Annotated in this window: 52 protein-coding genes, 1 pseudogene and 1 riboswitch (2 of these 54 only partly in view); of the genes and pseudogenes, 37 read left to right on the forward strand and 16 right to left on the reverse strand. The window is 40.6% G+C overall.

Features of this window, described 5'->3' with window-relative positions:
• Together QNH43_RS02910 and map are read left to right on the forward strand one after the other, a co-directional pair.
• Positions 1-133: the end of a type 1 glutamine amidotransferase domain-containing protein gene (locus QNH43_RS02910; RefSeq protein ID WP_098370490.1), read on the forward strand. Its footprint begins 383 nt before the window's first position; 133 of the gene's 516 nt are visible here — the last part of the coding sequence; its start codon lies off the left edge, out of view; it ends in the stop codon at positions 131-133.
• A 107-nt stretch (positions 134-240) separates the two neighbouring features.
• Positions 241-987 (forward strand): type I methionyl aminopeptidase, encoded by a 747-nt coding sequence (gene map, locus QNH43_RS02915; RefSeq protein ID WP_098370491.1) that lies wholly within the window; start codon positions 241-243, stop codon positions 985-987.
• A gap of 40 nt (positions 988-1,027) precedes the next feature.
• On the opposite strand, the gene QNH43_RS02920 is transcribed toward map, so the two are convergent.
• The 4 genes from QNH43_RS02920 to QNH43_RS02935 all read right to left on the reverse strand — a co-directional run bounded on the left by QNH43_RS02920 (position 1,028) and on the right by QNH43_RS02935 (position 3,375).
• Positions 1,028-1,270 (reverse strand): DUF2164 domain-containing protein, encoded by a 243-nt coding sequence (locus QNH43_RS02920; RefSeq protein WP_283916736.1) that lies wholly within the window; start codon positions 1,268-1,270, stop codon positions 1,028-1,030.
• A 14-nt stretch (positions 1,271-1,284) separates the two neighbouring features.
• A complete protein-coding gene (mobB, locus tag QNH43_RS02925) occupies positions 1,285-1,800 on the reverse strand; it encodes a molybdopterin-guanine dinucleotide biosynthesis protein B (protein ID WP_283916737.1) in 516 nt (171 codons plus the stop codon).
• A complete protein-coding gene (locus tag QNH43_RS02930; RefSeq protein ID WP_283916738.1) occupies positions 1,788-3,053 on the reverse strand; it encodes a molybdopterin molybdotransferase MoeA in 1,266 nt (421 codons plus the stop codon). Before QNH43_RS02930 ends, mobB begins: the two co-directional genes overlap by 13 nt.
• Positions 3,054-3,150: 97 nt before the next feature.
• Positions 3,151-3,375, reverse strand: coding sequence for a DUF1128 domain-containing protein (locus QNH43_RS02935; protein ID WP_034305672.1), 225 nt, complete (start codon positions 3,373-3,375; stop codon positions 3,151-3,153).
• A 231-nt stretch (positions 3,376-3,606) separates the two neighbouring features.
• Between QNH43_RS02935 and QNH43_RS02940 the strand changes: the two genes are divergently transcribed.
• Positions 3,607-3,999, forward strand: coding sequence for a YtxH domain-containing protein (locus QNH43_RS02940; RefSeq protein WP_283916739.1), 393 nt, complete (start codon positions 3,607-3,609; stop codon positions 3,997-3,999).
• A gap of 16 nt (positions 4,000-4,015) precedes the next feature.
• A complete protein-coding gene (locus QNH43_RS02945) occupies positions 4,016-4,855 on the forward strand; it encodes a YihY/virulence factor BrkB family protein (RefSeq protein WP_076370903.1) in 840 nt (279 codons plus the stop codon).
• Between the two features lie 234 nt (positions 4,856-5,089).
• On the opposite strand, the gene QNH43_RS02950 is transcribed toward QNH43_RS02945, so the two are convergent.
• Positions 5,090-7,009 carry a heavy metal translocating P-type ATPase gene (locus QNH43_RS02950; RefSeq protein ID WP_283916740.1) on the reverse strand — a complete coding sequence of 640 codons (1,920 nt, stop codon included), beginning with the start codon at positions 7,007-7,009 and terminating at the stop codon, positions 5,090-5,092.
• Positions 7,010-7,338: 329 nt separating this feature from the next.
• Entirely contained in the window at positions 7,339-8,505 is a 1,167-nt protein-coding gene (locus QNH43_RS02955) for an MFS transporter (RefSeq protein ID WP_283916741.1), read from the reverse strand.
• A gap of 189 nt (positions 8,506-8,694) precedes the next feature.
• Between QNH43_RS02955 and cax the strand changes: the two genes are divergently transcribed.
• A complete protein-coding gene (cax, locus tag QNH43_RS02960) occupies positions 8,695-9,753 on the forward strand; it encodes a calcium/proton exchanger (protein WP_283918270.1) in 1,059 nt (352 codons plus the stop codon).
• A gap of 470 nt (positions 9,754-10,223) precedes the next feature.
• Positions 10,224-11,036 (forward strand): YfkD famly protein, encoded by an 813-nt coding sequence (locus QNH43_RS02965; RefSeq protein WP_076370908.1) that lies wholly within the window; start codon positions 10,224-10,226, stop codon positions 11,034-11,036.
• Between the two features lie 33 nt (positions 11,037-11,069).
• On the opposite strand, the gene yfkAB is transcribed toward QNH43_RS02965, so the two are convergent.
• Positions 11,070-12,197, reverse strand: coding sequence for a radical SAM/CxCxxxxC motif protein YfkAB (gene yfkAB, locus QNH43_RS02970; RefSeq protein ID WP_076370909.1), 1,128 nt, complete (start codon positions 12,195-12,197; stop codon positions 11,070-11,072).
• A 150-nt stretch (positions 12,198-12,347) separates the two neighbouring features.
• Here yfkAB and QNH43_RS02975 point away from each other — a divergent pair, with 150 nt between their 5' ends.
• Entirely contained in the window at positions 12,348-12,533 is a 186-nt protein-coding gene (locus tag QNH43_RS02975) for an SE1561 family protein (RefSeq protein WP_034305661.1), read from the forward strand.
• A gap of 303 nt (positions 12,534-12,836) precedes the next feature.
• The gene (locus QNH43_RS02980) at positions 12,837-14,405 is read left to right on the forward strand and encodes a fumarate hydratase (RefSeq protein ID WP_076370911.1); all 1,569 of its coding nucleotides are present in this window, start codon (positions 12,837-12,839) and stop codon (positions 14,403-14,405) included.
• A gap of 49 nt (positions 14,406-14,454) precedes the next feature.
• On the opposite strand, the gene QNH43_RS02985 is transcribed toward QNH43_RS02980, so the two are convergent.
• Positions 14,455-14,592, reverse strand: a complete 138-nt coding sequence (locus QNH43_RS02985; RefSeq protein ID WP_179086138.1) for a hypothetical protein — start codon at positions 14,590-14,592, stop codon at positions 14,455-14,457.
• A 111-nt stretch (positions 14,593-14,703) separates the two neighbouring features.
• Between QNH43_RS02985 and QNH43_RS02990 the strand changes: the two genes are divergently transcribed.
• The 5 genes from QNH43_RS02990 (at position 14,704) to QNH43_RS03010 (ending at position 18,923) form a co-directional block, all read left to right on the forward strand.
• The gene (locus tag QNH43_RS02990) at positions 14,704-14,889 is read left to right on the forward strand and encodes a hypothetical protein (protein WP_283916742.1); all 186 of its coding nucleotides are present in this window, start codon (positions 14,704-14,706) and stop codon (positions 14,887-14,889) included.
• 220 nt (positions 14,890-15,109) lie between these two features.
• Positions 15,110-15,895 carry a delta-lactam-biosynthetic de-N-acetylase gene (gene pdaA, locus QNH43_RS02995; protein ID WP_283916743.1) on the forward strand — a complete coding sequence of 262 codons (786 nt, stop codon included), beginning with the start codon at positions 15,110-15,112 and terminating at the stop codon, positions 15,893-15,895.
• A gap of 122 nt (positions 15,896-16,017) precedes the next feature.
• The gene (locus tag QNH43_RS03000; protein WP_283916744.1) at positions 16,018-16,902 is read left to right on the forward strand and encodes a DNA-3-methyladenine glycosylase family protein; all 885 of its coding nucleotides are present in this window, start codon (positions 16,018-16,020) and stop codon (positions 16,900-16,902) included.
• Complete coding sequence (gene rlmD, locus QNH43_RS03005) at positions 16,899-18,278, forward strand: 23S rRNA (uracil(1939)-C(5))-methyltransferase RlmD (protein WP_283916745.1); 1,380 nt, start codon at positions 16,899-16,901, stop codon at positions 18,276-18,278. Before QNH43_RS03000 ends, rlmD begins: the two co-directional genes overlap by 4 nt.
• Positions 18,279-18,401: 123 nt before the next feature.
• Positions 18,402-18,923 carry a YehS family protein gene (locus QNH43_RS03010; RefSeq protein ID WP_283916746.1) on the forward strand — a complete coding sequence of 174 codons (522 nt, stop codon included), beginning with the start codon at positions 18,402-18,404 and terminating at the stop codon, positions 18,921-18,923.
• A gap of 174 nt (positions 18,924-19,097) precedes the next feature.
• Here the strand turns inward: QNH43_RS03010 and QNH43_RS03015 are convergent, their stop codons facing one another.
• Both QNH43_RS03015 and QNH43_RS03020 read right to left on the reverse strand, forming a co-directional pair.
• Positions 19,098-19,997: a 3-hydroxyacyl-CoA dehydrogenase gene (locus QNH43_RS03015; protein ID WP_283916747.1), complete on the reverse strand. Its 900-nt coding sequence runs from the start codon at positions 19,995-19,997 to the stop codon at positions 19,098-19,100.
• Between the two features lie 566 nt (positions 19,998-20,563).
• On the reverse strand, positions 20,564-20,695 hold the full coding sequence (locus QNH43_RS03020; RefSeq protein ID WP_260320935.1) for a hypothetical protein: 132 nt from the start codon (positions 20,693-20,695) through the stop codon (positions 20,564-20,566).
• Positions 20,696-21,068: 373 nt separating this feature from the next.
• Between QNH43_RS03020 and QNH43_RS03025 the strand changes: the two genes are divergently transcribed.
• The 6 genes from QNH43_RS03025 to QNH43_RS03050 all read left to right on the forward strand — a co-directional run bounded on the left by QNH43_RS03025 (position 21,069) and on the right by QNH43_RS03050 (position 28,894).
• A complete protein-coding gene (locus tag QNH43_RS03025; protein ID WP_283916748.1) occupies positions 21,069-22,259 on the forward strand; it encodes a glycine C-acetyltransferase in 1,191 nt (396 codons plus the stop codon).
• 44 nt (positions 22,260-22,303) lie between these two features.
• Positions 22,304-23,263, forward strand: a complete 960-nt coding sequence (locus QNH43_RS03030) for an L-threonine 3-dehydrogenase (protein WP_283916749.1) — start codon at positions 22,304-22,306, stop codon at positions 23,261-23,263.
• Positions 23,264-23,595: 332 nt separating this feature from the next.
• Positions 23,596-24,993 carry an amino acid permease gene (locus QNH43_RS03035; RefSeq protein ID WP_283916750.1) on the forward strand — a complete coding sequence of 466 codons (1,398 nt, stop codon included), beginning with the start codon at positions 23,596-23,598 and terminating at the stop codon, positions 24,991-24,993.
• A gap of 383 nt (positions 24,994-25,376) precedes the next feature.
• Positions 25,377-25,670, forward strand: coding sequence for an RNA polymerase alpha subunit C-terminal domain-containing protein (locus tag QNH43_RS03040; RefSeq protein ID WP_283916751.1), 294 nt, complete (start codon positions 25,377-25,379; stop codon positions 25,668-25,670).
• A 177-nt stretch (positions 25,671-25,847) separates the two neighbouring features.
• Positions 25,848-26,768: a type I pantothenate kinase gene (coaA, locus tag QNH43_RS03045; protein ID WP_283916752.1), complete on the forward strand. Its 921-nt coding sequence runs from the start codon at positions 25,848-25,850 to the stop codon at positions 26,766-26,768.
• A 620-nt stretch (positions 26,769-27,388) separates the two neighbouring features.
• Entirely contained in the window at positions 27,389-28,894 is a 1,506-nt protein-coding gene (locus tag QNH43_RS03050) for a malate:quinone oxidoreductase (RefSeq protein WP_283916753.1), read from the forward strand.
• A gap of 376 nt (positions 28,895-29,270) precedes the next feature.
• On the opposite strand, the gene QNH43_RS03055 is transcribed toward QNH43_RS03050, so the two are convergent.
• The gene (locus tag QNH43_RS03055) at positions 29,271-30,323 is read right to left on the reverse strand and encodes a potassium channel family protein (protein ID WP_283916754.1); all 1,053 of its coding nucleotides are present in this window, start codon (positions 30,321-30,323) and stop codon (positions 29,271-29,273) included.
• Positions 30,324-30,598: 275 nt separating this feature from the next.
• Between QNH43_RS03055 and QNH43_RS27705 the strand changes: the two are divergent.
• The 10 genes and pseudogenes from QNH43_RS27705 to QNH43_RS03100 form a co-directional block, all read left to right on the forward strand.
• Positions 30,599-31,039: pseudogene (locus QNH43_RS27705) on the forward strand (YjiH family protein); the annotation flags it as partial.
• Positions 31,040-31,419: 380 nt separating this feature from the next.
• Positions 31,420-33,045: a nickel ABC transporter substrate-binding protein gene (gene nikA / locus QNH43_RS03060; protein WP_283916755.1), complete on the forward strand. Its 1,626-nt coding sequence runs from the start codon at positions 31,420-31,422 to the stop codon at positions 33,043-33,045.
• Positions 33,046-33,062: 17 nt separating this feature from the next.
• The gene (gene nikB, locus QNH43_RS03065; protein ID WP_283916756.1) at positions 33,063-34,007 is read left to right on the forward strand and encodes a nickel ABC transporter permease subunit NikB; all 945 of its coding nucleotides are present in this window, start codon (positions 33,063-33,065) and stop codon (positions 34,005-34,007) included.
• Positions 34,004-34,834, forward strand: coding sequence for a nickel ABC transporter permease subunit NikC (gene nikC, locus QNH43_RS03070; protein ID WP_283916757.1), 831 nt, complete (start codon positions 34,004-34,006; stop codon positions 34,832-34,834). The genes nikB and nikC overlap by 4 nt, the downstream gene beginning before the upstream one ends.
• 9 nt (positions 34,835-34,843) lie before the next feature.
• Positions 34,844-35,680: a nickel import ATP-binding protein NikD gene (nikD, locus tag QNH43_RS03075; RefSeq protein WP_434060148.1), complete on the forward strand. Its 837-nt coding sequence runs from the start codon at positions 34,844-34,846 to the stop codon at positions 35,678-35,680.
• Positions 35,681-35,713: 33 nt separating this feature from the next.
• Positions 35,714-36,535 carry a nickel import ATP-binding protein NikE gene (nikE, locus tag QNH43_RS03080; protein ID WP_283916759.1) on the forward strand — a complete coding sequence of 274 codons (822 nt, stop codon included), beginning with the start codon at positions 35,714-35,716 and terminating at the stop codon, positions 36,533-36,535.
• 98 nt (positions 36,536-36,633) lie between these two features.
• Positions 36,634-37,950, forward strand: coding sequence for an MATE family efflux transporter (locus QNH43_RS03085; protein ID WP_283916760.1), 1,317 nt, complete (start codon positions 36,634-36,636; stop codon positions 37,948-37,950).
• A 397-nt stretch (positions 37,951-38,347) separates the two neighbouring features.
• Positions 38,348-39,124: a transporter substrate-binding domain-containing protein gene (locus QNH43_RS03090; protein ID WP_076370949.1), complete on the forward strand. Its 777-nt coding sequence runs from the start codon at positions 38,348-38,350 to the stop codon at positions 39,122-39,124.
• Between the two features lie 63 nt (positions 39,125-39,187).
• Positions 39,188-39,832, forward strand: coding sequence for an amino acid ABC transporter permease (locus tag QNH43_RS03095; protein WP_076370951.1), 645 nt, complete (start codon positions 39,188-39,190; stop codon positions 39,830-39,832).
• A complete protein-coding gene (locus QNH43_RS03100; protein ID WP_283916761.1) occupies positions 39,829-40,563 on the forward strand; it encodes an amino acid ABC transporter ATP-binding protein in 735 nt (244 codons plus the stop codon). Before QNH43_RS03095 ends, QNH43_RS03100 begins: the two co-directional genes overlap by 4 nt.
• A gap of 106 nt (positions 40,564-40,669) precedes the next feature.
• Here the strand turns inward: QNH43_RS03100 and QNH43_RS03105 are convergent, their stop codons facing one another.
• Positions 40,670-43,177, reverse strand: coding sequence for an NEW3 domain-containing protein (locus tag QNH43_RS03105; protein ID WP_283916762.1), 2,508 nt, complete (start codon positions 43,175-43,177; stop codon positions 40,670-40,672).
• Between the two features lie 254 nt (positions 43,178-43,431).
• On the opposite strand from QNH43_RS03105, the gene QNH43_RS03110 reads away from it, so the two are divergent.
• From QNH43_RS03110 to argH, 5 genes are read left to right on the forward strand one after another with little or no spacing between them, the layout of a single operon-like run.
• Complete coding sequence (locus QNH43_RS03110; RefSeq protein WP_283916763.1) at positions 43,432-44,658, forward strand: ROK family transcriptional regulator; 1,227 nt, start codon at positions 43,432-43,434, stop codon at positions 44,656-44,658.
• Positions 44,658-45,749 carry an extracellular solute-binding protein gene (locus QNH43_RS03115; protein WP_283916764.1) on the forward strand — a complete coding sequence of 364 codons (1,092 nt, stop codon included), beginning with the start codon at positions 44,658-44,660 and terminating at the stop codon, positions 45,747-45,749. Before QNH43_RS03110 ends, QNH43_RS03115 begins: the two co-directional genes overlap by 1 nt.
• 15 nt (positions 45,750-45,764) lie before the next feature.
• Positions 45,765-46,877, forward strand: a complete 1,113-nt coding sequence (locus QNH43_RS03120) for an ABC transporter ATP-binding protein (RefSeq protein ID WP_283916765.1) — start codon at positions 45,765-45,767, stop codon at positions 46,875-46,877.
• A complete protein-coding gene (locus tag QNH43_RS03125; protein ID WP_283916766.1) occupies positions 46,874-48,562 on the forward strand; it encodes an ABC transporter permease in 1,689 nt (562 codons plus the stop codon). Before QNH43_RS03120 ends, QNH43_RS03125 begins: the two co-directional genes overlap by 4 nt.
• A 16-nt stretch (positions 48,563-48,578) precedes the next feature.
• Complete coding sequence (gene argH / locus QNH43_RS03130; protein ID WP_283916767.1) at positions 48,579-50,063, forward strand: argininosuccinate lyase; 1,485 nt, start codon at positions 48,579-48,581, stop codon at positions 50,061-50,063.
• A 151-nt stretch (positions 50,064-50,214) separates the two neighbouring features.
• Here the strand turns inward: argH and QNH43_RS03135 are convergent, their stop codons facing one another.
• The 3 genes from QNH43_RS03135 to QNH43_RS03145 all read right to left on the reverse strand — a co-directional run bounded on the left by QNH43_RS03135 (position 50,215) and on the right by QNH43_RS03145 (position 53,522).
• A complete protein-coding gene (locus QNH43_RS03135) occupies positions 50,215-51,693 on the reverse strand; it encodes a sodium:solute symporter family protein (RefSeq protein ID WP_283916768.1) in 1,479 nt (492 codons plus the stop codon).
• Positions 51,690-51,890 (reverse strand): DUF3311 domain-containing protein, encoded by a 201-nt coding sequence (locus QNH43_RS03140; RefSeq protein WP_048685209.1) that lies wholly within the window; start codon positions 51,888-51,890, stop codon positions 51,690-51,692. The genes QNH43_RS03135 and QNH43_RS03140 overlap by 4 nt, the downstream gene beginning before the upstream one ends.
• Before the next feature lie 288 nt (positions 51,891-52,178).
• The gene (locus tag QNH43_RS03145) at positions 52,179-53,522 is read right to left on the reverse strand and encodes an amino acid permease (RefSeq protein ID WP_283916769.1); all 1,344 of its coding nucleotides are present in this window, start codon (positions 53,520-53,522) and stop codon (positions 52,179-52,181) included.
• A 207-nt stretch (positions 53,523-53,729) separates the two neighbouring features.
• A riboswitch (glycine riboswitch) is annotated at positions 53,730-53,808 on the reverse strand.
• Between the two features lie 515 nt (positions 53,809-54,323).
• On the opposite strand from QNH43_RS03145, the gene QNH43_RS03150 reads away from it, so the two are divergent.
• The 3 genes from QNH43_RS03150 to QNH43_RS03160 all read left to right on the forward strand — a co-directional run bounded on the left by QNH43_RS03150 (position 54,324) and on the right by QNH43_RS03160 (position 57,459).
• Positions 54,324-55,709 (forward strand): amino acid permease, encoded by a 1,386-nt coding sequence (locus QNH43_RS03150; protein ID WP_283916770.1) that lies wholly within the window; start codon positions 54,324-54,326, stop codon positions 55,707-55,709.
• A 90-nt stretch (positions 55,710-55,799) separates the two neighbouring features.
• Positions 55,800-55,940 (forward strand): hypothetical protein, encoded by a 141-nt coding sequence (locus QNH43_RS03155; protein ID WP_283916771.1) that lies wholly within the window; start codon positions 55,800-55,802, stop codon positions 55,938-55,940.
• 169 nt (positions 55,941-56,109) lie between these two features.
• Positions 56,110-57,459, forward strand: coding sequence for an FAD-binding oxidoreductase (locus QNH43_RS03160; RefSeq protein WP_283916772.1), 1,350 nt, complete (start codon positions 56,110-56,112; stop codon positions 57,457-57,459).
• A gap of 106 nt (positions 57,460-57,565) precedes the next feature.
• Here the strand turns inward: QNH43_RS03160 and QNH43_RS03165 are convergent, their stop codons facing one another.
• Positions 57,566-57,671 carry the 3' end of a hypothetical protein gene (locus QNH43_RS03165; RefSeq protein WP_057278656.1) on the reverse strand. It continues 107 nt past the right edge of the window, so 106 of the gene's 213 nt are visible here — the last part of the coding sequence; its start codon lies beyond the right edge, outside the window — the gene reads right to left on this strand; the stop codon is at positions 57,566-57,568.

Consider the following 57,671-nt stretch of genomic DNA (forward strand, 5'->3'; position numbering starts at 1 on the left):
AGTCGATATGGAGTATGCAGGTGCCACATATTTGGACAAAGAGGTTGTGGTTTGCGGCAACCAGCTAGTAACCAGCAGGACACCTGAAGACCTTCCGGCATTTAACCGGGAATCGCTCAATCTATTGAAATAATGAAAAATCCCGGCAGCTGCCGGGATTTTTCATTTTAAAGGATTCATATACTTCAATCTTTGCAGTAAAATAAAAGGAGAGATGAATTTAAAAAGGAAGTGTCACGATTGATCGTATTAAAATCTGCACGTGAAATTCAAGCTATGCACGAATCGGGTAAAATTTTGGCTGCTTGTCATAGGGAGATTGCAAAGCTGATTGTTCCTGGGGTGACAACATGGGAAATCGAAGAATTTGTTGAAGGATTCTTAAAAAAACATGGTGCGAAGCCGGAACAAAAGGGTTACAAAGGGTATGAGTATGCGACATGTGCCAGCATAAATGAAGAAATTTGTCATGGTTTCCCTCGTAAGACCCCTTTGAAAAACGGGGATATTGTAACGATTGATATGGTCGTCAATTATAATGGGGCCCTTGCTGACTCTGCCTGGACGTATACGGTCGGTAAGGTTTCAAAGGAAACCGAACATTTAGTGAATGTGACGAAGGAATCTTTGTATAAGGCGATTGAAGTATGTGTGGAAGGCAATCGGATTGGAGATATAGGTCATGCCATACAAACATATGTCGAAGCGGAAGGCTTCTCTGTCGTTCGTGATTTCATCGGACATGGGATAGGAAATGTCATTCATGAAGAGCCGCAGGTTCCGCATTATGGACTGCCGAATAAAGGTCCGCGTCTTAAGGAAGGCATGGTATTCACCATCGAGCCAATGGTAAATGTAGGTACATATAAAGCAAGCCGGGACCCGAATGGATGGACGGCATCCACTGCAGATGGGAAATACTCGGCTCAATATGAGCATACGATTGCCATTACGAAAAACGGTCCGCTTATTTTGACCGAACAATGAACATAAAAAACAGCATCGATCATGATGCTGTTTTTTCATTTTAATCAATTGGACGTTCCAATGAATACAAATCTTCTTCAATATTTCCTAATCTGTCCTCAATGACTTTTTTAGCATCTTTGATACCTTCATTATAAATAAAGGGAGCAATATTATCGAAAATGAACTGCAAATGATTTTCAGCAGCGATTTCACCGATTTTCTTGCCATGTTCCTGATACACATATTCTTGGATACTTTCGATCATCTTGCGGCGTTTTTCTATGGGAAATTGTATGAACATTGTGCCCTCCTCCTTCATATTTGTTCTAAAAACCATGTAATGAATTGAGTCGAATCCAAAGGGAAGACGGGTACTGAAGCATGATTCCTTGTTCGTTCCAGACATTCGGGCCAAGCCACAGCTGCTTTGACATTAGTAAGCTTTTCCAATAACAGGAGGTCACTTTCTTCTTTGATTAAAATGACCTTAGGAAAGTCCTCTTGCTTATAACCTTCAATTAAAATCACATCAGGGGAAAATAGACACAGTAAATGAATCAACTCAGTGATAGGGGCTTTCCCCTTGAAATTGCCAAGCAGCTCGATTGTTCCATCTCCTTCAACAAGTGATGCAGCCGCCCCTGCATGAAAGTGTTTATTGGAATCCTTCGTGCCTGTGACATCTGGTTTTCCGCCATGTCCATGATGTTTTAAAACGGCTGTCTCTAATTTTGCTTCGCGAAGCTGTTTGATTATATTCGTTATGAAGGTCGTTTTCCCTCTATTTTGGTAGCCGACCACCTGGAATATCAAGGGCTTCACCAAGGCCATTGGCATCCTTCTTGGTCATCAAGAAGCAGGATGTCCACAAAATCTCCAGTTTGGAAACCACGGGTCCCCCCAGGTAAGACGGTCAGTGAATTGGCACCTGCCAAGCTTGTTGTAATATTGGATTTATCCACACCGCTAGGAATTACCTTCAACTTGCCTGATTCGTAAAATAATCGGGTCCGAAGCAGACGCGAGAATGGATTGGGTTTTAAGAAGTCTTCTGCCAATTGTGCCGTCTCTTTTCGTAAATGAGGATGTTCCGAAAACAGCATGGTGCGGATGATCGGTCTTGCAAATAATTCAAAGCCGACATAACTGGCGGATGGATTGCCGGATAAACCGAATAAAAATTTGTTATTATATACGGCTACGGTCGTCACGCTGCCGGGGCGCATGGCCACCTTGTTGAATAAGACATCAGCGCCAATTTTTTGATAAATATCCGGGAGAAGATCAAAATCGCCGACAGAAACTCCTCCTGTCGTAATGAGCAGATCCACTTCCTCCAAGGCAGCTGAAATGGCCTCGTAGCTTAATTTGAATTCGTCTTTAAGCTTTCCATAGAAACGGACTTCTCCTCCGGCCCTCCGAATTTGGGCGGAGATGGCATGTGAATTGCTGTTGCGAATTTTGCCGGGCTGCAACGGTTCATTAACATCAAGAAGTTCAGATCCCGTAGCGAATAATCCGACGACAGGCTTAGTGGCAACGGGCACTTCGGCATAACCGAAGGTTGCGAGCAAGCCGATGATCCCTGGATTGATCACTGTTCCTTTTTTTACAAGAACATCGCCTTTCTTTGCATCCTCACCTTGAAAAGAAACGTTTTCGCCTTCCTTAAGCGAGCGTTTAAATGATATGTACTTCTTTCCGTCCTTTTCGAATTCCTTCGTAAGCTCGAGCATGATTACGGCATCACACTCAGCTGGCATTTGAGCTCCAGTCATGATTCTTGCCACTTGATTTTTTTGAACAGGAATATTCGATACCATACCCGCAGCCAACTCTTCAACCACTTCGAACTCGAGAGGGTTATTTATGGAACCTTTGGCCGTATCTTTGGACCTAAGGGCGAATCCATCATATGGCGAGCGGTTAAAATGCGGAACATCATTTGTAGCTACAATATTTTGAGCCAGAAAACGGCCATGGCTTTCCTCGAGGGGAATCAGTTCCATATGTCCTGTTAATTTATGCTTCATCACTTTTTCCACTGCTTCTGCAATACTGATGGGCGTTCTTCTTTCTACCATGCTTACAACTCCTGTCGGTTTTCAATTTCTATATCAAATGTAGCAGAATTTTTTTAAAAATGAAAAAAATCCTCACCGGTATGGGAGGATTTGAATGTTACTTATTACGCAGTCTTCCAAGTTCTTCAGCGATAGCTTCCATTTCACGGACACTGAAATTCGTTTTTTTCATCACCATAGTATAAATATCGTGAAGTTCTTCGTACATCTCGATATCAAAATGGGTCGATTTGATTGCACCGAAGTTCATGACTTTTAATTTATCCTTGATTGCTTCAATCATAAACTCGACACTTTCGGCTGTGTTTTGCGTTAAATCCATTTCCCTCATCCTTTCATACGTTCCTAAATTATTTTCATCTTTGCATGATTACCTTGAGAAGTCAATGAATATTCGGGTGGAAAACGAAGCTTGATTCCAGATATACTTGGTCATTTCCACGTTTTAATGTGAGAAAGTTTGGGAAAAGATAGGAAAAAAAATATTCAAACATTGTATAATGGAGATAGCTAACATTATACATCAACTAATATATGACGAGGAGGAGAATATATGAGCAACATTCGTGAAGAATATAAGGGTGCCAAGAAAAGCAAATTTATGCAAGCGGTCTTTATTGGGGCGTTGGCTGGGGCAGCGATAAGCCTTTTTGATAAGGATACGCGTTATTCTGTATTGGAAAACAGTAAAAGCTGCATGGGCAATATGAAAGAATTCATAAAGAATCCCAATGGGGTGCTTAAACAAGTAAGTGAAACATCATCTAAGGTCCGTTCCACTGTTGAAAAAATTTCCGATGATGTATCCTTCATTTCCCAAAAGGTGGAGGAAATGAAAGACATTCCATCGCAAGTTGCCCAAGTGGTGATGGAGACGAAGGAAGTTTTTGCTGCAGAGGAAGAAGAGTCGTCTTCAAGTCAACAGGATCGTATTTCCTTAAATTAGAAAATGGGGTGGAGGTATGGCCAATAAAAAAGAATGGCTGAAAGGCTCATTCTTCAAGACTTTCATAAAACGGTTACATGTGGATGATGTGTCGGGGCTTGCAGCACAGCTGTCTTATTTCTTCTTGCTTTCCCTGTTTCCGTTACTTATTTTTTTATTCACTTTATTGGCCTATCTGCCATTTTCCCAAGAAGATATTTTAAATACCGTCCGTACATATGCGCCTGACGATTCGATGAAAATCATCGAGGCTAACCTATCGGAAGTGATGGAAGCGAATGGGACTTTATTGTCGTTTGGTGTCATCGGAACGATATGGTCGGCATCGAATGGGATGAATGCAATCATTAAGGCATTTAACCATGCATATGGTGTAAAAGAAAGTCGAACTTTCTTTATTTCCCGGGGAATGTCGATTCTACTCACTTTAGCAATGATTTTTGTTTTTATTGTCGTTTTATTGCTGCCGGTATTCGGAAAACAGATCGGAGTGTTCCTATTTGCTGAAATTGGACAATCCGATGAATTTCTTACGATTTGGAACCAACTTCGCTGGGTGATCAGTACGCTTGTATTTTTAATTGTGTTCACAATCCTTTATTGGATTGCGCCCAACATAAAGCTGAAGTGCATAACCGTCATGCCTGGTGCTATCTTTGCAACGGCAGGGTGGAGTCTTGCTTCCTTTTTGTTTTCTTTTTATGTGGAGAACTTCGCAAATTATTCCGCAACATATGGAAGTCTTGGAGGGATAATCGTATTAATGGTCTGGTTTTATTTGTCGGGACTCATCATTATAATGGGCGGGGAAATAAATGCGCTCATAAGTGAAAAGGAAAAACCAGAATGTGTATGAGCTTCCTGGAGTTCCCGTAATGGCAAGCTAACATGCTGCGGATACTATTCAAGAAATGACAACTTTAGAAGAGGAGGAGTTCTTTCATGAGTAAAAAGGATGGCAGCACAAAGCAAAAAGGAAAAAATAAAGGTTCGAACCATAAAACTTCAGGTTCTGCAAACGGTAAGAACGGATATCACTAAATGAAATGATCATAAAAAAAGGGAGCCTTGGAGGGCTCCTTTTTCATGTTTAGTTTCTCAAAAGTCTTAAGCTGTTCAGTATAACGAGAATTGTACTTCCTTCATGGCCAATGACGCCATATGGGAGGTCTAGAAATTGAAGGAAATTGGATGCTATCAAAATCATGATGACCGAAATTGAAAAGATGACGTTTTGTTTGATGATCCGATTCATCTTCTTGGATAATTTGACTGCTTCCGCAATGCGCGGCAGATCATTCTTCATCAGAACGACATCCGCTGTCTCCAAGGCAACATCCGTGCCTTCACCCATTGCAATTCCAACAGATGCTGTTGCTAGTGCAGGCGCATCATTGATGCCATCCCCAACCATCGCTACAGTGCCAAAATGTTCTTTCAGCTTTTTCACTTCAGTCACTTTGGTTTCAGGTAGACATTCGGCAATATATGCATCTATATGGCTCTCCAAAGCAATCGCTTTAGCCGTTTTTTCCCCATCCCCTGTAAGCATGACGGTATGGATGCCCTCATTTTTCAAGGCTTCGATGGCTGTAACGGTTTCTTCACGAACGACATCTTTCAAAGTGAGTATGCCTGCAATTCCTTGATCATCTTTTGCATAAACGATTGTCTTACCTTGTTCAGCCAATGTCAGTGCAATGCCATTTTGGAATCGTTCTGCTTCACTGCGACCGACGAAATCAGCTTTTCCGACTTGCCAAAGCACGCCATTGATATAGGCTTGAACCCCATTACCTGAGATATCTTCCATGTTATTGGGTTTAATGATATCCTTTTGCAATTTTGATTTGGCATAACGTACGATTGATGTTGCCAAAGGGTGATTCGAATAATTTTCAACAGATGCAATATGAAATAAGAAATCATCTTCGTTTAAATCTTCGCGGATAATGACATCCGTAACCTCTGGTTTTCCTTTTGTCAATGTACCGGTTTTATCTAAAGCAATTGCCTGCAGATTACCTAGATTCTCAAGATGGATGCCTCCTTTAAATAAAATGCCATGACGGGCTCCATTTGAAATGGCAGAAAGTGTAGCTGGCATAATAGAGGCAACAAGGGCACAAGGAGAAGCGACAACGAGCAGGATCATCGCTCTGTAGAATGTCTCGGTCCAGCTCCACCCCAATAGGAAATGGGGTACGAACATCATCAGGCCGACAACCGTCAATACTACTTTTACATAAGTCCCTTCAAACCGTTCAATGAACAGCTGGGAAGGGGACTTTTCACTTTGTGCGGATTGAACGAGAGTGATTATTTTTTGAAATAATGTTTCACTTGCCGGTTTGGTGATTTCCACGGTAATCGTTCCACGGAGATTAACCGTTCCCGCAAATACTTCATCATCCAATGATTTACTGACTGGTAGGGATTCGCCAGTGATGGCGGCTTCATCGATATTGGTACGGCCGTCCGTGATTTTTCCATCTGAAGGAACTCTCTCACCTGGTTTCACTAAAATCAAATCCCCGACATGCAGCTGTGAAACGGATACGGTTTCTTCATATCCGTTAGTGATGCGCAGTGCTTCTTCGGGCTGTAAGTCCATTAATGCTGAAATTTCTTTATGGCTTTTATTCATCGTGTATGTCTCAAGGGCACCGCTTAAAGCGAAGATGAAAATCAATATGGCACCTTCCGTCCAGTATCCGATGACCGCAGAACCGATTGCCGCAAAAATCATCAGCATCTCAACATTCAATTCCCGGTCGGCAATCGTATCTTCTATGCCTTCTTTCGCCTTGGCATATCCGCCAATCAAGAAAGAGGCCAAGTATATGACGATGGAAGTGGTTTCCATTCCGTTCTTTGAAAGGGCCCAGCCCAATAATATAAGTAAACCGCTGAATAATGCAGCAATAAGTTCTAGATGAGGTTTCGCTTTTTCCAACCAAGTGGTTTTGCATGCAGCCGGTTGGGTTAAATGTTTAGTATCTGTAGTCATAAGACTCCCTCCCACATTCTTCTCTATTTTGTGTAAATGATATAGATTATCATTTGTGTTATATCTAATTGAGAAAGATAATCAACGTCATTTCTCTGGATAAAATATGAAAGCTGCCACCGTAATTGCGATGACAGCAATGTTTTCAAAGGTTTATAAATGTGATGTCCCTTTTGTTATTATTATAATACCACATATCCTATTCAGAAATAAAGAAGAATGATTCTAATCTAGTAAAAAATATAAAGTATCTCCTGACCAATATAAAGTCTATTGATAAATACCGTTCAAATTGAATAATAAAAGAAGCGTCCAGATAAAAAACTATACTACATAACTGAAGCAGGCATTTTTTCCTTAAACAAGGCCAATGATATGAAGACAAGGAAAAGCATGATACTGATCATATAGAAAAAATTTGCTCCATCAATGTGTTCTATAACCAGGCCGCCAAAGAATGGACCGACGATGCTGCCGAGACTAAAGAATATACTGCATAATAAATTCCCGGCAGGTAATAGGTTTCTAGGTAAAAGATCTGCCATATAACTGATACCCAGCGAGAAAGTCGAACCAACCATCATTCCGCCAAACATAAAGCAGATGAATAGGCCAAGCACTGAATAGGAATAAATCCCTGCAAGCGTGAATATGGCAAACCCTGAAAAAAGAATCGTCAGCAAGGTCTTTCGCCGTCCAAAACGGTCACTGACCATCCCCAAGGGGATCTGGGTAAGCAGAGTCCCTGCAGAAAATGCCGGAATGATGATGGATACTGCGGTTAAATCGATTCCGGAGCGCAGGGCGAATACAGGAAAATTGCTATTCAATGAGGCTTCAAGCACGCCAAATGTAAACGGAAGTAAAAAAGCGACCCAGGCTATGCGGCTAACTTTCGTAAACCTTTTGAGTGTGCCAAGGAATGATGTGCTTTCAGAATCATCCTGATCAGGAAGCTCATTTCTAATTAGGAAAACAGTGGACCACGCCAGAAGGCTAAGTATCGATGTGATGATGAAAGGCAAAGACTGATTGATTTCGAGAAGCTTCGTCATCAGCGGGCCAACCATGAAGCCAAGACTGAAGAAAAGTCCATAAATGGCAAGATTCCTTCCGCGCTTCGCTATTGGTGAAATGGCAGTGATCCAGGTCTGTGTAGCAAAGTGAAGTGTATGATCGCCGATACCAATGAAGAAACGCAGTACGAACCAAAACCAGAATGATTTCCAGACAGGAAATAAGGCAAGTGATACAATGACCGTTATCCCGCCAAATAATATCAATGGCTTATAGCCGTATTTCCGGAGTGGGGCTTCCATAAAAGGAGAAATCAATAGAATTCCAATATAAAGGGAGGCTGCATGAAACCCGTTTAGGGATGAGCTAATTCCTTCATTTTCAAAAATGATGGCAATGATCGGCAGGAGCATCCCTTGAGAAAACCCCGATATGCCGACAATTAAGATTAAAACGCTTAAAAGCAATTTATTATTCATAAAATCATGTCTCCTAAGAAATGTATACCTTCTTGATGTTACATCTTAGGAAGAGGATTAAGCAATAGAAATTTGGGTAAATATTGTCAAGAAGAGAGGTGTTGATAAAATTTTCCTTTGTCATTCACCGAAGATTATGTATGATAGTTTTTGTTACATAAAAAGAACTATAGGATTGTGAGGAGAAGTATCGTGAATAAAATATTTTTGGGGCTTGTCCTGTTAGGCGTCCCTTTATCTGTCATTGGGTCATTATTGCATTGGCCGAGTGTAATCATGTTCATAGTATATTGCTTAACAATCGTGGCGCTGGCAGGCTTCATGGGCCGGGCCACTGAAAGCTTAGCGATCGTTATGGGACCAAGGATTGGCGGTCTCTTGAATGCAACGTTTGGTAATGCAGTAGAATTGATCATATCCATCTTTTCATTAAAGGCGGGGCTAGTGGGTGTCGTGCTGGCGTCTTTGACTGGTTCCGTTTTAGGAAATTTATTGTTGGTGGCAGGACTTTCATTCTTTGTCGGAGGGACTAAATACAAACGGCAGAAGTTTAATGTATTCGATGCGAGGCATAATGCCGGTCTATTGATTTTTGCTGTAATTGTAGCCTTCGTCATACCGGAAGTATTCACACAAAACATGGGTGAATCAAGCACGATGTCGTTAAGTGTCGGAATTTCCATTATATTGATCTTATTATATCTTGCAGCATTATTCTTTAAATTGGTTACTCACCGCGGGGTATATCAGCATACTGAGAAACTCGAGGAACATGAAGAGGAAGTACCGGAGTGGGGCAGGAAAAAGGCAATTATAATACTTGCTGCCGCTACATTGGCTGTTGCTTACGTATCGGAAAAACTTGTCCATACGTTTAGCGAGGTGGGGGAAGCTTTCGGATGGTCGGAGTTATTCATCGGTGTCATTATCGTTGCGATCGTCGGTAACGCGGCAGAGCATGCTTCCGCCGTCATAATGGCCTATAAAAACAAAATGGATGTCGCTGTGGAGATTGCCGTTGGTTCCACGCTTCAAGTAGCGATGTTCGTTGCCCCAGTACTCGTATTGATTTCGTTAATGTATCCAACGAGTATGCCGCTTGTTTTCACAATGCCAGAACTGATATCAATGGTTTCAGCAGTCTTTCTGGTAATCATGATTTCTAATGATGGGGAAACGAACTGGTTTGAAGGCCTTACATTATTGGCCGCTTACTTCATTATGGGAATTGGATTTTATTTATTATAAGAATGCAGGCCTTCCAATGTGGGAGGTCTTTCTTTTTATAAAATTAAAATATAGAAATGACTCTGCTCAGGTTAGATTTAGCAGAGTCATTTCTATATTAGTAAATTACCATTCATAAGTTATTCCAAAATTTTTCATCATGCTTTTGAAAAAGTTGAGAAAATATTCTAGAGTGTCACACCATCCTTTTACATCAGATTTAAGTATAGGCGAATTCGTTTTCTGTCATCCTTTAAAAGGGTGTCATGGATTGTTCGATAAGCATACCTCCTGAAGGTTTAATAGGTATGAACGATTTCGCCTCCTTTTTATAATGTAAAATAAGTATAACTGATTTGAAGAGAAAAGTAAATATTCTGAACTTTACAAATTTATTACAAAATTGAAATCGGAATGAAATGTATAGAATGTTGGCTAAAAACAAAATCTATAATCAATATGATTGAACCCCTCAAAAGGAGTGCGACAGCATGAAAAGAACTATTATTATTACGATGATTGCCCTAATTGCCTTCATTCAGGCGAATGTAAGCTTTGCAGCTGATATACCAGAAGCCAAAGCAAATCCGAATAAGGTGAATATCCCACCTTCAGTATTGAATATTGCAAAGGAGAATACGTATCCGAACCCGACCCAGGATCTTCCGATGCTGCAGCCGAGTAATCTTGCCAAACAATTGATCGATTCGTCGGATATCAAGATTGAAAACCCAGAACTCATCCAAATGTTGAATGAATCCGCAATTGCAAAAGCCCCGCTTGCTTTTGGATACAGGGCGACCATTTACCTTGGCCATTGGGCCTTGAATTATGAGTCTTCTGAAACGGCACCAAACTGGGAATACCAAAAGATCAATACGAATTACTATGATAATCGCGGCGGTGAAGTTCCATATAAGATCCGTTATGTCCAGGAAAGTCAGAAGGCAGTGAGTGGCGGTCTGACTGCGAAAATCCCTAAGGCTGAGGATGTTCAAAAGATGATGCTGCTAAAAGCCACTGAAAAAACGAATTTGCCATTGGCTTTTGAAACGATCATCGGAGCTGGTACGAAAAAAGATCAAGTATACAATGTTGCTTCAAATAGGATTGGTTACTTGTCCAGTTTTGCTTCCGCCGTCAATGAAAAAGGCAAGGTCACATATGGAGAAGTATATTTGAACTTAAAAGGTAATAAAAGAACCATTACGATAAAGAACATCACATCACAAGGCATCGGTGCATGGATACCGGTTCAGGACCATGTTTCCTACAGCTTTACAGTTTCGCAGCAACCCAGGTAAATTGAAAAACTCGCCGGATTGGCGAGTTTTTCTTCATATGGTTGACTTCCTGATCCTGAAGTCCTCCTTCGGGTAGTAGGCATTTTTGACGAGAACATTCGGGCCCAGACATTTGACTGCCGGGCAGTGGCAGTTCAATTCATTGGCCAGTTTCGAACTCATCCATGTGTCATAGGAATCGGTCAAGGGCTGGTCTTTGATATTCCCTAATGTAGGCGCGTCCCCGAAATCGGTCACGATCACTTCCCCTGTGAAAATATTGATGTTCAACCTGGAACGTCCATCAGGGTCATTCCTTACAGTCACTTTATGTGAACCATAAAGGCGTTGAAGCAGCTTTATATCCTCTTTACTGTTATTGCAAGGATAAAATGGCAGGGTACCGAAAAGCATCCAAACATTTTCATCACGGATATCAAGCAAATGATGAATCGCTTCACGCATATTATCCAATGATAAAGTTTCAAGTGCCGAAGCGAAATCGCTTGGATACATCGGATGAATTTCATGCCTTTGACATCCCATTTCATCGACGATCTGTCTGTGAATATGTTCAAGATGAGGCAATGTGCGTTTATTAAGCATCGTTTCTGCAGATACCAGCACACCAGCTTTTGTCAGGGCACGGGAATTTTCGATCATTTTATCAAATAGTTTCTTTCGCTGTTCCCGAGATGGTTTTCGGTCCATCATGGCAAAGCCGATATCAATGAATTCATCGATCGTTCCCCAATTATGGGAAATGTGCAGAACATCCAAATAAGGAATGATTTCCTCATACCGTTCCAAGTCAAGGGTCAAGTTGGAATTGATTTGTGTCCGTACCCCGCGGCTACGGGCATATTTCAATAGAGGCAAAACATAATTCTTCACTTGTTTTCTTGAAAGCATCGGTTCCCCGCCAGTGATGCTTAGCGAGCGAAGCAAAGGGATTTCATCAAGTCGCTGAATCAGTAATTCCAAAGGCAGGGCATCCGGGTCCTTGGGCTGAAGTGTGTAACCGACGGCACAATGCTCACAACGCATATTGCAAAGGGTTGTGGTGGTGAACTCCACGTTGGTGAGGCTGAGTTTTCCATATTGTTCAACGTCCATATATGCTTCCCAAGGATCATACTTGGGTGTAATTGGTGTTAAAAGATCTTGCTTGATTATTGACATATTTAAAACTCCTTACGTAATAATGCACTAACCCATTATGAACAATGGGAACAAAAATTGTCAAATGGCGGAGAGCTGCGTTTATAGCTTGCCATTGCACTTTCAAGCAGATTTCGTTACGATGAAAGAAGAACGGAAGGAGAGTGCCTCATGGGAAAATCCATTACAGGTAAAAACGAACAATTAACATACTTAAAAGAACGCCTCACGATGTTCATGGAAGTTCTTGATCATATCGAACCGGAAAATACGGAGTTGGAAGATATAGACCGTTTAATCGGCATGATAGATGATTTGGAAGGCAAAGTGGAACAATTCAAGACAAGGGAAGACTAATATCTGTTTCGATAGTATGACTTTTTCAATGTTAATATTCATGAGGGATGACGAGAAACCTGCGTCATCCCTTTTATTATCAAATCTTCTTGGAAATGATTGGTGAAGATATTTGATTTATGGGCTATTTAAAGCGCTTTGATCATTTCACTCCAAATTGCTGTTCATTAAGAAAAATAATTACTTGTTTTCGAAAGATTATGTTAGATGTATAATAAAACGGGTGTTGAATCATTCGCTATTTATAGAGAAGCAGGGAAATGATTAATCTAATCTAGGGGAAATAAGAGGGGGAAGAGAAATTTGGATATTCAAAAATTCCAAGAAAGTATGTACAGTCTTATCGTTGAAACTTCAACGAATCTTCCAAAGGATGTTCGTCGTGCGGTCAAAAGTGCAAAACAGCGTGAAAATGCAGGTACTCGTTCTGCATTAAGCTTGGCCACCATCACGAATAATATTACAATGGCTGACGACAATGTATCACCGATTTGTCAGGATACTGGTCTGCCGACTTTCAAAATAAAAACTCCAGTTGGCGTGAACCAACTTGAAATAAAAAAAGCAATCCGAAATGCGATCATTTTAGCGACAAAAGGCGGAAAACTTCGTCCAAACGCAGTTGACTCTTTATCGGGTGAAAATAGCGGGGATAACCTTGGGGAAGGTCTTCCTGTCATTAAATTCGATCAATGGGAAAAAGACTATATTGATGTTCGCCTTATCTTAAAAGGCGGCGGCTGTGAAAATAAAAACATCCAATACAGTCTGCCTATGGAACTTGAAGGATTGGGGAAAGCGGGCCGTGATTTGGACGGAATCCGTAAATGTGTACTTCACTCTGTCTACCAAGCACAAGGACAAGGCTGCAGTGCCGGCTTCATCGGCGTTGGTATCGGTGGGGACCGTTCATCCGGATATGATCTGGCTAAGGCTCAACTTTTCCGCAGTAATGAAGATGTGAATCCGAATGAAGACCTTCGTAAACTTGAAGATTACATCATGAAGACAGCTAATGAATTGGGAATCGGCACGATGGGCTTTGGCGGCGAAACTACACTGCTTGGATGTAAAATCGGTGTCATGCACCGTATTCCGGCAAGCTTTTTCGTATCCGTTGCTTACAATTGCTGGGCATTCCGCCGTTTAGGAGTGAAAGTCAATCCTGAAACAGGTGAAATCAATGAGTGGTTGTATCAAGAAGGCGAGAAAATCGACTTTGCTTTAGAAGCAGAAAAAGCAGCGAAGGATGAAGTGGCAGCCGCTTCTGAACCGGACGTTAAAGCTTCCCGTGAAATCACCCTGCAAGCACCAATCACGGAAGAACAAATCCGTGAATTAAAAGTTGGTGACGTGGTTCATATTAACGGCAGGATGTATACGGGCCGTGATGCCATCCACAAGCATTTATCTGAAAATCCTGCACCAATCGACCTAGATGGACAAATCATCTATCATTGTGGCCCAGTTATGCTGAAGGACGAAGAAGGTAAATGGCATGTGAAGGCTGCGGGACCGACAACAAGTATTCGTGAAGAACCATACCAAGGCGATATCATGAAACGATTCGGCATCCGTGCAGTTATCGGTAAAGGCGGAATGGGACCAAAAACACTAGAGGCGCTAAGTGAACACGGCGGCGTTTATCTAAACGCAATCGGCGGGGCTGCTCAATATTATGCAGACTGCATCAAGTCCGTCGAAGGTGTGAACTTCACTGAATTTGGTATTCCAGAAGCGATGTGGCATCTGAATGTTGAAGGATTCACTGCCGTAGTTACCATGGATTCACATGGAAACAGCCTGCATAAAGACGTTCAGCAATCTTCATTGGAAAAATTGGCACAATTCAAAGAACCAGTATTTAAATAATTATATGGAAAAAGGCGCTCACCAAACGGTTGAGCGTCTTTTGCATATCTTACTCTTCGATTTCCGGCAGTGGATCGATCCTTGTAGCATCCTCTAAATTCAATCCACTTTTCACAAAATGAACAAACACTCCGCCACTTAAACCAAGACAACCAACAAAGCCTATAGTGATAACCCATTCCAGCATTTCATTCCCCCCTTGCTAAATGTATATGAAAAAAAAGGCGATAATTTACTCAAAAAAGTACAATCTTTTGGAATGGACGCACATACATTAGAAGAGAAAGGGGGGATTTTCATGCAGAACAACTACATCTTATTCTTTATCGCCATGTTAACCGGTTTTGCTTTCATCAAACTTCCTGTGGCAAACACGATTTTCTCCGGTCTTGAAACATTCCTTGACGTAGTCGGAATTGTAATCGTTCTCATTTTCGCTATCGCCATTATTTGGAAGGCGGCACAAGCGTTATTTAAAGGATAAACAAAGCATGGAGGGCCAATCCTTTTCGGAGGATAGGCCTTTTTTTACGTGGATTAAGGTTTTGCGAGAGATACCTATAACAATTCGACCCACGGCCCGAAAACTGGTCCCTGAGCGTAGTGAATTCGACCCATGGCCCAATAATTCGACATTCACAATATCATGCATATAAATCTCCATGTTCCAAACAATAAGAAAAAAGGACATGGGGGATATTCCAATGAAAAAAAAGGTGATTTTATCCGCTTTTATATGCTTGATATGCTCTTTGGCAAGCCCAGCTTTTGCAGAATCCTATAACTGGGGTTTCAATAAAGGGAAAAATGGGACACCTGCTGATGCCGGTAAAAAATTCAATGAAATGCTGCCTGAATATGAAGCGATTTATAAAGGGGATACAAGGAAAAAAGTCGTTTATTTAACGTTTGATAACGGTTATGAAAATGGCTATACGGCCCAGATTTTAGATGTGCTGAAGAAACATGGTGCTCCTGGAGCTTTTTTTGTCACAGGTCATTATTTAAAGACCGCACCTGAGCTTGTTGTCCGTATGGCTAATGAGGGGCATATCGTAGGAAACCATTCCTGGAACCATCCGGATATGACCAGCGTGACGGACGATGTGATACGCATGGAGCTTGAGCGGGTAAAAAAAGCAACGGAAAAATTAACGGGGCAAAAAGGAATGAATTACTTAAGGCCGCCTCGTGGGGTATTTAATGAGAGAACAATGAGAATCGCAAAAAAAGAAGGGTATTACCACATCTTCTGGTCACTGGCATATAAAGACTGGATTGTTGATCAACAAAAGGGTGCCGCGTTCGCACACGATGAAGTGCTTAAGCAAATTCATCCTGGCGCGATTTTATTATTGCATACCGTATCGAAGGATAATGCGGATGCATTGGACTCGATTCTGACGGATCTTGAAAAACAGGGGTACACATTCAGTAGCCTTGATGATTTAATGATTGAGAAACAGTTGCCGAACCGAATGCTTTATTAAAATGAGAAGCGGGTCCTGTAGTGATAATTCAGGTCCCGCTTTTATCCATTCTCTTCAATTTCAAGTAATATTTCTGGAAACATGCTATAATACGTGGAAAACTGCTAAAGGATGGATCGCTTGTGTGGACAGAAAAATTACAGGTTCAAGGACCCTATAATTTCGATCTAGTTCTCGAACGATTATCGCTAGACCCACTTCAGGTAGTTGATTTTACTAACAGGACGGTAAAAGTTCCGCTATATATAGAAAAAGAACCAATCGTTTTGCAGGTTCAGGCAATCGGAAATATCGATGAACCATCTTTCATCATCAAAGGTCATTCAGAGGTTTACAAGTCAAAAGCAATCGAACGGTTAAAAAAGGTTTTTCATTGGCATCAGCCATTAGAAGGCGTTTCCCGGCATTTCAGGGAATCAGATTTAAGGGAAATCTTCGAAGAGCACCGCGGTACTGCCATAGTCTTGGACTTCGATTACTACAGTTGCCTCGCCAAATGCATCATACATCAGCAATTGAACTTATCCTTTGCCCATACGCTCACGGAACGATTCGTTAAAACCTTCGGCTACCAGATGGAAGGTGCCTGGTTTTATCCGACACCGGAAACAACAGCCCAACTTCAAATCGAACAATTAAGAGCCATTCAATTCAGTGGCCGGAAAGCCGAATACGTCATAGGACTTTCCGAGCAGATCATTCAAGGCCATCTCAACCTTGATATAATGGAAAAGCTATCCGATCAAGAGGTTATGGATACACTAATAAAAATACGCGGTATCGGTAGATGGACGGCTGAGAACTTCCTGCTTTTTGGACTTGGCAGGCCGAACCTATTTCCTAAAGCCGATATTGGCATTCAAAATGCCTTGAAAATATTATATGGCTTACCGCAAAAGCCAACCCAAGAAGAAATGGAGTCCTATAGTGTGAAATGGGCCCCATATTTAAGCTACGCTTCCCTCTATTTGTGGAGAAGCATTGAAAAACGGAGTGAAAAGAAATGACAAACATTCAAGATACAAAACTGGAAGTGAATCAAACCCTTCCCCTTACGATTAAACGGCTTGGCATTAACGGGGAGGGAGTCGGTTATTTCAAAAAGAAAGTCGTCTTCGTCCCAGGTGCATTGCCTGGTGAAGAAATTGTAGCTTTGGTCACAAAGGTTCAGCCAAACTTCACCGAGGCAAAAATAAAAACCATCCGTAAAGAATCGCCGCATCGCATTGCAGCACCATGTCCGGTTTACGCTGAATGCGGCGGATGTCAGTTACAGCATTTAAGCTATGCCCAGCAGCTTATTGAAAAACGCGATATCGTCATTCAAGCGATGGAACGTCATTCGGAATTCCCAGTTTCTTCATTAAATGTAAAAGAAACGATTGGCATGGAAGATCCTTGGAATTACCGTAATAAAAGTCAGTACCAAGTTGGCCAAAAAGATGGCAAATTAATTGCTGGCCTTTACGGCTTGAATTCCCACACACTGATCGATATCCCGAATTGCCTTGTACAACATAAGGCAACAAATAAGGTAACGCGTACAGTGAAAAAGATACTAAAGAACCTGAACATCTCGATTTATAACGAAAGAAAAAGAAAAGGTGTTATCCGTACGGTCATTACACGGGTAGGATTTGAAACAGGTGAAGTGCAGGTTGTCCTCGTTACAGGTGCGGAGGAAATTCCACAAAAGGATCAGTTGCTTAAACAAATTCGTGACCAACTGCCAGAAGTGAAATCGGTCGTTCAAAACATCAACAACCGGAACACATCACTTATTTTTGGCGAAAAAACGATTCACTTGGCAGGCGAAAAAGTCATCAACGAAACATTGGGTGACCTATCATACGAACTATCAGCCCGAACATTCTTCCAGCTTAACCCGGTCCAAACTGTTCGCTTATATGATGAAGTGAAAAAAGCGGCAGCCTTAACCGGCACGGAAAAAGTGGTTGACGCTTATTGCGGCGTAGGGACCATTGGCCTATGGCTGTCCGAAAATGCCAAAGAAGTCAGAGGAATGGACGTCATTAAAGAATCCATTGAGGACGCCAAGAAAAATGCAAAAAAACATAAACGCAACAATGTATACTATGAAACAGGCAAAGCCGAGAATATCCTCCCACGCTGGACCAAAGAAGGCTGGAAACCGGACGTACTGGTCGTCGACCCGCCAAGATCCGGCTGTGATCAATCATTACTGCAGACAATCTTGAAAGTTAAACCAAAAACCATTGTGTACGTATCATGCAACCCGTCCACATTGGCGAAGGACTTACAAGAACTGGGCTCTACTTATCGCGTGGAGGCCATGCAGCCGGTGGACATGTTCCCGCAGACCAGCCATGTGGAAGTGGTAACCTCATTGAAGCTGATTTAAGAGTAAGCAGAGTAATCCGGGAATCTGTAAAAGGTTCTCGGATTTTAATCTGCGTTTATTTCCATCCATTTGTGAAATAATGAAAGTACTGTGAAAATCGAGAAATACATAGGAGGGTTTTGGATGCATAATCATGATATATTAATACGATTAAGATATGCGCTGGATATTAAAAATAAAGATATGGTAGAGATATTTAAGCTCGGGGATATTGAAGTGACAAGAGAAGAAGTCATGCAGATGCTCACAAAACCAAAAGATGATTATTATGATGAATATGATGATGATATGGATGAAGATGAAGATGGGGTAAAATGCAATAACATGATGTTAGAGTCCTTTTTAAATGGCTTGATCATTTTTAAAAGAGGGAGACAAGAGCCAAAACCTGGTCAGCCTCAAAGTCAGGCACCGGCTGTAAAGAATAAGGAAAGTGTGAATAATATCCTTCTGAAGAAACTGAAAATAGCATTGACATTAACAAGTGAGGATATGATTGATATCTTGGATGAAGCAGGTGTCATGATAACCAAAGGGGAATTAAGCGCTATATTAAGAAAAGTGGGTCATAGGAATTATAAAGAGTGCGGAGATCGATACGCCAGGAATTTCTTAAAAGGATTAACTTTGAGATATAGGGGATAAGGGTTCAGAACTGTTTTTATATGCACATTATTACAATCAGGCTTTGATTTCGTGAAAAGTACTTTTCCGATTTCAGGGCCTTTTCCTTTTCTCATGAACGTTATTGGAGACATTGGTAAGTGCGGGAACAGTAAAAAAAACCTAAGGCACACTTAAGGCACCTTCGCACGTTCATTAACCTCTTAAAAAGTCTGGCTTTGCAAAATTGGGGCTGGGATATTTATAGAAGCCTTCTCCTGCTTCTCTACCGATTTTCCCTTTATCGATATACTCTGTTTTCAAAAGGTTAGCCAGCTTTTCAACCTCTGGATCACCTGTCGCTTTCGCTTTTGCAAGTGAAATATTATAAGCGGTAATGATTCCTACCACGTCTAAAATGGCGAAAGGGCCAAGCGGCGCTCCTGTTGCGACCATCCACGTTTTATCGATGGTTTCCGTATCTGCCACTCCTTTTAATAAGAGCATTTGGGCAGCGTCCAAAAGGGGAACCAATAAGGAATTCAAAATATAGCCTGGCTGCTCTTTATGTAAAGGCAGAGGAACCATTCCAATTGCTTTTGCAAAATCAATCACTTCATCGAACACTTCACTATCCGTTCCGGGATGTTTCATGATTTCTGCCGTATTGTTTTTCCAGATTTCATTAGCGAAGTGTAACGCCAGGAATTTTTTGGGACGGCCTGTCGCTTCGGCAAATTGGCTTGGTAATAATGTAGACGAGTTCGTGGCGAAAATTGTTTTATCAGGAGCCACTTTTCCTAACTCCGTGTAAAAATCCGTTTTGATTTGAACCACTTCTGGAATCGCTTCAATCACAAGGTCAGCATCGGCTACTCCCGCAGATAAATCACTGTGGAAAGAAATGCGGGCATAAGCAGTATTGAGATTTTCCTCCGTTGCGCCTATGTCTTCTTTATAGTATGGCTTCAAATTATTGATCCTATCTTTTGCACGTTCCAATGCTTCGTCATTGATGTCATATACAGATACGTTGAATCCTTTGAAGGCGGTTTGAAATGCGATCTGACTTCCTAAAACGCCGCTGCCGGCAATCGTGATATTTTTATAATTCAAAGCCATTCTCCTTTATTTCTTTGAATAGTTCTTCTTGTTAATTATTGCACTTATCTTGAAAATAGATGCAGGAATTAACTTGATATACGTTTTTCCCCCTATATGAAACCTGATAAACACATGTTAAGAATGTAACAACCCTTCTCGTCTGTAGGACATTCTTCATAACTTTTGCCTATCACTTTGAATAGGTTGTATATTTTGCTCATTACTTCACGAAAGGAAAGTTGCCTATTGCATTTCACCCGAAAAAGAATTCCATGGGTGGACCAATGAAGGGCCATTAAGCTGTTAAAGGGTGATTCAGAGGAACGACCGTTTGGTTTTTACATTGTAGAAAATCACAAGGTGTGGATAAAGGAAGAAGGAAGTGAAAAAAAACCAAATTATTCAGTCTTTCCTCCTGATCATGTGCATAACTTTTTTGTTTTTGATCTCTTTGCACTTGAACGTAACTTCAATATCCTGAGCTGATCAGCAGTTCTATTTTTATTGTTGTAATGGTCTTAAGCGTCCATTAGTACAATGTAAAGCAGGCAAAAAAGAGGATGATTAATCCCCTTAGTTTACTTGTCTTCATTTATTTGTTCATCAGGTTTTTGGACGATTTCTTTTAATTCCCCAATATCACCTTTTGCATTGATAATCTCAAAAATTTCATTTAGGCCTTCTGATGTTTTTTCATCTTCCGTTTTCACTATACCCCTCCTTAATTAGGTTAATGGTTAAGGTCTCCAAAAAACCAGTAGATAAAACATCGGTTACCTTGGAAAATTGATGAAATTCTCTTCGCATTTCCATTGATATAAAAGCATTTTAGGCGGATGTTAATTGTAAAACTACAAAAATTCAAATTTTTTTGTCCGTGCAATATGGACAACATTAAAATTATCTATTATTATGATTGTTATAACTCTTAGTATAAAGGGATTTGTGGTACTTCTTAGTGTATTTTTAGAGAGGACACATGTATTTTTAGAAAAAAGGGAAAAAATACAATATTTTTAAAATAGGGGTAAAACATAAAAAGATCCTGCATTTATTCCAACCATCAATGAGGGGGTATATTAAATGTCAAGTGAAGTATTAAATCGATTTTTGAAAGAAAATTTGGAAGATTTAAAAGAAAAGGGACTATACAACGTTATTGATCCGGTGGAAGGTCCAAACGGTCCGGTAATCACCATTGCAGGCAGGGAGTTAATTAATTTATCATCAAATAACTATCTAGGTTTAGCAACAGATCGACGATTAATAGAGGCTTGCATAGAAGCGACGAAAACATATGGTGTCGGAGCTGGAGCCGTTCGTACGATTAACGGAACTTTGGATATTCATGTCAAATTAGAAGAAAAGCTTGCAGAATTTAAACATACAGAAGCCGCCATTGCTTATCAATCTGGATTTAACTGTAATATGGCAGCGATTTCAGGAGTGATGGATAAACATGACGCCATTCTTTCAGATGAACTGAACCATGCTTCAATCATTGATGGATGCCGATTATCCAAGGCGAAAATTATTCCCTTTATCCATTCCGACATGGACGATTTACGGACAAAAGCACGCCAAGCAAAGGAGTCCGGATTGTATAACAAAGTCATGATCATTACCGATGGAGTTTTCTCGATGGACGGGGATATTGCCAAGCTTCCTGAAATTGTGGAGATTGCAGAAGAGTTTGACTTAATTACTTATGTTGATGATGCACATGGATCGGGTGTATTAGGTAATGGTGCAGGAACGGTAAAACATTTTGGGCTATCGGATAAAGTGGATTTCCAAATTGGAACATTATCCAAAGCCATTGGTGTTGTTGGAGGCTATGTAGCAGGAAAGAAAGATTTGATCGATTGGTTAAAGGTGAGAAGCCGTCCATTTTTATTTTCAACGGCTGCCACACCGGGAGCAGTTGCAGCTAGTATAGAAGCCATCGAAATTTTGATGAATAGCTCAGAACTTCAAAATAAGCTGTGGGAAAACAGCGATTACTTGAAAAAAGGCCTAAAAGAATTAGGGTTTGATATCGGGGAGAGCGAAACACCGATTACGCCTTGCATCATAGGGGATGAAACAAAAACGCAGCAATTCAGCAAGAGGCTGAATGAAGAAGGTGTGTATGCTAAATCCATCGTATTCCCTACCGTTCCAAAGGGTACTGGAAGAGTGCGAAATATGCCTACTGCTGCTCATACAAAAGAGATGCTGGACCGTGCAATTGCCATTTATGAAAAAGTGGGAAAAGAGATGTCGATCATATAAGAGATTGCTTGTTTCAGAGTTTAAAACATAGGGAGGGATTTTTGATGAAAAAGGTCTTGGTAACGGGGGCTTTAGGTCAAATTGGTTCAGAACTGACGCTGAAAATGAGAGAGATTTATGGAGCTGACAATATCATTGCAACAGATATTCGAAAAACGGACAGCGATGTTGCCCTATCAGGTCCATTTGAGATTTTAGATGTTACGGATGAAAAAGCGATGTTTAACATGGCAAAAAAACATGAAGTGGATACAATTATACATTTAGCCGCTTTATTGTCAGCAACAGCTGAAAAGAAACCTCTTTTAGCTTGGCATTTAAACATGGGCGGATTGGTCAATGCTTTGGAATCGGCACGGGAACTCGATTGCCAATTATTCACACCTAGTTCGATTGGTGCGTTTGGTCCAACCACTCCTAAAGATTGGACACCGCAAGACATCATTCAACGACCGAATACGATGTACGGAGTGAATAAAGTATCCGGAGAGTTATTATGTGATTATTATCATCATAAATTTGGGGTTGATACGAGGGGGCTTCGATTCCCGGGACTGATTTCGTATGTCACACCTCCTGGCGGTGGAACTACCGACTATGCAGTTGAAATTTACTATGAAGCGATTAAAAACAAGCGATATACTTCTTACATTGATAAGGGAACGTATATGGATATGATGTATATGCCTGATGCTTTAGCTGCCATCATTAATCTAATGGAGGCAGATGCCTCAAAATTAAAACATCGCAATTCTTTCAATGTGTCAGCCATGAGCTTTGATCCGGAGCAAATTGCAGCCGAGATCAAAAGGCATATTCCGGAATTTGTCATGAATTATGAGGTCGATCCTGTAAGACAATCCATTGCCGATAGTTGGCCAAATACAATAGATTCAACTTGTGCAAAGGAAGAGTGGGGATTCAAGGCGGAATATGATTTAGAGAAAATGACGAATGATATGTTGTTGAAGCTGAGATTAAAGTCCCTTTTAGTAACAGCATGAATTAACCTGCCAGCCGAATAAAAGAGTTGCAATACTCTTTTATTCGAGTTACTTTATACAGAGGAATTTTAACGTTTAAGGGGAGGGCCTTTATAAACGATAAAAAGTAAGCGCTTTCTATGATACCTTGAACAGAATTAAGATATAACATGAAATTTGATAGTAATCTTTCTAACTGTCAGGAATGCTTAAGAGTGAAGAATGATTTTATGAGGCAGCTTTAAGAAAGATTAAAAAAAGTGGAGCCTGCTATATCATTTCTATACTGAATAGGGAGTGTATTAAGCATCTTGCATTAAATTTCGACTATTAGTAGTGTAGGGGGAAATGGAATGGCAAACAAAGATTTGAATAGGGACTTGAAAGGTCGTCATATTCAGATGATCGCTTTGGGCGGAACTATTGGTGTCGGTTTATTCATGGGTTCAGCCAGCACGATTCAATGGACAGGTCCGTCAGTAATGTTAGCTTATGCGATCTCTGGGATCTTTATATTCTTAATCATGCGTGCAATGGGGGAAATGTTGTATTTAGAGCCAAGTACAGGTTCATTTGCAACATTTGGTTATAAGTACATTCATCCATTGGCAGGGTATATGACTGCATGGAGTAACTGGTTCCAGTGGGTTATTGTCGGGATGGCAGAAATTATAGCAGTGGGGACGTACATGCAGTATTGGTTCCCTGATCTCCCGGCTTGGATTCCAGGTTTAATCGCAATGGTGATTCTTGGAGCAGCGAACTTAATTTCCGTTAAATCCTTTGGGGAAATTGAATTTTGGTTTGCGCTGATTAAAATCGTAACGATCATATTAATGATCGTTGCAGGATTTGGACTTATTTTCTTTGGAATCGGTAATGGAGGGGAAGCCTTAGGATTATCGAATCTCTGGGAACATGGTGGTTTATTTACAGGTGGTTGGAAGGGCTTCTTCTTTGCCCTCTCACTGGTGGTTGCCGCTTATCAAGGTGTAGAACTAATCGGGATTACGGCTGGTGAAGCAAAAGATCCTCAAGAAACGATAACCAAAGCGATTCAAAGTACCATTTGGCGTATTTTAATTTTCTATATCGGTGCGATTTTCATTATTGTAACCGTTTACCCTTGGGATCAATTAAGTGCAATTGGCAGTCCATTTGTTGCTACTTTTGCCAAAGTTGGTATCACGGCAGCAGCTGGAATCATTAATTTTGTCGTAATCACGGCTGCAATGTCTGGCTGCAATAGTGGTATTTACAGTGCAGGACGTATGCTTTACACATTAGGGATGAATGGCCAAGCGCCAAAATTCTTTGCGAAAGTATCTAATAGCGGTGTACCTTTATTCGGTACGTTCGGAGTGATAGTCGGGTTAGCAATTGGGGTTGTATTAAGTTATATTGCACCAGAAAATTTATTTGTGCATGTATATAGTGCAAGTGTACTTCCTGGTATGATTCCGTGGTTTGTCATTCTGATCAGCCAAATTCAATTCAGGAAAATTAAAAAAGCTGAAATGCACAATCATCCATTCAAAATGCCTTTTGCACCAGTTACAAACTACCTGACCATCGCTTTCTTGATTATGGTATTAATCGGTATGTGGTTTAATGATGACACACGTATATCACTAATGGTTGGAATAGGTTTTCTGGCTATCGTTGCCATTAGTTATTTCGTTTTTGGAATAGGCAAGCGTGTACAAGCCGATGCTCAGACAATGGCTCAGAAGGAAGATAAAGTGGGTTAATCTATAATTCACTTCGGGTTTTGCAAAGGGTTGCTTCGGCAGCCCTTTTCCAATGAAACTAAAAGGGCAGCTTAGTTTTGACAAGAGATGATAAAATGATAATTGAGATGAAAGTTGTGCCATAGATATTGCTTGTTGGATATATGAGGTGTATAGTGACCTTGGATATACAGAGAAGCAATTGAAAACAGTAAGTAATGGTTCTTGTTGGGCTCCCTTAGTTAATTAAAAGCTTTCTGGGCTATGATGAATGGAGAAAGGTCAGGGCAGTCTAGTTAATGACATCAGGATACGTTTCCGCCAAAGTTTAGTGTAAGATAACTGCGATGTTATTACTTCTTAAGATAGAATGTTAAAAATCATAAGAAAAGGAGACATCGACAATGACAACTTCAAAGAAGAATTTGAGGACTTGCGAAAAGGGTCACAAATACTATAAATCCAGCGACTGTCCGGCCTGCCCAGTATGTGAGCAAGAACGCAAACCTGACACCGGATTTCTTTCATTGCTTTCGGCACCAGCCAGACGGGCTTTGGAAAACAATGGGGTTACCTCATTACATCAGCTATCAACATATAGTGAAAAAGAGATTTTGAAGTTTCACGGTATGGGACCAGCTTCTTTACCTAAACTTAGGGATGCTCTGGAGACAGGTGGGTTATCATTCAAAGATTAACCACCTAGAATGCTTAATCTTGCAGGAACGCCTTTTATGCCTGCCGGTTCCATACATTCAATTTCTTTATCAAGTCATGGGGTCTTTATGTAAATAAGGGATCAGGAACATCTTTTTTTATGGACATCATCCTTGTTAAACTGGTAGTAACTCTAAAAAGTGAGGTAACGAAAAATCATGAGTTCCTATACTCCCTATTATGAATTCAATCGAAAAAAGTGGGCATCTTTGCGAAACCATACCCCTCTTCCTTTAACTGAAGAAGAATTGGATAACTTAAAAGGAATAAATGAAGAAATATCCATTCAGGAAGTAGAAGAGGTTTACTTGCCCTTGACTCGATTAATCAATTTATATGTTGAAGCATCTCAGCAGCTTAATACAGCCACTTCTTCATTTCTAAAAACCAATGATAAAAAAGTACCTTATATCATTGGAATTGCAGGGAGTGTTGCTGTAGGAAAGAGTACGACAGCAAGGTTACTTCAGACCTTATTATCCAGATGGGATAATCATAGAAACGTAGGTCTTGTCACTACCGACGGTTTTTTGTACCCAAATGATCATTTAGAAGAAAAAGGACTGATGAAAAGAAAAGGGTTTCCTGAAAGTTATGATACTCAAAAATTGATTAATCTTATCGGGGATGTAAAAGCAGGAAAAAATAAAGTGGAAGTTCCAATCTACTCACATTTGAAATATGACATTTTGCCAAATGAAGTGCAGACCATCTGTAATCCGGATATTTTAATAGTGGAAGGTATTAATGTTCTTCAAGTTGATAAGGAAAATCAAGTATTCGTCAGTGACTTTTTTGATTTTTCACTTTATGTTGATGCAGACGCAAATGACATAGAGCGGTGGTATGTTGAAAGGTTCCTTTTACTTCAGAAGACCGCATTTCAAAGTCCCGAATCCTACTTTCATCGTTATATTGACTTGTCGAAAGAACAAGCCATTAAACAAGCGACCCAAATTTGGGAAGAAATTAATTTGAAGAATTTACATGAAAATATACTGCCGACAAAAGGACGGGCAAAACTCGTTCTAAAAAAAGGATCAGATCACAAAGCTGAAAATATCTATTTGCGAAAATGATAACTTAAATGTAGATGATTATGTATAGGGATAATGTTTTTTTGTAATAATAATTAAGGATAAAATTCTATTTATAAGGGACTATGCAATAAGTCTTGAAATTAGAAATATTATCAATGCTCGTACCTAATATTGGTTTAATTATCAGTAATTATTGGTATTGTTATAATATCTACTTATTGGGTGTAATTTATGATCCAAGTTAAAAAGGTAGTGGTTTAGCAATTTCAGGAATGTCCTTATTTTTTCGGGAAATGGTTACAGAAACTTCTAATTTCACTTCCGATTTTGTCAATAAATGTGTATTTTCGTCACTTTTTTTGATGTGTCAATATTATTTCACTAACAGTTTCTTCCTTCAATAAGGGGGAACGGCTGAAGAAATCTTTTTCTTCGACTATCATGGCGGACAAGATTAAGCTAATTTCTTCACAAAATCAAATTTTTAACAAAAAAAGTAATAGTAGAATATTTTAATCTATGAAATAATAATAATAGATTATGATATAGTTATAAGGAGACAGAAAAGGTGTGTTCCTAGTTCGTGCCTGGCTTTTTGTGACACCTAAGCAGGAGCGCCTACATCTTTTTTGCAAATATAGGGGATAAGGAAGGTTATAATGAGCAACATACAGAAACAAACAGACGTTATCTTAATTGGCGGCGGAGTCATGAGCGCGACTTTGGGATCATTACTGAAAGAGTTAGCACCGGAATGGGAAATCAAAGTATTTGAGAAGCTTGCAAACGCAGGAGAAGAAAGCTCTAACGAATGGAATAATGCGGGTACGGGACATTCTGCACTGTGCGAGCTTAACTATACATCCGAGAAATCTGACGGATCTATAGATATTAGCAAAGCAATTAAAATTAATGAACAGTTCCAAGTTTCATTGCAGTTTTGGTCGTATCTTGTAAACTGTAAGCTGATTGATAATCCGCAAGACTTTATCATGCCATTGCCTCATATGAGTATGGTACAAGGGGATAATAATGTAGCGTTCTTAAAGAAACGTTTTGAAGCGCTGTCAAAAAATCCTCTGTTCCAAGGTATGGAGTATTCCGATGACCCAGCAAAACTGATGGAATGGATTCCACTTATTATGCAAGACCGTCCATCGAATGATTCTATAGCGGCAACAAAAATTGATTACGGTACAGACGTTAACTTTGGTGCTTTAACACGCATGTTGTTTGACCATCTAAAGACTAAAAACGTCGATATCAAATATAAACATAGTGTTGATAATGTTAAACGTGCCAGCGATGGCTTATGGGAATTAAAAGTGCGTAATGTCGATACTGGTAGCGTAGAACGCCATAATGCTAAATTCGTCTTTATCGGAGGCGGGGGCGGAAGCTTGCATTTGCTGCAAAAATCCGGTATTCCTGAAGGGAAACATATTGGCGGATTCCCAGTAAGCGGATACTTCATGGTATGTAATAATCCTGAAGTTGTTGAGCAGCATCATGGAAAAGTATACGGAAAAGCTAAAGTTGGTGCTCCACCAATGTCTGTTCCGCATCTTGATACACGTTTTATCGACAATAAAAAATCGTTGCTATTTGGACCATTTGCGGGCTTCTCACCGAAGTTCCTGAAAACAGGTTCAATGTTCGATTTAATAACTTCCGTAAAACCGAATAATGTTTTAACTATGTTGGCGGCAGGCGCAAAAGAGATGCCATTGACAAAGTACCTGATCCAGCAGGTTATGTTATCGAAAGAACAGCGCATGGAAGAGTTACGAGAGTTCATCCCGAACGCTAAGAGTGAGGATTGGGATTTAGTAGTAGCTGGCCAACGTGTACAAGTTATCAAAGATACTGCAGAAGGCGGCAAAGGTACACTTCAATTTGGTACGGAAGTTGTCAGTGCATCCGATGGCTCGATTGCAGCACTGCTAGGTGCATCTCCAGGTGCTTCTACTGCTGTTCACGTTATGCTTGAGGTAATTAATAAATGCTTCCCGCAACGTATGAAAGAATGGGAACCAAAAATTAAAGAAATGATTCCTTCTTATGGAGAGTCACTAATGGAAAATCCAGAGCTTCTGCACGAAATTCAAACTTCAACTTCAGAGACGCTTGGTCTGAGCAAAAAAAAAGAGCTAGTTTATAGTTAATTTTTGGATATGGAAGCGACATTGAAATTAAAAACAAAAGAACCTTTAATCTATCTTTGATTGAAGGTTCTTTTTTTGTCTTGAAGCCTTATTCAATTAAGGATGCTTACTTGTAGATAAACTCGATGAAAATTGAGTTTGTCTACATTTTTTATGCGAAATCTTTTGGGAGGCTATAATTGCATCCCTCAGTTTGTAGACAAAAGGGTTCTATCTAAAAGTTAAAACTAAGTTGATTGGAGCGGGTGTTCGAGACTCTTGCGGGAAAAGCGCGTCTAGGGGAGACCCCGCAGGCGCAAGCTGAGGAGGCTCCCAGACCGCCCGCGGAAAGCGAGTGCCCTTCGTTCCAATCGACGTCCAAATTGTACAAGCGCTTCTAATGTACATCTGAATTTATTTGGGAAATGGTCTCTTTATCGCAAATGACGAAAAGCTGTGCATCGTCAGGAATTCGTTCATCTAATTTTTGGTTTATGTTAAGATCACCACGATCTGCTACCAGCGTGGCTCCTTTATTAAGAAGGTCTATGAACGCATCACGATAGGTTCGCCATTCAGCTTGTTTAGAAATCTCATACATGGTTTCTTCATACTTTGTACTCATGAGTTCAGAATACATATGGATGACTCCATGAGAAAATAATGATCGTACTGCAGCGTGGGAGATCATTTCTTGTGTAGGAATAAACTCATCCACCTTTACACGCTCGAATAAACGGATATGCTTTTGATTGATCACTTCAGCGGTGACATGAATGGACGTACTCGTTTTTTCCTCAATGGCCGTTATGGCAGTGGCAACTAATAATGTCTTTCCATCGACGAGTAACGGATCTTTTGTAGCATAATTATCTTGCGTTATTTGGTCAGCAAAAATGATAACGCCTTTTGCTCTAGGCAGATTTGCACGGAGTAATGTTTCTTCATCGGTAGCATCCCCGCGAACATAAAACAGACGCTCCTCCATCATTGGAGCTTTTTCCAAGTTATCAATGATTACAATATCAATGGTTTCATCAGATTTGAAAATTTCTTGGAGTGCTGATTTTGACTTATCACTCCATCCAATCAAAATGATATGATTTTTACCTGTATATTTCATTTTTCCACCAACTTTACGTTTTTCGATAAGATATACAGATTTAATGATTTTTCCAATGAAAAGACTAACAAGCCCAATACCCGTGATATAAAGGCCAATGGTAAATGCTTTTCCAAGGCCGGTGACCGGTGCATAGTCTCCAAAACCAACCGTAGCAAGCGTTGTAAGAACCCAGTAAACTGAGGTTAAATATGATTCGAACGTCTGTGGCTCTATAGAATAAGCAACATACGCAGCAACTAATATGTATAAAATGGCAAATGGTATAAAGATTCTACCTCTTAATTTAATCAGGTAATATATTATTTTTTTTACCGTAATCCTCATCTCATCATACCCATCCTAGTTTTCAAGTCATCATCGATTAAATTTATATTTCCCCAATTTAACAGTTAATTAAACGTAAGTGTAAAAACTATTTTTTACCCAAGCAGGGAGCAAGAAGCATAAAGAGAGCTTAGTTATTTAAAAATCTCTTATGCATAAAAAGGGGCAGGATCGTTGAGAGTTCCATTGAGTTTCATCAGCCCAAGTTTAATAGACTACACAATCAGTTTAAGTTTTTTGTACCAGATCACACATTCTGCTACTAAATTTTTGGGATAACGGATCTTGTCACTGCCATTACCGTACGTATTTGGCCATTAAATAAAATGAGCGACGATTATTATTCGGATAATGCCGATCCAGAAGAAGTTATCAAAGAAGGACTTTACAAAAATGTCTGGAACAGCGCGATGGTGGGAGCAAACAATTCGGTAAATCTTGGCGGAGTATACTCCAGTATTTAATTTACTTGGCTATCTTTTTTAACCATTTACTTGGGCATTGCAAATACCTGAACCATTTTGGCTGCCAAAGCTTCAGCTATAGGAATTGCAGAAATGTTCCTGCGGGCGCTTCTCGTAGTTGATGCACCTCTGGTAACTAAGTTCATTATAGCCGTGGTATCTGTATCATCCATATTGTTCTTTTCAACGACGATACCTTGTATCCTATCAACCGAAATCCCAATCAGCATTATGAAGTTGATAGTAATCTAGTTTGAACGGACGCTCATCACGTTAATTATTACTGCACTATCGCAATATTGCTGCTTTAGTACAAATCAACGAATCTTAATTCGATTCACAGGTCGAACAGGTGCGTTCGTATTTATAAGGTCGACCAGTAAAAATTACTGGTTGGCCTTTTTAATATATCAGCAGCCAGGGTAGGACGTACGGGTGCACGGGACATTTGAAGGCTTGTTGGGACGTAGTATAAATTATTGGAGCAGCATCATCACAGAAAAGGATATTAATATGTTTCTTACAAAACATATTAATATCTTTCGAGAGTTTCGACATTATATTGACAATAATATAGTTACTCATTACAATTGAAAATAATTCTCAATATGGTACAGGAGGCACCAATGGTTATGTCAAAACGAAGAAACAGCAAAAACGTGTTATTCATATCGGCAATCGTTTTAATTCTATCAACGCTTTTACTTGGATGTACAAATGAATCAAAAGAAAATTCAACTTCAAATAAAGACAGTAAAGACATGCTTACTATGGCTTGGCCGAGGGATATAGGTGAAATGAATCCGCATGTCTATAATCCTTCTCAATTATTCGCTACATCAATGATATATGAACCTTTGGTCAGCTACCAAGATGGAGGGAAGCTGAAACCGCATTTAGCTGAATCTTGGGAAATTTCCAAGGATGGGAAGGAATATACGTTCAACCTCCGTCAAGATGTGAAATTTTCTGACGGTACAAGCTTTAATGCTGAAATTGTGAAAAAGAACTTTGATACTATATTGAAAAATGTTGATTTACATAGTTGGTTGGGCTTTATTACGAAAGTGGATCAAACGGAAGTAATTGACCAAAACACATTTAAACTAACATTAAAGGAGCCATATTATCCTACTATTCAAGAGTTAGCCGTTGTTCGTCCAGTCCGATTCTTAGGTGATGCTGGATTCCCTAAAGATGGTGACACTTCTAAAGGTGTTACAAAACCAGTCGGTACAGGGCCATGGGTTTTGGAAGAATATAAAGCAGATGAATATGCTATTTTCAAACGCAATGAAAATTATTGGGGTGAACTCCCTAAAGTTAAGAAAATCAAAGTCAAGATCATTCCTGATGCGGAAACCCGTGTTCTTGCTTTTGAAAAAGGTGACCTGGACCTAATTTATGGTGAAGGTGCTATCAGTCTGGATGCTTTCAAACAATTAGAAACAACAGGTAACTATCAGACTAGTATTTCTGATCCGGTTGCGACAAGACAGCTAGTCATGAATACGAAGAAAGAACAGCTTTCAGATTTACGTGTTCGTCAAGCATTACAATATGGATTTAATAAAAAAGCAATGGTTGACGGAGTTACTTCTGGGTTGGAAGAGAAGGCAGATTTCATTTTACCGACAAACTTCCCTTATACTTCAGACATTGATGTAAAACAGATTGATTATGATGTTGAAAAAGCAAAAGCTTTATTAGATGACGCAGGATGGAAGCTGCCAAAAGGAAAAACCGTTCGTGAAAAAGACGGAAAACCGCTTGAAATCGAGTTAATGTACGACTCTGCAGAATCGATCCAAAAAGCAATGGCTGAAACATTACAATCTGAGTGGGCGGCACTAGGTGTTAAATTGAATATCGTTGGAGTTGAGCTTACGGTACAAATTGAAAGATTCAAAGCTAATGATTTTGAATTGAATTTCTTTAGTAACTATGGCGCTCCATATGATCCACATACTTTCGTAAATGTCGTTGGTTCAGAAGGATTTGGTTTTAACGAAGCCATTTCATCTTATCCGAACAGAGATGAGTTGTTAAAACAAATTGCAGATGTTCCTCGAACAACAGATGAAAAGGAACGTCAAGAACTTTACTCAACTATTTTGGAATCATTGCAAGACCAAGGAGCGATTGTGCCTATTTCTTATATTAAGAAAATAGCTGTTTACCAAAAAGATGTATCTAATTTTACATTCCCTGCTAACCGGGATGAACATCCATTCACAGGAATTAGCATCGAGAAGTAAGTTACAGGAGGGTTTTCATGGGCACTTATATCTTAAAACGAATTATGGCCATTATTCCCATCTTTCTCTTGGCCACTCTTCTTACGTTTGGAATGATTCACCTTTCACCAGTGGACCCAGCTGAGGCATATTTATCTGCAGCACATATCCAATCTACAGATGAGATATTGGCTCAGAAAAGACATGAGTTTGGCTTAGATCAACCCCTCCATGTTCAATATGTAAATTCTATTATTAAGATATGCCAATTTGATTTTGGCATATCTTATGTTTCGAATAAACCTGTTTGGGACGAGGTTACCTATCGAATGCCAGCGACCATTCAGTTAGCTTTAGGTAGCATCATATTAGCTATCCTGGTCAGTGTCCCTCTTGGATTTTTGGCAGGCATAAAGAAAAACAGTGGTATTGACCATTTTAGTCGGCTTCTTTCTTTTTTCGGGGCATCCATCCCCTCTTTTTGGCTTGGTTATTTATTGATTTTTTTCTTTTCTGTTAAACTCGACCTATTTCCTGTCGAAGGAATCGGGACTTGGCAACATCTGGTTCTCCCTTCCGTTACTTTAGCTATGCCATTAATAGCCTTGTATACTCGATTGTTACGTGCCAGTGTTCTTGAAAATTTACAGGAGCCTTATATCCTTTTTGCTCGCACAAGAGGGATTCATGAAAAAGTCATTATGGGAAAACATGTATTGAGAATAGCCATATCCCCTATGATTACTGGATTAGGGATGAATTTAGGAAAGCTGTTGACTGGAACCATTATTGTCGAAGCGGTCTTTTCCTGGCCAGGATTCGGTCGTTATTTTATTGAAGCTATTTTTAATCGGGATGTTCCTGTCATTCAATGCTATGTGCTTTTAGCCGCGGGACTATTCATCATTAGCAACTTGATCGTTGACCTTATTCAAATGTACATTGACCCGCGAATCTCCAGAAAAGGAGGGCAACGTCAATGATAACAAGTCTTCGCATTATGATGAAAAGTCAGAAAGTGATTGTCCTTTGTTCGATAATATTGAGCTTCCTACTTATCATCACGGTCTTGGCCCCTTGGCTTGCACCTAATGATCCTATTGCTGTCAATTTAGCAAATAAACTACAGCCATCTTCTTTTGAGTATCCATTGGGAACCGATCATTTAGGAAGGTGCACGTTATCACGCCTCTTATATGGAGCTCGCATTTCGTTAGGATTTGCCACATTAATCTTTATTTCATCTTTAGGCATCGGTTTGATTGTTGGAACCATTGCTGGTTATAAAGGTGGATGGGTGGACCAAGTGCTAATGAGACTTTGTGATGGTGTTATGGCATTTCCGAATCTTTTGCTCATTCTTGGACTTGTTGGTATATTGGGACCTGGCCTTAAACAAGTCATCTTAGCATTGATGCTTGTGCAATGGGTATATTATGCGAGAATTTTCCGAGGAATGGTACTTAGCCTGAAAGAACAAAACTATATAGCTGCAGCTAAAATAAGCGGTTCTTCTCAATGGAAGATAATAAAGAAACATATTGTTCCAAATGTTCTCCCGCCGCTTGCTGTTATGGGTACATTAGAGATGGGCTGGGCGATCATGGATATATCCGCCATGTCGTTTCTAGGTTTAGGTGTGCAACCCCCTACACCAGAATGGGGAGCAATGATTCATGAAGGGAAATCGTATATCCGGACGAATCCAGAATTGATGCTATATCCAGGTTTGATGATTATGCTCGTTGTCGTCACCTTCAATTTATTAGGCGAAGCGCTATCAGAACGTTTTGGAGTCAAACGTCGTTAATATAAAGGAATGATAAGATTGAGAACAGAACGATCGAATGTATTAAAAGTGAGCGATCTACATGTACAAATACAAACAAAAGATGGTGCATCCACTCTCGTTAAGGATATTGATTTTGAACTGAAAAAAGGGAAGGTGCTAGGTCTTGTTGGGGAAAGTGGGTGTGGCAAAACCGTTACGAGTATGTCCATTCTACAGCTTCTTGATCGGAAAACAACGACGATTGAAGGTAGCATTACCCTCCAAGGAAGAGAATTGAATGGGTTGGACGATAAAGATATACGTAAAATCCGTGGCAAGGATATTGCCTTTATTATGCAAAATCCGATGAATTCATTTACGCCTGTTTTTACAATTGGCAATCAATTTATCGAAACGATCAGGTCTCATACCTCATTGAATAAACAACAAGCAAAAGAGCTTGCCATCGATGCGATGCAAAATGTAAACCTGCCAGATCCCGCGAAACTATTAAAAAGCTATCCTTTTCAATTGAGTGGAGGTATGCTTCAACGCGTGATGATTGCGATGGCTGCATGTTTACGTCCTTCAGTTATTATTGCTGATGAGCCGACAACTGCACTCGATGTTCATAACCAATTACAAGTACTTCGCCACCTGGATAGAATTCGTTCGGAATATGGAACATCCATTTTACTCATTTCTCATGATCTGGGAGTCATTTCTGAAATGGCAGATGATGTAGTCGTTATGCAACATGGCAGAATTGTAGAGGCTGCAAATGTATTTGAACTATTTGATAATCCGCAGCATGAGTATACAAAGAAACTGCTAAATGCCCGACTTACCTTAAATCTTGAAGAACCTATCGCCCATATGTTGTGATATATAGATTGCATTCTTTGGAGGGGGGAACAAATGAGTTTATTACAAGTAAAAGCAGTGTCTCATAGCTATAATTCTCATAAGTTTTTTAAATGGAAAGACGATTCTAAAAAAGTACTCACTGACATTTCCCTCTCTATTGACGAAGGAACATGTCTAGGACTGCTTGGGACGAGTGGAGCTGGAAAAAGCACATTAGGAAAAGTGATTCTTGGCTTAGAACGTCCACAGCAAGGACAGGTTCTGTTTCAAGGGCATGATATCTATACTGCTGATAAGCTTATTCGACAAAAAATACGCCGGGATCTCCAAGTTGTCTTTCAAGATTCGCATTCATCTGTCAATCCACGAATGACGGCCGAGCATATTATAGGCGAGCCATTAGAAAACTATGAAAAACTAACAGTAGCCGAACAAAAAAGAACCGTTATTGAGCTATTGGAAAGAGTCGGTCTAAGTGAGAAGGATTTAAAAAAATACCCACATCAATTTAGCGGTGGACAATTGCAAAGAATTAATATTGCTAGAGCAATTTCTCTTAAGCCAATGCTAATCGTCTTAGACGAATCCGTAAGCAGTCTGGATATGGTTAATCAAACACTAATTTTAGAATTATTAAGTGAGTTAAAAAAAGACTTCGGCTTATCTTATCTTTTTATTACACATGATATTAAAGCGGCCAATTCAATCGCGGATACTTTGGGTGTACTGGAAAAAGGAGAATTAATCGAGCTTTACGATTCTAAGAATCAGTTTTTTTCGTCGGAACATCCTGTCGTCAAACAGATGAGAGGTTCTATCCTTGCTGAGCATCCACGTTTTCGTTCTCTTCCGACGAGGATTAACAAGACCTAGTCTAGAATTTATATTTATTGATTGGAAGGCCTCGATTTCAACTTGAAAATCGAGGCTCTTGTTTATATTTTTTCTGAAGAACATATTGGAGGGAAAAGATGAATCATCGAACATACCTTACTTTAGCCATTCCCTTAACGATTTCAACGATGACAACACCTTTATTAGGGGCGGTGGATACGGCAGTTGTTGGTCAGCTTCCAGATCCGGCGTATATTGGGGGAGTTGCAGTAGGTAGCGTTATTTTTAATACTTTATATTGGTTATTCGGTTTTTTACGAGTTAGCACATCTGCGTTTACCGCTCAAGCTAATGGGGCAAACGATCAAGCTCAAGGAGCACTCGCCTTGTTTCGCCCTTTTTTATTAGCCGTCATTGTAGGTCTTTGTTTTATCCTCCTGCAATGGCCGATTGAATATGCGGCTTTGAAACTGATCGCACCTGATTCCAATGTTAGCAAATTTGCAGCGGAATATTTTCGAATTCGAATTTGGGGAGCGCCCTTCACCTTAATGAATTATGTCATTCTTGGTTGGTTGATGGGCATGTCGAAGATTAAAGTATCTTTATTTTTACAAGTGTTCATGAATGTTTTAAATATTGTTCTTGCCATTATGTTTGTTCATGTCTTTTCTTTGGCCGTAAAAGGGGTGGCTATGGCAACTTTAATCGCAGAAATCACAGCTTTCTTAATTGGCTTACTCCTTTTATTGAAGGCATCACCGATTCGATGGGAAATGCCAGCTGTGGGAACGCTTATAGATTCACATTCCATGAAAAAGATGTTTATCGTTAACCGGGATTTATTTATTCGAACGATTTGTTTATTAGCTGTTTTTAACTTGTTTACAGCAAAAGGAGCTACTTTTGGCACGGAACTATTGGCTGCCAATGCGGTATTGATTCAAATTCATTATATTATGGCTTATTTCTTTGATGGGTTTGCGAATGCATCTAGCATACTAGTAGGTAAAGCGATTGGTTCAAATGATGAAAAATTATATAAAAAAACGCTCACCCTATCCTGGCAATGGTCAATTCTATCCGCTTTCTTCATTGCTTGTGCCTATGCAATATTTCAAGAACAGATTATTGGACTCTTCACGAATTTACCTAGAGTAATCGAGCTTTCGAATACATATGGAGCTTGGCTAATTATTTTCCCATTCACAGCCTGTTTCGGACTCGTCATTTACGGTGTCTTCACGGGAGCTACTGAAATTGTACCGGTTCGAAACTCTATGATTTACGCGTTGATGGCGTATATTATTGTGCAAGTCACTGCAACACCCATCTGGGACAATCATGGCTTATGGCTCGCCTTCATCGTCTTTAGTGTGGGTAGATCTTGTTTTCTAGTTATGTATATCCCTAGACTGAATAAGAAAATATTTCATGTTAAACAAGAATTGTGAATGCCTTTCCTAAAATATAAAGATAATCCGATGTTTCATAGAGACAAGTTGCAAAATGGTGGCTTATTGATCCAATAGGTGCATGAATTAAGATCGAAGCTGTCTATAAGGCAGCTTTTCTTTATGGATTTAAAGGGGTGTCTCCTATTAAGGATTTCAAAACTTACCTGGTATAAAAACAACTTTAAAGGCATGATCTGCTATTTTTAAAGTGAAGGTTTCCATATCCTTTTTTATTTTCCATCACTGAAACAATATTAGGAAAAACATCCATAAAAATTATTTGAAGAAAATAATATATATTCTAAAAATTCATATTATATTACTTTATTCTTATGCTATATTATAGGGAGAATTATTTATTATCACGTATAATCTAAGAATTGGAGTGATTTGAATGAAGAAACTTGGTTTACTGAGTATGTTTTTGATTCTAACTATCTTTATCTCGGCTTGTGGAACCAATGAAGAAAAAAATGCAGGTGAGGAAAAGGAACCTGAAAAGGTATATAAGGTTGGTGTGGATACGACTTATCCTCCTTTTGAATTTAAAGAGGGGAACGAATATAAAGGTATTGATATAGAATTGATCAATGCAATTGCGAAAGACCAGGATTTTAAAATCAAATTGTCTCCGATGGATTTTGGCGGCATCATTCCGGCAATGCAAGCCAATCAGCTAGATGTAGCCATTGCGGGCATGAGCATTACAGAGGAAAGAAAAAAGGTAGTGGATTTCTCAACACCATATTTTGATGCTGGATTAACAATAGTTGTTAAAAAAGATAATACAAGCACTAAAACTGTTAAAGATCTTAAAGGAAAAACCATTGCAGTCAAAAAAGGGACAACAGGTGCTAAGTATGCACAGGATAATGCTACGAAACTAGGAATTAAAGTTGTCCAATTCAATGATAGTCCAGCGATGTTCCAGGAAGTGGCCAACGGTAATGCAGATGCTCTTATAGAAGATTACCCGGTTATCTCCTATGCGATCGCCCAAAAAGATCTTGGGCTGAAAATCGTAGGTGACCGTTTGAATGGTGACCAATATGGAATTGCTGTATTGAAAGGGCAAAACAAGGATTTATTGAAGAAAATTAATGATGGTCTTGCCAATCTTAAAAAAGACGGCACGTATGATGAAATTATAAAAACGTATCTTGGTGAATAAACAATAGATTAAAGCTCAATAGGCGCGCTTAAGGCGCGCTTTCTTTTTCAAGGGGTGAAAGATATGGATATAATTGTTGCGGCATTGCCTATTTTATTAAAAGGACTTCAGGTGACACTTTATATCTTTGTGATTGCCATTATCCTAGGTTTTTTGATTGGTTTACTGGTCGCTTTGCTGCGACTTGCCCCCATCAAAATCTTGAACTGGATTGCAAAGGTTTATGTGGATGCGATACGAGGGACACCGTTCATCGTTCAGCTGTTTTTTATCTATTTTGGTGTGAATTCACTGAATTTGATTTCTTTGGACAGTACAACAGCTGGAATAATTACCGTTGCAATCAATGCGGGGGCATATTTTGCTGAAATAATAAGGGCGGGGATACAATCCATCGATAAAGGACAAACGGAAGCGGCAAGATCCATCGGGTTCACGGGTACTCAAACGATGAGGTATGTCGTGCTGCCGCAAGCATTTAGAAGGATGCTCCCTACCATTACGAATCAATCGATCATCAGCTTGAAAGACACTTCGCTATTATCCGTCATTGGTATTGCCGATTTAACCCAGCAAGGTCAAATTCAAGCTTCGGCAACCTTTGAAGCATTCAAGATTTGGCTGGCCGTCGGTGTGATCTACTTTATCATCATCTATTTGTTAACCCTAATTGCTAATTTCATAGAAAGGAGGGTACAAGTTCGATGAGCATCATAACTGTAAAAAAACTGAGAAAATCATTTGGAACTGTCGAGGTTTTAAAAGATATTAATGCAGAAGTGCAGGAAAAGGAAGTAATTTGCGTAATAGGCCCTTCTGGATCTGGAAAGAGTACATTCCTGCGTTGCCTGAATCTCCTTGAGGAAATTACGGGCGGTGAGGTGGTCATTAATGGACATGATATAACCGATCCCAAAAGGAAAATCAATATTAACAAAGTCCGGCAAGAAGTTGGAATGGTCTTTCAACATTTCAATCTATTCCCTCATAAAACCGTCCTTGAGAACATAACATTGGGCCCTATTAAAATTCGTGCCACCGAGAAAGCAGAAGCAGAAAGGTTGGCGCTTGAGTTATTGGATAAGGTTGGTCTTAAGGAAAAAGCAAATAGCTATCCAGGGGAACTTTCCGGCGGACAAAAACAACGGGTCGCCATCGCAAGGGCATTAGCGATGAATCCGAAAATCATGCTATTTGATGAACCGACTTCGGCCCTTGACCCTGAGATGGTCGGCGATGTTTTGGAGGTAATGAAGCAACTTGCCAAGGAAGGCATGACAATGGTTGTCGTTACGCATGAAATGGGCTTTGCCCGGGAAGTAGGGGACCGGGTCATATTCATGGATGGAGGGTATATCGTGGAAGAAAATGAGCCGAATGAATTATTCGGCAACCCTCAGCACGAAAGAACGAAAGCATTCTTGAGCAAAGTGCTTTAATGGGATGACTGTAAGGAGCGGGAATCAGTCAGGCCTGTTTACTAATATCATCGGGCTAGCATCAAAAAAACCTATGCATTCGCCACATGCATAGGTTTTTTCTTATTTACTTGGCACCGTAACTAATCAAGTTCGTCATGATTCGATATCCGCCTGGAACCTGGCCTTGAATTTGCCTGTATAGGACAAGGTTGGTGTAGAGGTAGGTGCCATTACCGTATTTAGCCATTAGGATTCCGCCATCAAATGGTTCTTCATTTGGATCGGCCATGGAAATGAATGTTTCAAACCGTTCATCCCATTCCATTGGGAAGTACAATCCTCTTTCTTGGACCCAATTGCTCCAGTCATCACTTGTTATTTTATTTGGATAGTTAAAGAGAGCCGATTCTGGTTTCGAGACGTTTACCGTGGCCTTTTCATCGGTTACCCGCCAGCGGATGGAAGGATTCCCGAGGGTAAGGGGATATGGAGCTGTCTTCAGGGCATCCCATCCATCACCCGGTTTATGGTATTGAACGACGAGATGACCGCCGTTTTCCACATATTCAAGTAAGCGCGCGTTATTTGCCTTTAAATCTTCCCTTGATAGATAAGCACGGATGCCTGTAACGATCGTATCATATTGACTTAAATCACCTTCAGCTAAATCAGCTGCCGTTAACTTCGTAATGTTCAGGCCTGCATTGCTCAAATAATCTGCCACTTTATCGAAACCACTTTCAATGTACCCAACTTTTAATGAAGCTGGCATTAAAAGCTCAAATGCAACCGTGTTGATAGCTGCTGGGTATTGGTAATAGAATGTTCCGATATGGTCATAGGAAATTTCCTGAATGGTAGAATCAAAGGTTTTCCCATTGACAGTAGCAGCTGCCTTAATCTGATATTCACCATTTTGAATTGCCTTTGGTGGTCTGAGGGTGAACTTTACTTGTTTTTCTTCTGACTTTTCATTAAATGATACAGTGGCATTTTTCGGATGAACTCCCCAATTTTCAGGGACTTTTAAAGCGACCCTAGCTGATGTTTTTCCTTCTGTGTAGTTTTTCAAGGTTACGGTCACTGGGACTTGTTCTTTTACATCTGCTGTATTTACGACGATATCTTCAGGTGATAGGGTAAGGCCAACATCGGGAAGGACAGCGATGGTTCCATCCAATTCTTCCTTGATGGCCGTTTTTGTGCTGCCGTACCTATAAGAAATGCTCGTTGTAATGGTTGATTGATCATAGGCATGGTAATAGGCTGCATCTTCAGGGACTTCAACCAGGTAGGTCATTGTCGCTGATTTATTTGGTGCCAGATTGACATCTTTGGATTTTGTTTTGGTCTTCCATCCTTTAGGCACGTTCAATGCAGCAGTGACTTTTTTCAAGGTTTGTTTCCCGTTATTCTTCACGGTTACGGTTACATTCGTTCTTTGGCCTTTCGTAAGGATCTTTGAAGCCGTGTTAGCTTGAACTTCGAGTCCTGAAGAGACATAACTGACGTTTTGCAATTGCTCTTCTTTTAATGAGAGCTTATGAAGCAAGTCGTTCTTAATGGAAGGGCTTAGCTTTGCCTTTTTGACTTGCGCAGTAATTGAACGAACATTGGAGAGCGCATTTTGGGATGCTGAAAAAACACGTTTTTCATTAGGATAAGCCGCAATGACGGCGTCCAAATTCCGTTGCAGGTATTTAAATTCACCTTTCAATTTTGAGGCTTGGCGAGGGAGTTTTTCAGCCCATTCAGTAAAATTGTAAGGTACACCTGCAAAAAGGTCAGACTGGTTTTTTGTATCAACGGCGCTTTGCTTCAAATCCAGATGGATCTGGCGAGGTGCTGCAGGGATATCAGAACCCATGCCTTGGCTTTTATGCAGATAGCGTGATTGTTCTCCAAGCTGAGGGTAAGTCATATTGTATATTGGGTCAAATTTACCGATTTCAATCGAAGTGGTTGCTTGATCTGCCGAGGAAACGGGCAAATATAACTTTTTCACTTGCCATACCGATAGACCTTGTTTCAATTGTTGTGGAAACACGGTTGGGTCGGCGGCATCCCTAAAGGCACGTTCACTTAAGATTGTCATTGTTCTGTGATGTCCATGCTGGGTATCATCATTTTGAAAGGATGGCATCAATATATCAGGCTGATACGTCCGAATAAAGCGGATTAGCCGTTCATAGGTGAGTTCCTCTCCCCATTTTCCCAATGTTTCCTCCGGTGTTTTAGAGAAGCCGAAATCATAAATGGGATCAGATGTAGTCTCACTTAGATGATAGGCCTTAACCCCGGTGATTTTTGCAGCTTCTATCATTTCCCTTGAACGGATGATTCCAAGAGCATTGTCCAGTTCATCCCCAATTTCATTTTGTCCTCCTTCACCACGGTTTGCAATCAGGCTGGACGTCTTAACCCCTAATCCTCTCGATAGATAAGCGAGAAAGTCACTGCGTTCATCATCCGGATGGGCACCGCTGTTCAAGAATGTCACGGTCGTCTCGAGCGGCTTAACCGCATTCCATAACTCAACGTTGGTATCCTCAGGATTTGCAGCACTACCTCCAAGCGGCAATAATGCAAGAACCAACAAAAGGGAAAGCAACGATAACAAAGCTTTTTTCATTATTCTTTTAACCCCCTTCACTTTTATAAAACTCCTAAAAAAATGTAGGTTAGTAATATTTTCTAACTAACCAGACGAAAAAACTTATCTAATAAATAGCATTAATGGGTATAAATGTAAATGATTCGAACTAACTATTAAAAATTGAACATTTTAAAAGTTCAGAAAAATAACTTGTGTGCTGGATTTTTTTAAGTTATATTTTTACTTAATTAGGAAGATTTACTAACTAAATGATGTAAGGCCGTGATGTGATGAGTTTTAAAAGACCACCCAGTCATCAAAAATATGTCAATAAAAAAAGAATCATTCAATGCATCCAGGAATGTTCGTCCATTTCAAGAGCCGAAATCGCTGTTAAGCTTCAGCTAAGTAAACCAACTGTTTCTCTGGCTGTGGATGAACTTATACAGGAGAAATGGGTATTTGAGAAAGGAATAGGAGAATCCTCCTCTCAGGGCGGAAGAAGGCCTATCCAGCTCTTTTTTAATGAAAAGGCTGCCTATATCATTGGGGTCGATATAGGCGGGACGAAAGTGAAAATCATTTTAAGTGATTTAAGCGGCAACATCCTCGCCGACACTAGTTTTTCAACTAACACCTATTTACAATCAGGGCTTCTTAAACAAATGGCGATTGAAACGGAACGGTTAATTGCAAAGAACCAGATTGCGAAAGGCAGGATATTGGGGATGGGAGTCGGGATCCCTGGTATAACGCAAACGGCAAGCGGATTAGTAATAGAGGCACCGAGTTTAGGCTGGGTACAATATCCGTTCATTGCCGAAGCGAAACGGTATTTTGATTTTCCCATTTTTCTAGACAATGATGTAAACGCGGCTGCGCTAGGTGAACAGTGGTTGGGTAATGCACAAAATAAGCGGAATTTACTGTTCATTGCGGTTGGCACGGGGATAGGAAGCGGCATTATCTTGAATAACCAGTTATACAGAGGAGCATCAAGTGCAGCTGGGGAAATGGGATATATGGTAACGGACAAAGAGGATATGAAGCGTGAATTCAAGCCGATTTTCCATAGATACGGCTACTTGGAAAGTGTCGCAGGAGGAAAGTCGATTGGCAGTCATTTTACCAGGGAGGTTCTCAAGAATCCTGATCATTCTTTATTCGAACGGGCCAAATCTTCCGAACTATCGGGGGAGGATGCCTTTTTGTCAGCAAAAAAAGGAGACACGACAGCCATTGCCGTCATAAATGAAGCCATCGAACATTTGGCCTGCGGAATAGTCAATGCGGCCAGTTTGCTTAATCCAGAGGTGATTATTTTAGGAGGTGGTGTTTTAAATTCATCTGAATACATTTTACCTAGAATTCGGGAGATCGTTGATCGATATCTTCCTAGTTTAGTAGAAATGAAAACTTCACAACTGGGAGAAAACGCAGGAGTGCTTGGAGCGGTTTCCCTTTTCTTAAGGGAACATGATGGCATTTTGAATTTTCGTGATGAGGGGGAGTATTAATGAAAAATAAGAAAAAGTCGCTTGTTTCAGTAATGGCCTTATCGGCAGCGCTATTGATTTCGGGATGTAACGGTGCAGATACGAAAACGAATTCGGATGCTGGCGGTGCCAAGGGAAAAAAGGGTGAGTTGGAAGATAAGATCGTAGTTTATTCACCGCATGGCAAAGATATTTTATCAAAATTCGAAAAACAGTTCGAAGATGAGTATGGTATTGATGTTGAGTGGCTTGATATGGGGTCTCAGGAAATCCTTGACCGCGTTCGATCAGAGAAAAGTAATCCGCAGGCAGACGTTTGGTGGGGGGCACCTTCCACGAACTTCAATCAAGCAAAGAGTGATGGGCTGCTGGCTGCTTATAAGCCTAGCTATTCCGATAGTCTCGATAAAGGATTCCACGATCCGGAATGGTATTGGACGGGAACGAGCCAGACACCGGAAGTCATCATGTATAACAGCAAAGAACTATCAAAAGACGAGGTACCGAAAGATTGGGATGAACTGCTTGATCCGAAGTGGAAAGACGAAATCATCATTCGCTATCCGTTAGCCTCCGGAACGATGAGGACAATTTTTTCTGCGATGATCTATCGTACGTATAAGGATACAAATGATCCGAAAGAAGGGTATGACTGGTTAAAGAAGCTCGATCAAAACACAAAGGAATATTCAGCAAACCCGGAAATGATGTATAACAAGGTAGCCAAAGGAGAGGGCTCACTTTCCGTTTGGGCAATGCCGGATGTTGTCATGCTTAAGGAAAATAAAAATTATCCGTTTGAGTTCGTCATTCCAGAAAGCGGAACACCAGTATTGACAGAGGGGATCGCCATCGTTGAAGGTGCCAAGCATCCAAAAGCGGCTGAAGCCTTTTATGAGTTCGTGAATTCACCGAAAGCCGCAAAAACTCTGGCAGAAGAGTTTTACAGGATTCCGACCAGAAATGATGTGAAGGATTTACCTGAATGGATCACGGAAACAGAAATTAAAGGGATGGATATTGATTGGAATGCATTCGAAGAAAAAGGTGACGAGTGGATGAAATATTGGGACGAAAATATTAAAAGCGGAGATAAAGAAATTAAAGAATAAGGAAGTGTCGTTGGGATGGCGTCAATTAAAATAGAGAATGTCCAAAAAGCCTTCGGGAAAACGATAGCTGTTGATCATTTAAATCTGGAAATCAAAGAAGGTGAGTTTTTTACCTTTCTTGGTCCAAGTGGCTGCGGTAAAACGACAACGCTTCGAATGATTGCCGGTTTTTATTATCCGACAAAAGGTGTCGTCCGATTTGGCGACAAAGATATGACGCGTGTACCTCCGGAGAAAAGAAATACAGGCATGGTTTTTCAAAACTATGCCCTCTTTCCCCACATGACTGTTTTTGAAAATGTAGCGTTTGGCTTGCGAGTAAGAAAAGTTTCTTCTGCTGATTTAAAGAGGAGAGTGCTGGAAGCCCTCCAAAAAGTCAGGCTGGAGAGCTACTCGAATCGTCAAGTGAGTCAGTTAAGCGGAGGACAGCAGCAGCGGGTGGCCCTTGCGAGAGCGCTGGTCATTGAACCTGAAATATTACTGCTGGATGAACCATTAAGTAATCTGGACGCCAAGCTTCGTGATGAAATGAGAGCGGAAATCTTAAGGTTGCAGCGTGATTATAAGATTACCACCATTTATGTTACACATGATCAGGCCGAGGCATTATCCATGAGTGATCGGATCGCTGTTTTCAATTATGGTGTATGTCACCAGGTCGGGACGCCGGCAGAAATTTATAATCAGCCGGCCAATGATTTTGTGGCAAGATTTATAGGCGAGATTAATCTATTGCCCGTTCAAGTCGAAAACGATCAACAAGAGAATGTAGTGGTTACTCTTAAAAATAGTGAACAACCGATTAAATTGAATGTAGAATATCAAGCTAGAGAAGGAATTTCAATCATACAGACTGATGGTGATCTTGCTGTTTCGATTCGTCCTGAAGCAATCAGAATTCTGGATGCAGCCGAAGAAGGAATGAATATATTTAGAGGTAAAATAAATTCCGTCCAATTCTTTGGGTCTGTTGTGAATGTCATGGTGGATGTTCAAGAAGTGTCACTAAGGGTTGACGTATTCAACACTCAGGATTTTGGATACTTTTATCAAGGAAAGGAAGTGTATGTCCAGCTTCCTGAGAAACAGCTGCGTCTTATCCCTGTCATAAGCGGTGATGCTCCATGATTAAAAATCGTGATACCAGGTTGACGATTTGGCTGCTTATACCAGTTGTAATGGTGCTCGTAGCGTATGTTCTCTACCCATCATTGAGGACCTTTATCGAAAGTCTGCAAAAAGACGGAACGATATCCCTTGGAAATTATCAGGACTTCTTCGTGCAGGAATCGAAAACGAACCTAGAGGCGCTATGGAATTCCGTTTATATATCCTTATTGAGTGTATTGGTCAGTGCCTTGATTGGCATTCCGCTCGCATTTATTTTTAACCGTTATGATTTTCCCGGCAGAAGCTTCTTTTCATCAGCAGCGATTTTGCCGATTGTCCTTCCATCATTGGTAGGGGTCATGGCTTTTATGTTTTTATATGGAGAATCGGGATTGATTCCAAATGCCATCAAGGATCTGTTTGGTCTCGATAAAGTTCCATTTAAAATTGGCGGGGTATCGGGAATCCTTATCGTGCATGCCTATACGATGTATGTCTATTTTTATATGACCGTGTCCGCTGCAATCAATAAAATCGATCCGTCCCTTGAAGAAGCTGCTTATAACTTAGGTGCAAATAAATTCAAGGTTTTTTGGAAGGTGACATTTCCATTATTGACACCTGCCATCGTTGCCGCTTCTTTGCTTGTTTTCATGATATCAATGGCTTCATTCAGTGCCCCGTTTTTATTGGCTGGCGGATACAGGGTGTTGAGCCTGCAAATTTATTTTTCAAAAATAAATGGTGATATGGAAATTGCCGCTACTCAATCCGTCATTCTATCCATCGTTTCGATTTCATTTCTATTATTCATGCGTTGGTATCAGAATAGGAAAGATTATCGCATGGCTTCAAAAGGGATTGGGGCACACAGGAGTGAAGTGAAGAACCCGATTATGAAATGGGTGATGGCCGTAACGGGCATCATTGGCGTGATTATTTTGCTTTTACCGCACTTTACGATTCTTTTGCTTTCACTTGTGCCGGATGGAACCTGGACATTTCAAACGTATCCAACAGTATTTAATGTGGAAAATTACAGGCTTTTGTTTGAAGACCCTAATATCTTCAAACCGTTACGAAATAGTTTACTGATGGCGGTCATTGCAACGTTGGCAAATCTGGTGTTTGGGGTCATAGCGTCCTATGTGCTTGTCAAACGGAAATTCGTCGGGAAAAGCTTTGTCGATATTCTAGTCATGATTCCTTGGGCGTTGCCTGCAACGGTCATAGGGATGAACTTGATATTCGCATTCAATGAACCTAGCATTTTTTCATTCGGTCAAATATTGGTAGGAACATTTTGGATTTTGCCCCTTGCCTATTTCATCAGACATATTCCACTCGTTGTCCGCTCGACTAACGCCGTTCTGGAGCAGCTCGATGATTCGATTGAAGAAGCGGCCAGAAACTTGGGGGCAAAGTGGTTTTATACCTTCAGAAAGGTCATATTTCCGATTATAATGCCTGGCGTTTTATCAGGGACATTATTGGCATTTATCGAATCTGTGGGGGAATTTCCGACCTCGGTCCTGTTGTACACGATTTCAAACAGACCCATATCCATTGAAATCATGAATCAGCTTCGAATGTTCAATATGGGGCAGGCAGCTGCCTATGGGATGATTCAAATCACGCTGATTGTAATCGTTCTCTTTATTTCGAACAAGTTTTTTGGAATCAAAGCGGAAAAAGCTTTATGAATTTGGAGGTTCAAAGATGAGCAGGCTTGAAGAATTTATCAAAAATGAAGGTAGTGTCTTTCCCGGAAAAACATATGCTAGAGAGCTTCTGATGCCTGTTTTTAATGATCAAAGAGATTACTTATTTCATGCAATGTTCGATATTCATCGGGCGCATGTCATCATGCTTTCGGAACAAAAGATCATTAAAGAAGAAGAGGCGAAAACCATGCTTGATGGGATTCGGAAAGTGGCCCAAACAGATCTTAAGCAGTTGACCTATCAGCCCCAATTCGAAGACTTATTTTTCATGATGGAGGCAAAGATAGGTGAGGAAATTGGTCATGAACTTGCAGGAAAGATTCATATCGGCCGCAGTCGTAATGATATGGGAGTCGCGATGTACCGGCTTGTTTTGAGAGGCCATATGCTCCAATTGATTGGCTATGCAAACCATTTGAGTGAGGCATTCCTGGTGCAGGCTGAAAAACATACAGAAACCTATATAACTGGTTACACGCATACCCAACCGGCTCAGCCGACTACGATAGGACATTACTTTTTAGCCATTTATGATGTGCTTCAAAGGGATATTGGCCGGTTATGGGCAGCCTATGAAACGGTTAACCAATCGCCTTTGGGAGCTGCCGCGTTAACGACCACCGGTTTTCCGATCAGCCGGAACCGTACTGCTGAACTGCTTGGGTTTGATTCGGTGATCGAGAATTCCTATGACTCGATAGGCGGGGCGGATTATTTATTGGAAACCGCAACGGCCATCATGACGTGCATGGTCAATACAGGGAGATGGATTCAGGATTTCCTGCAGCATGTGACAAGGGAGTTTGGTACATTTCATGTGGCCGATCCTTATGTTCAAGTGAGCAGCATCATGCCGCAAAAAAGAAATCCAGTTTCCATTGAACACTCCCGTTCGATTGCTAGCAGTGCATATGGTGATGCACTCGCTGCAATGAATATGATCCACAATACGCCATTTGGTGATATCGTCGATACGGAAGATGATTTACAGCCGCATTTATATCGGGCATTTTCGAATGCAGGACGTGTCATGAAACTCATGTATGCCGTCATATCGACTTTGAAAGTAAATGAAGAACATACAAAGAAAATGGCCGCAAAATCCAGTATAACGGTTACTGAATTAGCGGATACCCTATCAAGAGATTACGAGATATCATTTAGAAAAGCTCATTCCATCGCCAGTCATATTGCAAAACGGTCGAGTGGTGAAGGGAAGGAGCTTTATGATTGGGACACACAAGACATCAATAAGATCATCAATGAATTTGTTGCAGTGAATTTAACTGAAGACGAATGGAAAAAGATCATCTCTCCCGAATACTTTGTGGAGATTAGAAGCATCCAAGGCGGGCCCAGCCCGAAAGAGGTTACGAGGATGATCGTAAATAGAAAACGAAAACTGGAACAACAGCTGCATGAATATAAGAAAATGGTCAAAGCGTTGAATGATGGCAGGAAGGCTTTAGTGGATTACTGAAGGTGCCAGGGAAATTCACGAGTATTTGCTCCATACTCCCAATTATCAAGAAAAAGGACATTATGACAATGGATGTCGATAATAAGGAAGGCTCAGTCTTTTGACTGAGCCTTCCTTATTTATTTATCAAAAAACGAGTTTCAAAGTTGCTTCATATATCGTTAACGGATTTTGGTTCCAACTGAACCGCGTGCTTTCTGAAAGCAAGACTTACCGTGATCATCACAATGAAATTGACCGCCAAGGCGATGATTCCCACATTCAAATCTTTCGCGGCTTGAGGCAAGGTTGGAAACAAGGTTCCTATAGTTGAAGAACTGAGTGTAATGCAGATTACAATGAATAATCCGGTGATGATGCCGGCGATTGCGCCATATTTATTGATGGGATTATTCTTCTTCAGACTAAAGAGCAGGGACGGGAATAGCTGTGTGATGAGACTGTATCCCATAAGAATTAATGCCGACATCGTTTCGCCGCCGTTTAAGGTGAAGTAGACGGCAATAAGGGCAATGACGGGAACAAGGAACTTTGCCAATCGTACAACGTGACGATCGGATACTGCAGGTGTAAATTCCTTATAGACGTTTTTCGCGAGCAGTGTAGCGACGCTCATCAAAAGCATGGATCCCGGCACCAATGCGGTCAACAATCCAGCTCCGCCGATTATACCTATAAACCATGGATCAAAGGTCTCGATAGAAAGGCGCAGCAATGAGAGGTCTGCATCTGCCCCAACGAGTCCGGGCACTTTCAATATAGCTGTAAACCCAACGAAAAAGACGAATAACAGCATGAGTGTATATAAAGGGCTGATGATGGCGTTTTTTCGAAATACCTTGCCGCTGCGTGCTGAATAGACAGCGCTGAAAACTTGTGGCCACATATAGAAACCGAATACGAGCAATATTACCGTGGAGATAAACCATGATACGCTAAGTCCCTGATCAGGGAACTTTAGAAAACCAGGCTTGGCCGTATCAATCGCTTCAAACATCGGCTGGAATCCGCCAAAGTAATGGATCGGCAGATAAATCCCCAAAAATCCTATTATGGCGACCATCATGATATCTTTAATGACCGCTGTCCAAACTGAACCGTGTATACCGGAGATCATCACATAAATGGTCAGGCTGACCGCCCCCAGCCAAACTGCCTCGGACATTGAGATGGCACCATAAGATGCTTCAGAGACAATGATTCCCAATCCTTTCAGCTGCACGACGATCACTGGAATCATCGACACCACACCGACAAGTGCAGCCAAAATTCCTAAACTGGGACTCTTATATTTGCTCACAAAGAAATCGGATTGAGACATCAGTTTATTTTCTTTGGCATATTTCCATATTTCCGGAAGGAGCCAATAGGATAATACATAAGACAAAGTAATGTAAATTAGAACATATAGAGCGGGTGCGCCCTTGCCATATGCCCAGCCGCTGCCGCCAAGGAAAGAGAAGGTCGTATAGATTTCCCCGGCCATCAGCAGAAAGACGAAAATCGCACCAAAACCACGTCCGCCCACCGTCCATTGTTCCAAGTCCATATCTTTTCCTTTTGAAGAGCGTATCCCTAAAAATATCGATAGAAGTAAAAATGCTAAAATGATTAAGAGAGCAATATTCATTCCTGGTCACCTTCCCGATTCCTGGGATCCAGCTTATACATGATGCCCAATATGGCAGAGGTAAGGACCACCCACATAGCCATCCAGAACATATTGAAAGGCATCCCTAATACGTATGGTTCTATTTTATTAACAAAAGGTAGAAATCCTAGTATGCCTATAAAAGGAACTAGAGTAAGGATATATATTATCTTCATTAAACAAACCCCTCCGTTTTAAATAAGTGAAACGTCCATCAATGGGGTTTATTCTTCAATGCCACTGATGGCTGGGTGAACCAAACCGGGAAGGAAAATTCATGCAGGACGGATTTACCTTCTTTTAAAAAGGTCCGATGATATATATTAGCTTACACTATTTTGATATAAAATTTAATGCAGTTGCCTGATATATTTTAGCAAAAACGCGCCAACTGCCTAATCTTGATGTGTTTCATGGACGGATAAAGCCTTGAATTCGAATTTGAATTCAAGGCTTTATCTCCTTTAGCTATATTTTTTCCGATAGTTATAAAGTATCACCAAGAGTATGAACCAGATCGGGGTCAAGAGCAGTGATAGTCGTGTAGCTTCAGCGAATAGCATTACAATAAGGATGAAGAGGAATAATCCTAAAATGGCGTAATTGACAAAGGGTGTAAAAGGTGCCTTGAAAGTTGATTCGGCTCTTAGATCAGGCCTTGTTTTCGAATATTTGATATGGGAGATCAAGATTATGCTCCATACCCAAATGAAACAGATGGCACTGATGGTCGTCACTACGGTAAATGCCTGTTCCGGTATCAGCTTGCTTAATAATGCACCAATTGATACAACGATTGTGGATGTTAATAAGGCATTGCTTGGAACAGCCTGTTTATTTAATTTTTCCAGTTTAGCAGGGGCTTCGCCATTCCTGCTTAACGTATAGAGTATCCGGCTTGTTGAAAATAAACCGCTGTTGCATGCAGAAGCAGCTGATGTCAACACGACGAAGTTGATGATTCCTGCAGCGACGGGAATGCCGATTAACGCAAAGACCTCTACAAATGGGCTGCTCGTGGCGTCAAGTTGTGTCCATGGGTTGACACAGAGAATGACGAATAGGGCACCAACATAGAAAAGTAAAATCCTGACAGGGATTTTATTGATGGCAGAGGGAATGTTCTTTCTCGGGTTCGCCGTTTCCGCTGCGGAAACCCCGACCAATTCGACACCGACAAATGAGAAGACGACCAACTGTAAAGATAATAGGAATCCGGAAATGCCATTGGGGAACATGCCCCCATGATTCCATAGGTTCGTTACGGAAACCGTTCCGGTATTGGTATTGAAGCCGATGATCAAAAGAATGATTCCTGCGATGATCAAGGCAATGATCGTGATCACTTTAATGATGGCAAACCAGAATTCCAATTCGCCAAATAACTTAACGGTCAATAGGTTCAAACCTAACAGAATGACTAGGCATATTAGAGCCGGAATCCATTGAGGGATATCGAACCAATATTGTATATAGACACCGACAGCTATGATATCGGCCATTGCGGTCATGATCCAACAGAACCAATATGTCCAACCTGTCACGAATCCAGCCCATGGGCCGATATATTCGGTTGCAAATTCAGTGAATGATGCATAACCTGCATTGGATAATAGCAATTCGCCCAGCGCCCTCATCACAAAAAACAAGGCAATCCCTATTATCAGATAGGAGAATATAATGGAAGGTCCAGCCAATTGTATGGCTTTTCCGGATCCTAAAAATAAACCGGTGCCAATGGTTCCTCCTATTGCAATCAGTTGTACATGACGATTTTTTAAATCTCTTTTTAATTCCTGTTTAGCCAATTCTTACGCCCCCGTTTTTTTATAGTCTTGTTAGTGAATGATTTCAACTTGCATGGTCTTGGAGAGAGGGACGTGATTTTTTGCCCTGCTTGCCTATTCCATTGGTTTTCAAGCGTGTAGTTTTAAGTCCAATCACAAATGGACAATAAAAAAAGAGATTGGATAATACCAATCTCTTAAAGGGTTCAGAATAACAATTCTATCATTCGTTACTCTTCTGTCCTTTTGCCTGAGATTGTGAATCCTTCGGCGCTGCATCTTGTACAGTCTCTCCAGAAGCTGCTCCTGCTATAGTGTCATCCATAGCATTCATCGCTTGCTTGTATGCGGTTGTGAAGGAATGTCTGTCAGTGATAATCTTCCACTGTTGGATCATTCATTATGCTTATAAAATAATATTGGAATTCTATCATCTATTTTTATGTAGGTCAACAAATTTTTTTGAAATGAAACAGGCATTATTTACAGTTTAATGGTGGACTGTATTTAACTTAAGGTTTAAGCAAAAGTGATCGTTTTCTACTTTTTTTGAACAATCACTATTATAAAATACTGAACATCATTTTTTTAAAATGATATTTTTAGATTAGAAAAATCGACAAGATATTATTGGCAACTGTTTTTTTCAAAAATACAATTGTATTTTTACAGAATATTTACTATTATAAGATAAGAAAATATAATTGAAGTGTTATGTAATATTGATTACGATCAAGCATTTCTAACCGCAATAATTAAAAGAGAGTCGTTCGTGGCAAGGATAGAAAAGCATTACCGATATTGCATCTGGGGGAGTTAATCATGTCGAACAAGGAATTAAAGAGAGGGCTGGAATCTAGACATATTCAAATGATAGCTTTGGGCGGAACCATCGGGGTCGGGTTATTCATGGGTTCTGCGAGCACGATCAAATGGACCGGGCCCTCTGTTATGCTTGCTTATGCAATCGCAGGTATTTTTATATTTTTCATCATGCGTTCCATGGGTGAGATGCTATATTTAGAACCGACTACAGGTTCTTTTGCAACCTTTGCAAGCAGCTATATACATCCCTTGGCGGGTTATATGACTGCTTGGAGCAATTGGTTTCAATGGGTAATCGTCGGAATGTCCGAAATCATCGCGGTTGGGCTGTATATGCAATATTGGTTCCCGGAGTTACCTGCTTGGATACCAGGTGTGGTCGCCATGATCATCTTGGGGGCGGCAAACCTCATTTCCGTTAAATCCTTCGGGGAATTTGAATTTTGGTTTGCGCTTATAAAAATCATAACGATTATATTGATGATCATTGCCGGCCTTGGCCTTATCTTCTTTGGAATAGGAAATGGCGGGGATGCAATTGGATTATCGAATCTTTGGGCAAATGGCGGCTTCTTTACGGGAGGCTGGACAGGGTTCTTCTTCGCGCTTTCCCTTGTCGTGGCTTCCTATCAAGGCGTTGAGCTTATCGGCATAACAGCCGGAGAAGCGAAGAATCCAACGAAAACCGTAACAAAGGCGATCCAATCAATCATATGGCGCATATTAATTTTCTACATTGGTGCCATATTCGTCATCGTGACAGTCTTCCCTTGGGATCAACTGGATGACTTAGGCAGTCCATTTGTTTCAACCTTTGCCAAAATAGGTATCACTGCAGCGGCAGGCATCATTAATTTTGTCGTAATCACTGCAGCAATGTCTGGATGCAACAGTGGGATTTTCAGTGCAGGACGTATGCTTTACACACTGGCATTGAATGGCCAAGCTCCGAAAGCCTTCGCTAAAGTATCTAAAAATGGAGTGCCGGCATATTGCACGATCGCTGTACTTTTAGGATTGGGCATCGGGGTTATCCTGAATTACCTTGCACCGCCGCAATTATTCCTTTATGTGTACAGTGCGAGTGTATTGCCTGGGATGATTCCATGGTTTGTCTTACTTATCAGTGAGCTTAAATTCAGAAAGGTGAATGCTGCTGAAATGGAGAAGCATCCTTTCAAAATGCCGTTGGCCCCTTTCAGTAACTATGCGACAATTGCCTTCTTACTGATGGTGCTGGTCGGTATGTGGATCAATCCTAGTACAAGGATTTCCTTGGTTGTCGGGATCGTTTTCCTAGCCTTGGTCATAGCAAGTTATTACATCCTGAAAATGGATAAACGAACACCATTGGATGTTAAATCCGATGATGAGATTTCTTGATAAGAAATACTAATAGAAAGCCCTTCTCTTAATTCGAGAAGGGCTTTTTTTGTCTTTGTGCATCAATTTTTGGAATTCACGAGTAAATGCGTGGAATTCACGAGTAAAACGGTTGAATTCACGAGTAAATGCGTTGAATTCACGAGTAAATGCGTTGAATTCACGAGTAAAACGGTTGAATTCACGAGTAAAAGCGTGGAAATCACGAGTAAAGCTGGAATTCACGAGTAAAACGTTTGAATTCACGAGTAAAACCGTAGAATTCACGAGTAAATGCGTTGAATTCACGAGTAAAGCTAATTTGACCCCATTACAAGGAAGGGCCAGCAAGGGAAATGTACCGTCCTGCCAGGTTTTTTCATAGGATGTAACATATTTACCCGAGGAAGGGGTTATCTTTTTGGAAAGAACAAAGCTTACCGGGCGTATCGTTACACCTAATGATGCTGAGTATGAGCATGCCAGGATAAATAATAATTTAAGTTTTGCTAAATTCCCAAAGGTTATTGTGTTTTGTCAAAATTCGAATGATGTGTTGAATTCATTGAAATGGGCCCGGGAAAATCATGTACCTTTCCGGGTTAGGAGCGGCAGGCATAGTTATGAAAATTTTTCATTAGTGAATGGCGGTCAAATCATTGATATTAGTGAAATGTACAATATCAAGGTCAATCGTGAGAAGATGATCGCAAAAATTGAAGCCGGAGCTGATTTAGGGCGGGTATATAATACGTTATGGAACTATGGCACGACGATTCCGGCAGGGACCGAAAGCAGTGTTGGTGTTGTAGGTCTTACGCTCGGCGGTGGAATAGGTATGTTAACGAGGCACTTTGGACTTACTTGTGATAATCTTCTTGAATTAGAAATGGTAAGGGCGTGTGGAAAGAGGGGCGCCAAACTCATTAAAGCAAATAGGGAAATCAATAGTGATTTATTTTGGGCATGCTGCGGGGGAGGAGGGGGAAACTTTGGCATAGTCACTTCTCTTACTTTCAGGGTACACCCCGTATCAAGGGTATCCATTTTCTCCGTCACATGGGAATGGGAAGATTTTGAAGCGGTGTTTGAAGCCTGGCAGGATTGGGCCCCTCAAGCTGATGAATGCTTAACTTCTGAAATAGAATTCAAGGCAAAGGAAGCGAACGAAATTATTGCTCAAGGTGAATTTGTTGGAACGGCACATAGATTGAAGCAGCTATTAAAGCCTATGACAAAAACTGGTTCACCAATAAATGTCATGATAGAGGAAGTCCCATACATTGAAGCAGTAAGGTTCTTTGATTATCCGGCTGGGAATCAACCGGCGTATCGAAAGAGGTCAGGATCTTTCATTGAAAAAACTTTTTCACAGCAAGCCATCATGACCATGAAACATTTTTTGGAGAATGCTCCAAATGAAAATGCAGCCATTTGGCACCAATCCTTGGGAGGAGTTGCGGGCCTTAAAGATCCAAAGGAGACAGCTTTTTATTATCGCGATGCCATCATCGCCCAGGAGTATCAGGCAACATGGGCCAATCCAGAAGAAGAACGGCTAAACATTCGTTGGATCAAGGACCTGAAGCGCGCCTTGTCGCCATTCACTACTGGTGACTACGTGAATTGGCCGGATACTCTCATCAAAGATTGGCCAACTGCGTACTATGGAGAAAATTTTAAACGGCTTCGGGAAGTGAAAACGAGGTATGATCCATACAATGCGTTTAAGTTCCCTCAAAGCATACCGCCATTAAATAAGTGGGGTTGAAAAGCTTGGATGCATCAAAAATATCCATTATAAAGGCCTATCCCTAAATTGGATATAGGCCTCTTTCTTCTTGTTTTGAATCATTTAATCGAGATAATACTCAAAATCATTCTGCTTGCTGAGCTTGTACTGTATTGTAAACCTGATTTACGGAAGATTGGGCTTGGGCGATTTCTTGAGCAGCTTGTTTAATGGCTTCTTGTGCCAAAGTT

This window comes from Peribacillus simplex (assembly GCF_030123325.1).
Taxonomy (GTDB): Bacteria; Bacillota; Bacilli; order Bacillales; family DSM-1321; genus Peribacillus; species Peribacillus simplex_D.

What these genes read in the sequence shown, in the direction of transcription:
- QNH43_RS02920 (WP_283916736.1), bottom strand. Translation starts at nt 1,270, where the DNA reads ATGTTCATACAATTTCCCATAGAAAAACGCCGCAAGATGATCGAAAGT.
- mobB (WP_283916737.1), bottom strand. Translation starts at nt 1,800, where the DNA reads ATGGCCTTGGTGAAGCCCTTGATATTCCAGGTGGTCGGCTACCAAAAT.
- QNH43_RS02930 (WP_283916738.1), bottom strand. Translation starts at nt 3,053, where the DNA reads ATGGTAGAAAGAAGAACGCCCATCAGTATTGCAGAAGCAGTGGAAAAA.
- QNH43_RS02935 (WP_034305672.1), bottom strand. Translation starts at nt 3,375, where the DNA reads ATGGATTTAACGCAAAACACAGCCGAAAGTGTCGAGTTTATGATTGAA.
- QNH43_RS02940 (WP_283916739.1), top strand. Translation starts at nt 3,607, where the DNA reads ATGAGCAACATTCGTGAAGAATATAAGGGTGCCAAGAAAAGCAAATTT.
- QNH43_RS02945 (WP_076370903.1), top strand. Translation starts at nt 4,016, where the DNA reads ATGGCCAATAAAAAAGAATGGCTGAAAGGCTCATTCTTCAAGACTTTC.
- QNH43_RS02950 (WP_283916740.1), bottom strand. Translation starts at nt 7,009, where the DNA reads ATGACTACAGATACTAAACATTTAACCCAACCGGCTGCATGCAAAACC.
- QNH43_RS02955 (WP_283916741.1), bottom strand. Translation starts at nt 8,505, where the DNA reads ATGAATAATAAATTGCTTTTAAGCGTTTTAATCTTAATTGTCGGCATA.
- QNH43_RS02965 (WP_076370908.1), top strand. Translation starts at nt 10,224, where the DNA reads ATGAAAAGAACTATTATTATTACGATGATTGCCCTAATTGCCTTCATT.
- yfkAB (WP_076370909.1), bottom strand. Translation starts at nt 12,197, where the DNA reads ATGTCAATAATCAAGCAAGATCTTTTAACACCAATTACACCCAAGTAT.
- QNH43_RS02975 (WP_034305661.1), top strand. Translation starts at nt 12,348, where the DNA reads ATGGGAAAATCCATTACAGGTAAAAACGAACAATTAACATACTTAAAA.
- QNH43_RS02985 (WP_179086138.1), bottom strand. Translation starts at nt 14,592, where the DNA reads ATGCTGGAATGGGTTATCACTATAGGCTTTGTTGGTTGTCTTGGTTTA.
- QNH43_RS02990 (WP_283916742.1), top strand. Translation starts at nt 14,704, where the DNA reads ATGCAGAACAACTACATCTTATTCTTTATCGCCATGTTAACCGGTTTT.
- pdaA (WP_283916743.1), top strand. Translation starts at nt 15,110, where the DNA reads ATGAAAAAAAAGGTGATTTTATCCGCTTTTATATGCTTGATATGCTCT.
- rlmD (WP_283916745.1), top strand. Translation starts at nt 16,899, where the DNA reads ATGACAAACATTCAAGATACAAAACTGGAAGTGAATCAAACCCTTCCC.
- QNH43_RS03010 (WP_283916746.1), top strand. Translation starts at nt 18,402, where the DNA reads ATGCATAATCATGATATATTAATACGATTAAGATATGCGCTGGATATT.
- QNH43_RS03025 (WP_283916748.1), top strand. Translation starts at nt 21,069, where the DNA reads ATGTCAAGTGAAGTATTAAATCGATTTTTGAAAGAAAATTTGGAAGAT.
- QNH43_RS03030 (WP_283916749.1), top strand. Translation starts at nt 22,304, where the DNA reads ATGAAAAAGGTCTTGGTAACGGGGGCTTTAGGTCAAATTGGTTCAGAA.
- QNH43_RS03035 (WP_283916750.1), top strand. Translation starts at nt 23,596, where the DNA reads ATGGCAAACAAAGATTTGAATAGGGACTTGAAAGGTCGTCATATTCAG.
- QNH43_RS03040 (WP_283916751.1), top strand. Translation starts at nt 25,377, where the DNA reads ATGACAACTTCAAAGAAGAATTTGAGGACTTGCGAAAAGGGTCACAAA.
- coaA (WP_283916752.1), top strand. Translation starts at nt 25,848, where the DNA reads ATGAGTTCCTATACTCCCTATTATGAATTCAATCGAAAAAAGTGGGCA.
- QNH43_RS03050 (WP_283916753.1), top strand. Translation starts at nt 27,389, where the DNA reads ATGAGCAACATACAGAAACAAACAGACGTTATCTTAATTGGCGGCGGA.
- QNH43_RS03055 (WP_283916754.1), bottom strand. Translation starts at nt 30,323, where the DNA reads ATGAGGATTACGGTAAAAAAAATAATATATTACCTGATTAAATTAAGA.
- nikA (WP_283916755.1), top strand. Translation starts at nt 31,420, where the DNA reads ATGTCAAAACGAAGAAACAGCAAAAACGTGTTATTCATATCGGCAATC.
- nikB (WP_283916756.1), top strand. Translation starts at nt 33,063, where the DNA reads ATGGGCACTTATATCTTAAAACGAATTATGGCCATTATTCCCATCTTT.
- nikC (WP_283916757.1), top strand. Translation starts at nt 34,004, where the DNA reads ATGATAACAAGTCTTCGCATTATGATGAAAAGTCAGAAAGTGATTGTC.
- nikD (WP_434060148.1), top strand. Translation starts at nt 34,844, where the DNA reads ATGATAAGATTGAGAACAGAACGATCGAATGTATTAAAAGTGAGCGAT.
- nikE (WP_283916759.1), top strand. Translation starts at nt 35,714, where the DNA reads ATGAGTTTATTACAAGTAAAAGCAGTGTCTCATAGCTATAATTCTCAT.
- QNH43_RS03085 (WP_283916760.1), top strand. Translation starts at nt 36,634, where the DNA reads ATGAATCATCGAACATACCTTACTTTAGCCATTCCCTTAACGATTTCA.
- QNH43_RS03090 (WP_076370949.1), top strand. Translation starts at nt 38,348, where the DNA reads ATGAAGAAACTTGGTTTACTGAGTATGTTTTTGATTCTAACTATCTTT.
- QNH43_RS03095 (WP_076370951.1), top strand. Translation starts at nt 39,188, where the DNA reads ATGGATATAATTGTTGCGGCATTGCCTATTTTATTAAAAGGACTTCAG.
- QNH43_RS03100 (WP_283916761.1), top strand. Translation starts at nt 39,829, where the DNA reads ATGAGCATCATAACTGTAAAAAAACTGAGAAAATCATTTGGAACTGTC.
- QNH43_RS03105 (WP_283916762.1), bottom strand. Translation starts at nt 43,177, where the DNA reads ATGAAAAAAGCTTTGTTATCGTTGCTTTCCCTTTTGTTGGTTCTTGCA.
- QNH43_RS03110 (WP_283916763.1), top strand. Translation starts at nt 43,432, where the DNA reads ATGAGTTTTAAAAGACCACCCAGTCATCAAAAATATGTCAATAAAAAA.
- QNH43_RS03115 (WP_283916764.1), top strand. Translation starts at nt 44,658, where the DNA reads ATGAAAAATAAGAAAAAGTCGCTTGTTTCAGTAATGGCCTTATCGGCA.
- QNH43_RS03120 (WP_283916765.1), top strand. Translation starts at nt 45,765, where the DNA reads ATGGCGTCAATTAAAATAGAGAATGTCCAAAAAGCCTTCGGGAAAACG.
- QNH43_RS03125 (WP_283916766.1), top strand. Translation starts at nt 46,874, where the DNA reads ATGATTAAAAATCGTGATACCAGGTTGACGATTTGGCTGCTTATACCA.
- argH (WP_283916767.1), top strand. Translation starts at nt 48,579, where the DNA reads ATGAGCAGGCTTGAAGAATTTATCAAAAATGAAGGTAGTGTCTTTCCC.
- QNH43_RS03135 (WP_283916768.1), bottom strand. Translation starts at nt 51,693, where the DNA reads ATGAATATTGCTCTCTTAATCATTTTAGCATTTTTACTTCTATCGATA.
- QNH43_RS03140 (WP_048685209.1), bottom strand. Translation starts at nt 51,890, where the DNA reads ATGAAGATAATATATATCCTTACTCTAGTTCCTTTTATAGGCATACTA.
- QNH43_RS03150 (WP_283916770.1), top strand. Translation starts at nt 54,324, where the DNA reads ATGTCGAACAAGGAATTAAAGAGAGGGCTGGAATCTAGACATATTCAA.